Below are 56,977 nucleotides of genomic sequence, written 5' to 3'. Positions count from 1 at the left end.
AGGGCGCGGTTTGTGCAAGCAGCGGATTGGCCACTCGGCTCCATGTTGGCCCGGCGGCCGCCACGACCAACAGCCCAAGAGTCAGGGCAACGCCATCGATTGGATAGACCCGGCGCCCCTCGTTCAATCCAACGGTCAGTGCACGGGCGAGATGCGGAGCGATCCCTTCGGGCAGCGGGTCATCACGTGTTTTCTGCCATCGTATGGCCCACCAGATCAGAGCCAGTGGCACCAGTGCGAGTAACCACCCTGGGCGCAGAAAATGGAACACGCCAATCAGGTCAGCCACGCCGTGCCTCCCTTACTGAAGACAGCATCAGGCCAAGCATCATGGCGATGCCCAAAAGCGCTGCGGCGGTAAAGGCAAGGTGGCCAAACTCCTGTCTTGGTTGAAACGTTGTCGTGTCCACTACTCTGGGATTCAGCCGATCAATTTCTGCATAGATATCTGCAAGACCCTGGGCATCATCGGCCACATAAAATGCCCCATCTGCCCGATTGGCAATCGCCTCCAGCGTATCGAGATCGACGCGATCATCGCCACTTCCGTCAGGGTCTCCGACACCGATGGTGAAGATTTTGACCCCGGCATTTGCCGCGATTTCCGTGGCGTTGAGCGGACTCATCTGACTGTTGGTATCCGCGCCATCGCTCAGCAAAATGAGAAGCTTTTGTTCGATCTCAGAGGCCTCAAACGTGCGCAGCGCGAGGCCAATGGCATCTCCCATCGCAGTATGCGGCCCGGCCATGCCCACTTGGGTCTGCTCCATAAGCTCCGCGGCACTCTCCAGATCTTCGGTGAATGGTGTTTGCAGATATGCGTTGGAACCGAAAACGATCAGCGCGACACGGTCGCCGTCACGTTCAACGATAAAGTCGTTGATCACCTCTTTGACTGCCGCAAGCCTTTGCAGGGGATTGCCGTCAGCGTCACTCATATCGCGGGCATCCATCGATCCCGAAATGTCGACGGCCAGAACGAGATCACGGGCAGCTTTTTCGATCACAATCGGCTCGCCAAGAACTTGCGGGCGCGCAACGCCTACGACGGCTAAAATCCAACACAACACCGCAACAGTCATCTGCGCTCTGCCCCTTTTGCGGACCAGCGACCCTTGGGATGGAGTTTGGCCGGCAGCGGCAGCGATGCTTTGAAAAAAGGGTACCCGCAGCGCCTGTGCGGTTTCGCGGTGCGCGGGGGCGTACCACCACACCAGCAAAGGCAGGGGCAAGATCAGAAAAGCAAAAGGCGCAGCAAAAGACAGCATTAGGACGCCTGTTCCGGTCGACGGTGCATTTTGATCCAGGCTTCGGCCATTGCCGGAAGGTCCTTGTGGGGAGGCTGAGGGGAGAAGGGCGCTGTTGCCAGAACACGACCCGCGTCAGAACGGGCAAAGTTTTTTGCATCAGACGTACGATCGAGGAATTCAAGCCATTCGGACCCTTGCAGTCCAGCGACAGTGTCCCGTGCGAAGGCTGCCAACGCCGTGCGTCGTAATATGCTGGAAATCGCGACCGGATCATCACCGGCCGTGCGCAATTCAGCCAGAGCGTCTCGGCGGTATTGAGTTGCGCGTCGCCATGCCAACAGCTTCCAGAACCCGAGGCCAATTAGAAAGAGAACCGCCAAACCGAGCCAGATCCAACCTACAGTTTGCGGCCACATCGACACTGGCGCGGGTGCTTCTGGCAGAACGAGCAGGTCGTAAAGCTCAACCAGATTGAGTTTTTGGAGGTCATCGCTCATCTCTTTGCGCCACCCCCTGCGACCTGTCCGCCAAGTAGTCGCAACAATTGCGGCAGCGTTTCCTGTGCAGTTGTCAATGGGACCACAGGTACGGCGTATTTGGCAGAGAACCGGAGTAATGATGCCAAGCGGCCAGTGCTGAAGTCAGCCAGCTTTCGTCGCACCGTTTCGTCGCCGATGTTGACCTGAGCCTGCAAGGTACCGTCCGACACTACGATATCCAAATCGGGTGGCAGTTGTTCTGATGTTGGGTCAAGTACACTGAACAGGATCAATTCATTGTGCTGAGCAATCGTGCGCAGGTTCTTCTCTGTTTCTTCATCCCAGCCATCGAAGTCGCTAAAGACGATGACGAGTGCGCCAGACTTCACAATACGCGCCGCTGCGCTAAGCGGCTTGCTGAGGGGGGTCGAGTCAACCAAGGGTGCATTTGCATTCAGGCTGCAATTCGCCTCGGCCAGACGGTCGAGGAACCTGTTCAGCGACCGCGCCGAGGATTGCGGTCGCACTTCTTGCCATCCGTGGTCGTCAAATATGATGCCGCCGACCCGGTCGCCCTTGTCGCGCACGCGAAACGCCGCCAGCGCAGCAGCCTCTGCCGCGGTTACGGACTTCATGTTCAGCGCACTGCCAAAGTACATCGACATCCGCTGGTCCACGACCAGCATGACTGGGCGGTCGCGCTCTTCGGTATAGACACGCACATAAGGTGCCCCGGTCCGCGCAGTGACTTTCCAGTCAATGGTGCGCACGTCATCGCCTATGGCGTAGTGGCGCAACTCTTCGAAATTCAGGCCTCTGCCCTTTATTTTGGAGGCATGTTGGCCGTTGAGAATACTGTGTGAGGGTTGGCGCGGCCGGAATGAAATCGCGCGCGCGCGCCCTTTCAGCCCGCGCAGATGCGCGAGATCGACGTGTATGCGAGGGTCGCGTTTGCCAAGCATGGAAAGTCCTAAGGCAAGGCCACTTTCGACAGGATCGCGTCTGTCACATCATCAGCTGATACACCGTCTCCCTGCGCTTCGTATGACAGAGTAAGGCGGTGACGCAGAACGTCATGTGCGACGGCCCGCACATCCTGCGGGTCGACATAGTCGCGCCCGGCAAGCCATGCGTGCGCCCTGCTGCACTTGTCAAAGGCAAGCGAGGCGCGCGGGCTGGCGCCGATCTCTATCCAACGGGCAAGGTCTTCGGAAAGGGCTGCGGGAGTCCGTGTGCCATAAACCAGATCGGCTATGTATCTCTCCATCGGATCTGACACATGTATCTTAGAAATCTCTGCACGGGCCTCGAAGACTGCGCTTTGTGGAATTGCGGGAGGCTTTTCTGACTTTTCTTTGGCTTCGCCTGCGTCTTCTTTTTGCTTTGCAGCCTCTTCGCCGCGCACCAGACGGATTACCTCAACTTCATCCTCAACAGGGGGGTAGTCGACACGGACATGCATCAGGAACCTGTCCATCTGCGCTTCAGGCAGCGGATAGGTTCCCTCCTGCTCAATCGGGTTTTGGGTTGCCATCACGATAAACAGGGGCGGCATGATGTGGGTGGTTCCGGCCACGGTGACCTGGCGCTCTTCCATTGCTTCCAGCAAGGCGGCCTGCACCTTTGCAGGCGCGCGGTTGATCTCGTCCGCCAGCACGATGTTGGCAAAGATTGGACCGGGATCAAATTTGAACTCAGCGCCTTCAGGTCCCTGATGGTAGACTTCTGTGCCGGTGACATCTGACGGCAAAAGGTCTGGTGTGAACTGAATACGGCTGAACTCTGCATCCATATTCTTGGCCATTGCCTTGACGGCCCGGGTCTTTGCAAGACCGGGAAGCCCCTCGATCAGCAGGTTGCCATTGGCCAGAAGGCCAATCACCAGCCTCTCGACCACGTCCTTTTGGCCGATGATAGAGCGCCCCATGCGCGTTTTGAGTTCTTCGATCTGTAAAAGAGCAGTCACAGCACTGTCCGTTCGCACTAGGAATATGTTGGGTCTATACGGTTCATCATCGGGTCCTCGTGCCGTTTGGCAAGTCCAATTTGGCTTTCACATAAGGATTGCCCAGTGTGGGCTTGATGTTCTCAATGAAACGAACGTGGCGCTGTTCGTTTGCAGTTAGGCGCATCTGGATACCGAAGGCTCAGGGAGCAAAGTGCATGAGGAACTACGCAGCATAAACCCCGCCAAAAAGCCGACGGCTTTAGGGGCAGGTTTATCGTTCATCAACATGCCCATGCCTCTTTTGAACTCTTGTTAAATAACAGCGGTCTTTGCAATTTTGCCAAAATCGGTGATGGTTCATGTAAGACCATTATTCAACAACAGAGGTCACATGGCTTTGGTACAATTAATCCAACCTTTGGTTGGCGCGAAATGCCCTTATCGTGAGGGCTCCTTGTGAGACCGTTAGCCTATCTGTTCGCAATACTCTTTGCAGTTACTGGCTTTGTGTCGGGGCCTGTGGCGGCCCAAGATACCGAAGACCCAAGTCACGCCACCATTGAAAATCAGGGCGAAGAAAGCGACGTTTTCGTGGCCCCTGTCGATATCGAAGGTGAAACGCTTTTTTATGTGCGAGGCAGCACTGTATTGCCCGCCAGCGAACGTGCTGACGCTGTTGAAGAGCGCATTTATTCTCTGACAGAGCTTTCTGAATCCGCGCCCCTTCGTTTCGAAGTGCGTAAAATGGAGTTGGGCACGGGTGTCTATGCGAACGGCAAAATGATTACTGTCGTGACCGAGGCTGATGCAGAGTTCGAACAGTTTGATGTGGCTGTTCTTGCCCAGTTACAGTCTGAGGCTATCGAGGCGGCAGTTCGGAGTTACTGGGAAGGGCGATCAGAAGAGGCGCGTGTTGAAAGTGCGCTTGGTGCGGTTGCATGGACCGTCGGTTTTCTGATTGTTACCCTGCTTTTCTTTCGCCGACGACATCGGCTGATTGCAACCTTCGAGCGGATGACTGAACGCCGCTTCACACAAGTCGAAGAGGCGACCAAATCGGTTGTTCAAGGCAAGGCAGTCGCGCGGCTGGTTGGCTTTGGAGTCAATATCGTTCTCTGGGTCCTTTATCTGTTTGCAGTCTACTATTACCTGTCCGTCGTGCTTTTGTCGTTTGCTGAGACCCGGCCACTTGCTCAGATCCTGCTGGATTACGTGTCAGAACCGCTGGTAAGTGTCATCCTTGGCTTTATGGGCTACATCCCCAGTCTGTTCATGCTGACCATCATCGCGCTGATCACACGCTATGCCATCGGCGGTGTCCGGATCATCCTTGATAATGTCGAGGCCGGTATTTTTGAGTGGAAAAATTTCGAACCTCATTGGGTGAACCCCACCTACAACATCGCGCGTGTCGTTATTATCGCAATCGCGATTGTCTTTGCTTACCCCTACATTCCGGGTTCGGATTCACGGGCGTTTCAGGGCCTCACAATCCTTGCTGGTATCATCGTTTCCCTCGGGTCGAATACTGTTGTCAGCAATATGATGGCCGGATTGTTTGTCGTTTATCGGCGCAGCACAAACATCGGAGATCGCATCAAAGTTGGCGATCAGGTCGGCGATGTCGTTGAGATCAAGCTGATGGAAACCTTGGTCAAATCCATCAAGAATGAGATGATCAGTATCCCAAACGCGCAGCTTCTGAATTCCGAAGTTGTTAACTACTCTCGCACCATCGACGGGCGTGGCCTGATGGTCAACACGACGGTCGGCATCGGGTATGAAGAACCACAGGAAAAAATTGAGGCAATGCTGATCGAGGCGGCCACCCGCACTACGTATCTCAAACATTCGCCCAAGCCGTTCGTGCTTATGACGGCGCTTGCTGATTATGCGATAAATTACCAGATCAACGCCTTCTCAACGCGCGGATCAAGCCTTCCTCAAATTTATTCGGACCTGCACCGGAATATCGTGACCGTGTTCAATGAAAATGGCGTGCAGATCATGACACCATCTTACATTGCGGACCCGGACGAACCCAAAGTGCCCAAGGAAAAGTGGGATGGGGTTCTCGCTTCGACAAATGAGTAATGTTCGTCCCGAATGGCCACCTTACACGATCGCAGGAAAATAGACGGAGACCGATATGACGTTGACCAAACTCACAGTATTCTCAGGAGAAGACGGTCAAGCGGAACTGCGGGAAGACGAAATACAGTTTCAATCCTCGGACAACGTTCTGGGATCTGAGAGACTGAAAATGAGCAAGATCGAACCTTGTAAGCGATCTTTCTTCATCCATTTGCCGGCAGGGTTTCACACCGAGTTTCGATTTGCGGATAGAGAACAGACGTTTGTGTGCCTGAGCGGAGAGTACAGGATCTCGACCAACGATGGATCTGTTCATGAAAAAGGCCTGGGAAGCGTGATACATCTCCTGCGTGACGACGTCTCGACCCACACCTTTGATGTGCTAAGTGCCGAGGGCGCCCATTTTCTGGTTGTCCAGGTCGACTAGTTTTACCTGTATACCATCTGCGGCTTGGCGCACTCACCCTGCTTGTTTGAGGGAGAACGGACAGTGTGGCGCATGCCCACGCTGATCTCGCTCTAATGGCCGATCAGGGCTATGATCATCACTCAAGTCTTGGGTCAGGTGCCGTGCCCAAGCCGACACGGGTTCATTAGTTGGCAAAGCCAGAGTATACTTGGAATGCTGATCAAACCAATGAGGTTGCTATGCGTTGCATCGCCATTCTGACTCTTTCCATTATGCCTGTTGCAGCTTTGGCCGCGGACGTTTGGCAGACTGCGGGCGACTGGACCATCCTGATCAACACCGAAGATACGGGTAAATGTTTCGCGTCTCGAGAGTTGGACGACGGCAGCGAAGTCCAGATTGGTGCAGAACCCACGTTGGATGGTGGGTATTTTGCGATCTACAACGAGGCCTGGACCCATGTCGAGGAAGGTCAGGATGGCACGGTAGAGTTTGACTTTGGCAGTGCCCGCTTTGGCGGCGAGGCAATTGGAAAGATTGAGAACGGAAAGCACGGCGGGTACGCCTTTTTCAATAATCCAGCCTTTATTCAGGAGTTTGCACGAAGCCAGACCGTCAAAATCATTGGCTCGCAAGGCAATGCGTTCGAGTTGGATCTGACCGGAACAAGCAAAGCTATTCGTGGTGTTCTGGCGTGTCAGGATGCGCTCCCCGAACCCGAGGCAGAGAGCGAAGCCGAACCCGACGCAGAGAGCGAATAGCAGTCTTATTGCAATTGCAGAATGTCAGGCTTGCACGGTTGCCTGTTGGCAGGCATCTGATCGGCGCCATCTGCACGACGGCTCCGAGAGCCGCCGATATCCAGTTTAAAGCGTGGGTCTGACAGCTTTCCATTGACTTCGAACGGCCACGCTGAACGAGAGAGTGGGCTATTGACCTTGCGTGGCTCTGCCCGGATCTGAATTGAATCGCCGACCCAGTCAACCGACCCGCGCGCAACAAGCTGAACGCTCTCAGTTTCTGCTACAATAGAGTCAAAGGACACTGCACCAGCAGCGATGTTGACCGGGGCATTTACACACACCACATTGGTGTATCCTTGCTGGATCTCCCGCGAAAACAACCAAGGGAAAATGCCCAATCCTGCAAGTTCGAGCAGGCTTGTTGCGACCTTTCCCTGTGACATCGCAATAGACGCGGACCCCGTCATAGAATTTACGAAGGCATCGACTGAGGTCACGTTCCCACCCACGCTAAATTGACCGCTCAGTGCACCGTTTGCGTCAAATTCAACCCCGGCGGCGGACAGAAGATCCGCCAGATCCCAACCAGAAGTCGCGCCTGCGACTGACACAAAGTCCGGAGCTTCAACTACATCCATGGCGGCTTCAAAATTAAAGTACGCGCCACCGTAGTTGAATTCCAACGGACCCAGCCGTGCCTTTCCGCCTTCGGACACAAAGTCGCTTGAAACGCGCGTGATGCCTTTGATGCCCGAGATTTCTTTGAAATCGATCAGGCCATAGATGTCGGTTTCGCGAAGAAACTCGTTGGCGTCCACAATCTTGTCTTCTTCGCTGTCTTCTATCACGAGTGGCTGCAATTCAACGCCATCGCGAACGTTCGGGGTTTTGGTTTCCGAAGGAGTTTCATCGGTTTTAGGCAAAACCAGCGGCTGCAATTCAACATCCGTTGACGGCTCGCCTTCACTCTCTGTCTCCTGTCCGATTTTGGACAGTTCGACCACCCCAGCCAAAGCATTCTTGAGGTCAGAGATATCCATGAATTCACTAATGATTTCCGTGGTGATTTTGTCTCGTCCGTCTTCTTTTCCTGCTTCGATTGTGCCGGTCAGTTCAGACTGTCCTGCACCAAGCCCCAAAGTCCCGGCCCACCGGCCATCTTTGCCGCGGATCGAGAAGTCGAGCCCCAAGGGACCCGTATCCACTGGCTCGAGTTTCAGCGCAGACAGAAATTCGGCGCCATCTTGCAACTCCAAGGCGACATCCACGACTGATCCGTTCAGTGTCGTTACGTCCCCAACAGCAATTTCGGCTTCAAGAGCCCAAACATCGGTGTTCACGGCCTTTGCGCTCAATTGGGTCAGGCTGAGTACACCCGTTGCGTCATCAACTTGGAACTCGGCTTGGATTCCGCCAAATTTTTCGGCGACGTCATCCCCAAGAGTAGACAGAACCAAAGTGGCTGGCGCATCAATTTTCCCCTCAAGATCGAGCGCTTTGAGTTGCAAAATGTTGTTGATGTTTCCGCTGGCGACAAGGAACGGTTTGTCCAATGGACCCGCCTGCAAATTTATGTCCTGAAGCGCCAGCGTACCTTCTTCTGTACGGCGGATTCGACCAATGGATACGGGGCCAACTTCATCCAAACCCTGTTCAAATGCGTTGGTTGCCAGTATCAAATTTTCCAACTCCAGCGCGGCTTTCTCGCTTATGATCTGCGTTGAAATTCTTGTCAGCTTCAAATCCGCAAGGTCGGCTGCATTGGCTGGTGGCTGCCCTTCCGGGTGAAGGCGCGCGTCAAATTGAAGATCAAAGCCGTCTGCCTCAGCAAGGTTTTCAATATCGCCTGTAAGCGAGATCAATTGCCCTTTCTCCAAATTCACCGTGGCATTGATATCGGACAGGGCACTGATGTCGCCACTCCGATTCAATGAGAACCGAAGTTGGGCGTTGCCATCGATCCCACCTTTCAGTTTCAACACGTCAAACAGGTCTTGCATGCTGCCGACATCAAGAACCAGTTCGGCCGTATAACCCCCACCGTCTTCAACCGGCGTAGGATCACCGTCAAAAGTCAGAGTGCTTGAACTGAATGTGGCGGCGTTCGTAAACGGCCCTGAATCCGGATATAAGCTGTCCAACTTGAAGGGCTGACCATTCACTTGGCCTCGACCTGTAACGCCAAGTGCGGCCTCCAACTGATTGAGCGACAACTCTTCCAACTCGAAATCGTACTCGAAGCCAGAAATGGCATCATCGATAATCAAGCGCACGTTTGTTAATGCGACGGTCCTTGTTCTGAGAAATGACAGCAAACTGGGATTGTCTTTATCTTCAACCTGCTCAGGTTGTTCCGCGGGCGTGGCTGTCTCGACGGAGTCGTCGGATTGCTCTGCTGGCGCGCGTTCTTTGACGGCCTCATAGCTTGTTGTTCCGTCTTCTTGTTTCAACAAATCGACGCGCAGGCCATCTATGAACAAATTGTTCAGGTCGATGCGTCGGTCGAGCAGCGAGACAAGATTGATGTCAAACTCAAGAGAGTTCAGCGTTGCGAGGTCGAGATCGGAAATGTTCGTACTCGGGATTTGGACGCCACTCACATGCACGCGGCTGACGCGCGCCACAGAAACGCGTGCATCGCCATTCACCAAGACAGGCTGGCCAACCTGGTCCGACAGCAATTGCGAAATCAAAGTCGTGCGAAAATGGCTGAAATATGGAATTGCGAGAACAGTCCATATAGCAGCCATTGCTGCCATCACCACCACGGCCAAGCCTAAGGCGATTCTTACTATCCAGCGCTTCATATTCCGTCTCCCCACGTCAGTTTAGCAGCACAAACGCGTTCTTGTGTATAGCGTTGCCGGCGCTTTTTGGGGTTTGTATGCGGAAACGCATCGACGCAATCCGGATTGTCTGCGTTCATGTCGCCGAGTTTGCTGCAGGAATTCCTTACTTTCGCATGCGTGTCAGCATTGCTAGCATGTTTGTATGCGTATCATTATCCTCTGCTTTACTCTGATCCTGACTCCCTTTGTGGCCAATGCCGAAAAACGTCTCGCTCTGGTGATCGGCAATGACTCCTATGCCGAGGTCAACAGTCTGCAAAAGGCCCGCGCTGATGCGACGGCCGTAACAGACGCTTTGAGAACCAAGGGTTTTACTGTGACCACTGTTTTGGACGCAGAACGGCGCGAGATGAACAAAAAGATCTCGGAATTCACCGGTCAACTTGAACCGGGTGATACAGCAATGGTGTTTTACGCAGGCCACGGGGTCGAAATCGATGGTGAGAACTATCTTTTGCCAACCGACATCGCAGCGCCTGCAAGCGGTGAAAAAGATTTTATCAAATCTGAATCCATTGCGCTGTCCGGCCTTCTGGACAGGATCCGGGCAACAGGAGCGCGCACGACATTGGCCATAATCGATGCATGCCGGGATAATCCATTCAAAGGGTCAACAGGGCGTTCAATCGGTGGAACGCGCGGCTTGGGGCGGATCAACGCGCCCGAGGGCACGTTTGTGATATTCTCGGCTGGTGCGGGTCAAACAGCGTTGGATCGTCTGTCAGATGAAGACTCGGCAAAAAATTCGGTGTTTACCCGGATGCTGTTGCCCCGTTTGCAAACACCGGGGATCGAATTGCGCGAAATGATGTCCGGTCTGCGTCGCGACGTGCGCGATCTGGCCCGCACCGTCGGGCACGAGCAATTCCCGGCATATTATGATGAACTGTTGGGCCAGTTCTTCTTTATTCCTGCAGGTGGCGCGGTCATCGCCATAGCGCCCCAACCCACCACAGCTGCGCAACCGGTTGACCCTATCCGAGCAGATTTCGAGTTGGCCCGGTCGATCGATACTCGCGAAGCTTACGATGCTTTCATCGAACGCTATGCCGCGCGTAGCGATGAATTCACGGTGCAGATGGCGGTGCAATTGCGTGATGAACTGGGTGAAGCGACACCCGCGGGTACAAAGCCGAGTGCGTCTGCGAACTCTGCTCAGAAACCCGCAGGAGAGGCTTCGGACAGCCGCGAGGTTCTGCGTCAAACTCAGGAGAGTTTGAATGCACTGGGATGCGATGCGGGCGCACCCGACGGAATCATGGGGTCACGGACGCGCGCGGCGTTCCGCCGCTTTTTGTCTGCCACTGATACCGGTCTGGGTGCTGATGATCTGGGTACGGCACATGGGTTGCAAGCGCTCAAGCAGCATTCGGGTCGGGTCTGCAAGGCTCAACCAGCGCCGTCCAAACCGGCTGTGTCGGCCACGGCAACGCCTGATGCATCGGCAAAGCCAGCCCCTCAGTATTCGATTGCCGGGTCATGGAGTTGGTCAGCCAGTTGCCCCCTTGGGCTCAAGGCAAGCGGTACGACGCGGTATCGGTCTGGGGGCGGAAATGCTTTCACAGGATCCATAAGCGGTTCTGCCGGCCCTGCCACGGTGCGCGGTGTCCTGAACGGGCGTAGTTACTCTGCAACCGAAGACTATGGTTGGGTCCGGAACACATCCACCGGAACGCTTTCTCAGGATGGTCGTACTTTGAGTACTCTTGTGTCGAATGGCTGCCGGGTCACAGCGCGCAAGAACTGAACCCTAAAGTTTGAATATACTCGTCCAAACCTATCAAAGCAGGAAAATACATGGGCCCAACTTATCTTCACATTCTGATAACAAGTGGCGCGATTGGACTTGGAATATACCTCTACAGCCACCCAATTCTTTTACGGGGGCAGTCAAATCTAGTGCGCGCCGTTGTCATATGGGTTGCCTTGGTTCTGATACTTCGAGCGCTCGACTACGCATTTCTGAGCTAAATTTCTCAAGCACTGCGTACGGTCCTGCGCCATGATATTGGGCTTTGTCAAAACGCTCCGGGCTTTCATGCAAAAGCGCCTCCGTGCACGGCTATCGGATGCATGGCGCAGACGGTGGTCAACCAGCTGGCTCAGCGCATCCCAATTATCGGCATGGTTGCGGACGAAGGAGATGCAGGAAGTGAGGCCGTTAACACTGACAAATGGTTGGCCCGACTCACCACCCCCCACAAGGGACTGCATTTGGCGACCTAAAGGTGGGTGAAAGGGGTGAATATCAACGGTCGATAACCGCCCATGCGTCGAATTATTTTGGAAAGTTAAGAAATTTTGGTGCCCAGAAGAGGCACCAACCTACTGTTTTTAAATGTTTTTAACTGTCCGTCCCTGCGCCATATCCCCCTAAAAATATGGACCTATCTGTCCTGCGCTGTCTTGTTCTGTCCGAGGGCATCCACTACCTTAAGGGGGATATTTAGGGGGATAAAAAATGCGAGCGCAAAACAGACTTTCGGCATCATTCTTGAAAACCGCGCCTGTTGGCAAGCACTGCGATGGCGCTGGGCTTTGGCTGGTGAAGCGCCACGATGGCGGCGCGCAATGGGTTTTGCGTGTTACCATTCACGGAAGGCGGCGGGAAATGGGCCTTGGCGGCTTCCCATCGCTCGGATTGGCCGAAGCACGCAAAGTCGCCCACCGCTGGCGCGACGTGGCCGCAGGTGGTCGCGACCCGATCAAGGAACGTGAAGCTGAAGCACGGGCCGCGCGGCGTGAAGATATTTCACTGGCTGTTATTACGGCGGACGCGTTTGAAGCGCGCAAAGCTGAATTAAAAGATGATGGCGCGGCGGGTCGGTGGCTTTCGCCCCTGAATATTCATGTTTTGCCAAAGCTTGGCCGCGTGCCAGTAACGGATCTTGACCAACGCGACTTTCGCGACACGCTGGCCCCTATTTGGCACGCAAAGGCCGACACCGCGCGCAAAGCCATGAACCGGCTTTCTATCGTGATGAAACATGCAGCGGCGCTGGGCTTGGATGTGGACCTGCAAGCCACCGACAAAGCCAAGGCGCTATTGGGAAAGTCGCGCCATGTTCCAAAGAACATTCCCGCAATGGCTTGGGCCGATGTGCCAGACTTCTATGCCAGCCTAGTTGAACCATCCCCGACGCATCTCGCCCTACGCTTGCTTATCCTGACCGGGGTGCGCTCAAAGCCTCTGCGCTATATCCGGCTTGAACAGATTGACGGTGATGTGTGGACCATCCCTGGCGACGATATGAAGGGCCGCAAGGGCACAACCGAGGATTTTCGCGTGCCGCTTTCAACCGAAGCCCAGAGCGTGATTGAACTCGCGAAACCACACGCGCGCAACGGCTTTCTGTTTCCGAACAATCGGCAGGGCGTAATCAGCGACATGACGCTTTCACGGCATATGGAACGGAGAGGCTTAGAAGCGCGCCCGCATGGCTTTCGCACTTCGTTGCGGACATGGCTGGCAGAGGCCACAGACGCCCCTCACGAAGTCGCTGAGACGATGTTGGGGCATACAGTAGATAGTGGCGTGGTGCGGGCCTATCGGCGCACTGACTTCTTAGAACAACGCGCCAAGTTGGCCGAACGCTGGGGCGACCATGTAACCGGGGGCGCTGGGCAGGTGGTGAAGCTGGCGGGGGCGGTGTGATGGGGGAAAGCCGAAATGATGGGGACACCCCTGCGACAACCGCGACTTCTGCGACATGGGGCGTTCCGAACTGGAGAGCCGTTGCGAGCTATGGAACTACTCAAGATTGGAGCGTCAATCGCTGGCGTTGGGAGTTTGTTCGACGGCGGGATGATGTTCGTAAAGCTTTCGATGAAACCGCCGTTTCAACGTACAGAAGCCAAGTCACATTCTTTCAAGATGCGCCCGAAATGGTCAGAGGGAAAGAACCGAATAAGCCTGACGAACCGGGCTTCGTTGCGCGTCATCCACTTGCAAAAACCATCGGGCTTACAAACTTGCCAAACCCACGGATAGGAAATCAGCCGCTTCGTGCGATTGCTTTCAACGACTGGCCGGAAGCAGTCAGACAATTTTTTTCGGAGAAACCGCCAGTAGGGTTTGAGCGCGTTGACTTCGACTTAAACAAACCACTGGAACCGCAACTGAAATTTGCCAAACAGTTTCTTCAGGAAGCGCAAACGAAAATACATGGAAAAACGCTTCAAAAACGAAAGCACCCCGTAAAATGGCTGGGATACCTACGTACGCTGGACGCCAAAGAGTCGGGCGCGTCTTGGTCCGAGATAGCTCAGCTTCATCGACACAAGGAGCAGACCGAACAGGCCGGGCGCGATGCATGGAACGCGGCAGACGCATTGCGATTTAATTTCTGATTTTCTTTCGCAATCCCGCAAATGAATGAGGACGGGCATCTTCGCACCATCTGAAACTAGCAACTGGTGCAAAATGCAGTATCTCACACTGACCGAACTCCGCGCAAAGCTGGGCAACCGAAGCCGAAGCGCAATCTATCTGGATTTGGCGGCGGGCCGGCTTCCTCAGCCAATCAAACTTGGCGGGCGGCTCTATTGGCCAGAAGCCGAACTTGAAGTCCACCTTCAAAGCCTACGCGAAGAGGCCGCTTGATATGAGCGGCGGGCAAAATGAAAACCCCGGCGCGCGGGCGGCGCAACCGGGGCTTGGGAACCGCTATTCGACTGCGGCGGGCACTCAGAACATAACACAAGGCCGGAGCCACGCAAAGCGTGCTGGGCTTTATCAAATCCAACCCGAAGGCGGCGAACCCTTCAAGATTTACGCCAAGGGCCGCGATGCTTGGACGCGCGACCGGCTTTGCGAAGCTGGGCCGAAGGGCTGCACGCCAATCGAACAGCCTGCGCCCCGGTGGTCGGCATACGTTCACCGGCTTCGCGGGCTGGGCGCGCCGATTGAAACGCGGCACGAACCGCATGGCGGCGCTTTCGCGGGCACACATGGTCGCTACATCCTGCGCGCGACGGTGCAGAAAGGCGGTGCGGCATGACCGATGCACGCGACCTGACAACGGCGCTGGGCGGGCGCTGGCATGGCCGCTACGGGGCGGCACCTTGCCCCGTATGCCAGCCAAGCCGACGCAAAGGCCAGAACGCCCTAACGCTGGCCGATGGCAATAACGGGCGGCTGGTTTTGAACTGCAAGAAATCCGCTTGCGCCTTTCTAGACATCTTGGCGGCGGCTGGGCTTCGCTCGGGGGATTATGCGCCCCCGGACGCGGCAACGCTTGCCCAGCGCGAACGCAAATCAAAGGCTGAAGCCATGAAGCGGGCAGAACAAGCAAAGCGACTTTGGCTGGAAGCTCAGCCGATAGGGGGCACGGCGGCGGAAGCCTATTTGCGCGTGCGGGGCATTAGCTGCGAACTGCCCCGCACGCTGCGCTTTCACGGCGCTTGCTGGCACGGGGCAACCGCGAAACGGTGTCCGGCGCTGGTGGCGGCGGTGCAAGGCTCGGGGCTTCCGGCTGTGCATCGCACCTACCTGCGCCCTGATGGCGCTGGCAAGGCGGACGTAGAACCCGCAAAGGTGATGCTGGGTGCAACCGCTGGCGGCGCTGTGCGGCTTTGTGAAGGGCCGGGGCCGCTGGTGGTGGCCGAAGGCATAGAAACCGGACTCAGCCTTGCCTCTGGCCTTCTGCGCGCGCCTGCGACGGTTTGGGCCGCTCTATCCACCTCGGGCCTTCGCGGGCTGCGCCTTCCCCCGCAACCGAGACGGCTGACCATTGCAAGCGACGGGGACACGGCTGGGCGTGAAGCAGGGCACGAACTGGCCGACCGGGCGCACGCGCTGGGCTGGCAAGTGTCGCTTTTACCTGCTCCCGATGGCCGCGACTGGAACGACATTCTGACCATGAAAGGGGAACCCGCATGAACGCGCCCCAACCTATCCAATTCAAGCCCGAAGGGCCACAACCGCTGGTGCGGGAAACGCCCCCTGGCGCGGACTATCCCGTTCACGCTCTGGGGCCGCTGCGCGCGGCGGTGGAAGCGGTGCAAGGCGTGACACAAGCCCCCGTGGCAATCCCGGCACAATCTGCGATGGCGGTGGCATCTTTGGTGGTGCAAGGCTTTGCCGATGTGGAAACGCTGGGCGGGCCGCGCGCGACTTCGCTTTACGCCCTAACCATAGCCCGAAGCGGTGAACGCAAAAGCGCTTGTGACGCCCCTTTGATGGACGCGTTGCGCGCCTATGAACGGGAGCAATCCAAGACATACCGCGAAGATGTGCGGGCATGGGAAAACGCCTATAAGCTTTGGGAAGATGCACGGGACAAGATTTTTTCCGAGGCGAAAAAGGCAAAAGGTGAAAAGAGCACGGCGGCACAAGCCGACCTTGAATCGCTCGGGCAACCCCCGATTGCCCCCGTGGTGCCAGACCGGACGGTAAGCGAACCGACATTTGAAGGGCTGACAAAGCTATTGGCGCATGGGCAACCCAGCCTTGGGGTTTTCTCGGATGAAGGCGGGCAATTCTTGGGCGGGCACGCGATGAATAGCGAAAACAGGCAAAAGACGCTGGCCGCTTTCAATGACCTTTGGCAAGGCAACCCCATACGGCGGACGCGCGGTGGCGATGGGCATATCACGCTATACGGGCGGCGGCTGGCGGTGCATCTTATGGTGCAACCGACTGTGGCGCACGGCTTCATGGCTGACCCGCTGGCGGCGGATACGGGCTTTCTGCCCCGCTTTCTGATATGCGAACCGCCCAGCGCTATCGGCACCCGTATGCAAGCGAACGCCCGGCGGGATGATATGGCGCTTGCAAGCTTTGCGGGGCGGCTGCGCGACATTCTGGAAAGCCCCCTTCCGATGGAGCCGGAAACCCGCGAGCTTGAACCCCGCATTTTACCCCTTGCCCCCGAAGCCCACGCGCTGCTGGTGGCCTTTTCTGACGCTATCGAAAAGGAACAAGCCCCCGGTGGCGACTTGGCCCACATCACCGGCACGGCTTCAAAGGCGGCGGAACAAGCGGCACGAATTGCCGGGGTGCTGACCCTTTGGCGCGACTTGGAAGCCCCGAAGGTGGAAGCCCGCGACATGGCCGACGCAATTAACCTTGCGCAATTCTACCTGTCCGAAGCTTCACGGCTGGCAAGCGCTGCGCTTGTTTCATCTGAAATCGACAAGGCCGAAAAGCTGCGGCGGTGGCTTCTGGAAAACTGGCGGGATCCGAAAGTGATGGTGCGGGATGTGGTGCGGCTCGGACCGAACGCGCTGCGGGAAAGCCCAAAGGCTCGGGCGGCGCTGGGCATCCTCGAAAAGCATGGTTGGCTGGTGCCGATAGACCTGGGAACCATAGTGCGGGGTGCCGCTCGGGCGGAAGCATGGGCAATCGTGCGGGGTGGTGGCGATGTGGTTTGATGCACGCGCCAAACTGGCAGAAATCACGGGGCACCCCCCTGCGACTTCTGCGACAACCGCGACACAAACCCCGCCGGTGTCGCGAGTGTCGCAAGCCCCCATGGCTGAAAATCATTCATTTGTCGCGAAAGTCGCGATTGTAGCAACGCCCAGCGCGCCCAGTACAGAGCCAGATGGCGTATTCGTGGGGGGGCGGGCTTTGACTTGGACGGGGCGTGTGGTGTCGCTGGCCGATTGGCGAAACCTGACCGGATGGGAAAAGCACGGACCTGATGGGCGACACTGGAACGGCATAACAAGGCAATGGGAACAGCCGGAAGGGGCAAAGTCATGACGGACCGAAAAAGCGGACGAAATGCGGATGGCACGTTTGGATTCGGCAACCCAGGCAAGCCCAAGGGTACGCGCCACAAGGCCACACAAGCGGCTCTTGCGCTTCTGGAAGGCGAAGCCGACGCCCTTACACGCAAAGCTGTGGAAATCGCTCTGGAAGGCGATACAACGGCGCTGCGGCTGTGCCTCGAACGCATTGCACCCGCGAAGAAAGACGCCCCGGTGACTTTCAAACTGCCCCCGATGCAATCGGCTGCGGATGCTGCAAAGGCGGCTGGTGCCGTGCTGGATGCTGTGGCGCTGGGCGAACTAACACCAACCGAAGGCGCGCATGTTATGGCCTTGATCGAAACCTACCGGCGGACGCTGGAAACAACCGAACTGGAAGAGCGGATGGCGGCGCTCGAAGTGGAGGTTGGCAAATGACCCTTAGAAGGCGGCTAGATAGGCTTGCTGCAAAGGCGCCCATGCCAGCAAGTGAACGCCCTACAGAGGTTTTCCTTGTTGGCATCTGTGCGCAAACCAAAGAAGCGGTCTCCGCATACGGCATGAATTCTGGACAGTCATTCGAACGGATAGACAGCGAAACTGAAGTGGAGTTTAGGGAACGTATCAATCGGTGCGGACAGGCGCAGGTTGTTCTACCGGACAATTAACGTTGTTTGTTGCCAAATTTGTTTTGCTTTTCTTTGGATGGAGCGCAGACTTAGTTGTGGCTCGGGACCGATAATACCAAAAGCTGGCGATTGACGACAAAGCGGACCTTGAGCCGCTCTGCAGCGAATGGCTGCTCTGAGCCCATTGCTGACCTATGGTTCAAGCGCTGCATTCGACGCATTGGGCGGACAGCGGACTTTCGCTGCAAGTGCGAACCGGCTGTGCCGGAACTTTGGAAGCCAACATTGAGAAAACCTAGAAACGCGAGTTTTTTCTGCGCTGCCGCAAGTCACATTCGAGCCCAGTGCGGACACACCGGATGCGGGAGAGTAAATCGACGTTAGCTTTTGTGTTGCCACCCTTGGATTACCTGAACACGCACATATTGAACTAACCTCAGGGCCTTGCCTTAGTCCTACCAATTGGTGGTTTGAAAGGCTGTCGGTGTCCAACTGCTCATAACAACAAGCTACCACACTACATTCTAAATATGAATCCCCTCAGGTGGTTTGTGCCACAAAGCCCGCTCCATTCATAAAAACAATACGAAAAGTATGGAAACCCATACTTTCTTGCCATCATGTAAGCGCCTACACTTACTCACGTTTCGTGAGTGGTGGCTTTTTGTGCCTCTGAAACATCGGTCAAGATCCTTGGAATTTCGGGGCTCTCTTGTCCGCCGGTTTACCGGAAACCGACCTGGTTATGTATTTTTCCGTTTCCAGGTCGGACCTCAATAGTTTTTTCATCCGACCTTTCCAAAATGGATCACCGTTGGCCCAAGGTTTCTATGGCTGGAAGATTTTGGGTTAGCTGTGGAAAGAACCGGCTAGGCCAAGGCGTGCCGCTAATGCCGGGCTATCGACTGAAGCACTTCGTGAGCGGTGGTAGCCTCAGGTAACCTATTTTGAATACGGTATTAGCGGCACTAACGCGGTTCTCCCAAGCCGCGCTGAGGTTGCTCGTATCCTACTAACACGCAGCAGTACAATGATATTCCGACCCGGGTGGCTACTGACAGTTATTAGTGCCTCCCAGTGAGTGAGGCATTGGTTAACAAAGGCCTAGGAGGTTTTTGTTGAGCGCAAATACTCAAACATCTCAGCTGCTCCACTTGTTACGTCGACGGCCAGATATCCTTTACACCGCTTTGATGAGAAAAAGCTGATTCAGAATTGAAGCTTTCCGTACGGCTTGCCCTGTCGTCGCGGCTCCAAACGCTTCGCGCGCCAACCGCAAGTGTTTTTCCACGGTCACAGGGCTAAGAAGCATGATCTGAGCGATGTCATTTACTGTCTTACCATCAGCCACCCATTGCAGCACCTCTCGCTGGCGCTTCGTCAGCGGATCGCGACCACCCGTATGAGGGAGTTGTGAGATCTTCAAATGAGCTATGTTGTTTAGCAATAGAATTTCATTTCCCTTCTTCGCCCAGAGAGAATCCACATTATCCTGAGATAATTTTCGGTTTGCGCCAAGACCAATGACGCTCTTGTTTCGTTCGCTGATTTCGTCGAACCAAATGGTATAACCGGCGTTCATTTCCCACTTGGTACGGAGCTCACCGAGTTTTTTCTCGGCCTCTGTGATTTCACCGTTTTCTTGCCGCTCCAGAAATTCGCGCCAACTATACGCACCGGGCTTGGATTTTTTCCGAGGCACCATGTTAGCCCGCTTGTGAAGCCCTTTGCCAACATAGTGGTCGATAATGTCCTTATTGTAGTTACTCAAAACTAGTATGTCCGCGTTGTCTCCCCAGCGGCCATGTGCCCGAAAACTAGTCGTTAAATAAAGTAGACGATCAAATCCGTACATGCTCATCCGTTCCGTATGGAGGGCCCAGACGTCGTTAACGGAAGCGCATTTAAGAATGCGGTCTACTTGATCTAGAACAGGTGGAAGACTTCCCATAGGTCAATAGCCCCAACACAACATTCCCCACATGAAACGCCTCCTCCAACATTGTGGCGCAGACTTTTGTGTTGAACCGATCAAGCTTGCGCGTTGAGCTTTTTGCGTCTTGCAACGCCAGCAATCCCCAAAACACCAGCAATTAGCATCAAGCCAGAAGCAGGGAGCGGGACCGACGAAATGCCATCGGTGACGCTATCGAAAATGACCGGACTTGTATTGATGTCGATCAAGCTTGCAAACTGAGCGTACTCCCAATCAGGGTCAACTCCGCCAAAGGGGTCAGCAACCGCACGACCATCACCTATGACCAAGGCCAATAGACGAACATTGGTGCCATTGAAAAACTTATGAGTCCCAGCTTGAAATGTACGTTCACCGACGGCAGCTTCTCTGATGTATATTTCTGGCCCCCCGGTGAATCTCACGCTGGCGTCTGCGATCCCGCCGTTCAATCCGCCCTCAGCCAAAACAGACCAGTTGTAAATGAGCGGAATTTGTACCAATCCGACGAGACCTGTTTCCTGATAAAACGCGTCACTTGCTGTCGCTTCGATCCGGTAGGTATATTCTGAACGCGCATAAGCTTGCTGATAGTTGGCACAGCGGCCTGATGTACTTACAACTGGGTTATAGTTTTCGCTTGGAATGCAGCTATAACTACCGGACGCGTAGGCGGTACCTGGTGAAATCCCAGCGACTGCTGAATAGGGACCCCCGTCACCAAGCCGACCACCGCCTGAGCCTGCTTCCAGAACATAGTTGTAACCGTCTTGAGCGAGATCACCAGCGACAACGGTTGCTGCATTTACTGATGTTGAAACATTTGCCATCGCGAGCGTTGAAAGTGCGATTGCCACTGATAAAGATTTCATAATTTCCCCTTCGAACACCTAAAAAGTGTTGATAATTCCAAACCGACCGTCGAACGCTCGAAGTTCACGACCTGAAACGAACAGCATAGCGGCCAGAATAGTTGGCCGTCGCAAGACCGCATCCTCCAAATGGGGGACGAATTACTATTTATTCAGGAAATCCGCACCAAAACTCATCATTAGGCGCACCAATTGTGTCCTGGTTGAGCAATTGGTTTTCGCCAGAATAGATTTGACCTGGGACGTTATCGTTGTCACGGAGCGTTCTCGTTGTTCTGCGATCTGTGTGTTGGTGAAACCGTCAGCCATGGCACTGATTATTTCGGCTTCCGTCGCAGTTAGGCCGTGTGCAAGCTGAATTGCCTCGATCTGCAAATGTCTTGGTCGGCTGGTATCTGAACTGTAAAGAATAGTGCCTTCAAATCTGGTAGTTCCCATCTCCGCACTTCGGTCCAGGGGAATAAACTCAATACAAAGGTACCCGTCATTTCCAGTTGGAATCGCTTCTTTTCGGGGTCGTGCGCCAAATCTGCCATGTTTTAGGGCAGATACCTGCAAATCAGACAGATTTTTCTGGTGGTCAGGGGATGAGAATTGGAATTTGCCGTCCTTAGCAACGGAGAACACGCTGTGGAGATCCAGTTGCCTGTCAAATTCAGCATTTTTTGTCGCCACTCGGCCGACGGCATCTAGAACACATATTCCAATGTTTAGATGATCAATCGCACCCAAAAGGCCTAAGTTATTGGATGCTACCTGATATGCAGGCTGGCCCAGATCAAATGCCTTTGCCAGGTGCGGCAACAGGGTCATCAGGTATGCCTTTTCCTCTGGGCTTAATCGCCCGCGGGTTTCATCTAATTGAATGGCAAAGCGAAACGCGCCCGTATTATCTTTGTTCAAAAGACATGCAGCGCGATGTAGTAAGCCACCTTCTTGTAATCGGCGCACACTTGGCAGGCTTTTCAGCGTTTCCAGGTCTGGTGCCAGGACATCATCCTCCAGAAGGTTGATATCATCAGTAACTGACGTGTGATCCACCAGAATGAGCTGATCGCGGACTTCGTCGTTGCGAAACTCACCCAGGTAGGCGTCAATAATACCCCTGTGATCGACGTTGGAAACGTATGGTGCAGAGAGGTGCAGATCGTCACCATGGCCCGAGTGCCGGAGCACCAAAGATCCTGCGGCATTTGCCCCATCTGCGATACGTTGAAGAACATCGGGCCAAAGTGCGTCATCGGCAGCGGCGTCATAGATTTTTAGTATCGTTTCTTGGGTATTTTCCAACACTTCTGCCTAACCTTCTGATTTAAATCTAAAATTATATCCTAGGTTGGCATTTCTGCAATTCAACGATGTTTCCTGCATTTAATTCGGTTCGCCGCCGCAGTCATGCTCTGAATACGCATTCTAAGCGGTCATTGGTGCACGATGCCCGAAATGGCGGCTAAGTCCGCAACTCGGTCATTGGGGCATCGCGCATCGAAGGTCCGCTTTGTGGCATTTTGGTGCGTTAGAATTTTGTAGGTCTAGGTCCCAAACAAAAATCCACCAACGGCACTAAGGGGGGTATTTAGGGGGATATAAAAAATATCAAAACCTGTTAAGCTCTATGAATCAATGAGTTATATGAAATATATGGTGCCCAGAAGAGGACTCGAACCTCCACGACCTTGCGGTCACTGGCACCTGAAGCCAGCGCGTCTACCAATTCCGCCATCTGGGCACGGGTCGGTGGACAGGCGTGTATGCGCAGTCTCATAAGGTGTCAATCCGATTCTAGACCCGTTGAGAGGGTTAAAAGGTCAGTGTCTCAAAATCATTGAAACGAACGCCACCGCGCCAAATTGGCGTCTTGTCTGGCTGACATGAGGCCGCTAGACCATATGCAATCAAGCGCGAGGAGCGGGCTATGTCCAAACTGGTCACTATCTATGGCGGATCGGGTTTTGTCGGGCGGTATATTGCGCAGCGGATGGCCAAGGCCGGATGGCGGGTGCGTGTCGCTGTACGCAGGCCGAACGAGGCAATGTTTGTCAAACCTTATGGGGTTGTTGGACAGGTCGAACCTGTCTTGTGCAACATCCGTGATGACGCGTCTGTGGCCGAGGTCATGCAGGGGGCGGACGCTGTCGTAAACTGCGTCGGTATTCTGGCGCGCAATGGAAAGAACACGTTCGACTCCGTGCAGGCCGAAGGCGCGGGCCGGGTTGCACGCATTGCTGCGGCGTCCGGTGTCGCCAAGATGGTGCAGATTTCCGCCATCGGCGCGGATGCAAACAGCGACAGCGACTATGCCCGTACCAAAGGTGAGGGTGAGGCGGCTGTGCTAGAGCATATGCCAGAAGCTGTGATCCTGCGCCCTTCGATCGTGTTCGGAGCAGAAGACGGATTTTTCAACCGCTTTGCGGGCATGACGCGGATGGGTCCTGTGCTGCCTGTTGTTGGGGCAGATACGCTGTTTCAGCCTGTCTATGTCGATGATGTGGCCAAAGCGGCAGAGGCTGCTTTGACTCGCGATATTGCGCCAGGTGTCTACGAACTGGGTGGTCCTGAGGTGCAATCGTTCCGCGAGCTGATGAGCGCCATGCTGGATATCATTCGCCGCCGCCGTTCGGTTGTGAATATCCCCTTCTTTGCTGCCAACATCATGGCCTTTGGTCTTGAGGCAGTACAGGTCCTGTCGTTGGGTTTGGTCTCCGCGCAGATTACCCGCGATCAGGTGCGTAACCTGCGCCATGACAATGTTGTGTCCGATGGGGCCAAGGGTCTTGCGGATATGGGGATTGAACCGGTTGCTATGGAGTCGATCCTACCCGACTACCTGTGGCGGTTCCGCCCGTCGGGTCAGTATGACGCGATCAAGGAAAGCGCCAAGAACCTGCGCGCCTAAGTGTAGGCCCAGATCAGCAGGCCAATCCCTAGGATCACGCGGTAGATCACGTATGGTGTAAAGCTGACACTGCGCAGCAGGCGCATCATCAAAACCAATGCTGCAAGGGCCGACACAAAGGCGAAGGCTGCTGCAATGCCTGCATCTCGTGCTAACGCCCAGTTGGTTTGTCCAATGATATCCAGGCTCAAAACTGCGCCAGAGGCGAGGATCACGGGGATCGACATCAGCATAGCAAGTCTGGCGGCGTCCGCACGCCCATAGCCCAGTTGCCGGGCGGCCGTGATTGTGATGCCCGAGCGGGACGTGCCCGGGATCAAAGCGAGGCATTGGGCCAATCCCATAATGGCGGCGTGTTTCAGGGTCCATTCATTCGCCGTGCGCGTGGTATCACCAAAGCGGTCGGCCCAATAAAGGACCAGACCGAAGATCAGCATGGTCCACCCGATCACGGCAACGGAGCGCATGGCCTCGTCCATTCCGGTGATCTTGATGGCAAAGCCCACGATCAGGGCCGGGATAGTGGCGGTGATCAGGCAAAGCGCCAGGAACGCACCGGGCGTGTCGATGCGACCCTGAACAAGGCGCAAAACGCCGCCTGCGGCGATTTTCACGTCGCTCCAAAAGTAGATGATCACTGCAAACAATGTCCCGACGTGAACGGCCACGTCAATGGCGAGCCCTTGATCTGGTGTGCCTGTCAGTGTGGGCAACAATATAAGGTGGCCGGAGGAAGAGACCGGCAAGAATTCGGTCACCCCTTGAATGATGGCCACTATCAGAAGTTGAAAAAGAGTCATGGCCTGCGTGCCCTTATGCTACCATACGTCTACAAGCCTATGATTCTGAACGCAAATGGCCAATAAAGTCCGATACGGACCTAAAACCAGCAAATAAAGTGCGGCAACTTGCTCATTTCATGCAAAGATTCTACTATTAGGTAAGCAATGCTGCCTTTTATTCCAGCCGCAGATCATTTATTGCGCCCGAACCAACCAAGACTGGCAGGAGACCACCATGGCTGAGCAGCCTATGCTGAAATTCACCAAGATCGAACGCGACATGCCCGAAAAGCGTGACGCAGAGATCCGCCGTGAGGATTTCAACGAGATTTATGCAGAGTACGCCACTGCCAAGGCCGCTGAGCAATCCAGCCGGTGTTCGCAGTGTGGCGTGCCCTATTGCCAGTCCCACTGCCCGCTGCACAACAACATTCCCGATTGGCTGCGACTGACCGCTGAGGGACGCTTGCAAGAGGCCTACGAGATCAGCCAGGCGACAAACACGTTCCCGGAAATCTGTGGTCGCATCTGCCCGCAAGACCGCCTGTGTGAGGGCAATTGCGTAATCGAACAGTCTGGCCACGGTACGGTCACGATCGGTTCGGTTGAAAAATACATCACGGACACTGCCTGGGAAAAAGGATGGGTACAGCCCATCAAACCAGTCACTGAACGTGCCGAATCTGTCGGTATCATTGGCTCCGGCCCCGGTGGTTTGGCCGCCGCAGACGTGCTGCGCCGTGCGGGCGTTCAGGTCACCATCTATGACCGCTATGATCGTGCGGGCGGGTTGTTGACCTATGGCATCCCCGGCTTCAAGCTTGAAAAAGACGTGGTGATGCGCCGCAACGAACAGCTTGAGCAGGGTGGCGTGAAGTTTGAACTGAACTGCGAAGTTGACGCTGACATTTTTGCGTCCATCAAGGCGGAACATGACGCCGTGATTATTGCGACTGGTGTGTACAAAAGCCGTGACCTTACAATGCCTAACGGCGAAGTTGCGGGCATTGAGAAGGCCATTGATTTTCTGACCGCGAGCAACCGCAAAAGCTTTGGCGACGAGGTTCCCGAGTTCGATACGGGCCGACTGAATGCAGAAGGAAAGCGCGTTGTGGTCATCGGTGGCGGTGATACGGCGATGGACTGCGTACGCACGTCGATCCGGCAAGGCGCGACGTCTGTCAAATGCCTTTACCGTCGTGACAAGGCCAACATGCCCGGCAGCCAGCGCGAAGTGCAAAACGCCGAAGAAGAAGGCGTGATATTTGAATGGTTGAGCGCGCCCAAGGGGTTCACCACAGACGGCGACAAGGTGGCTGGCGTGATGGTCCAAAAAATGCGTCTTGGCGCGCCCGATGCCACAGGGCGTCAGGCGCCCGAAGTCATCGAGGGCGCGGATTATGTCGAAGAGGCGGATCTGGTCATCAAGGCGCTGGGCTTTGAGCCTGAGGCGCTGCCGACCATGTGGGATCAACCAGCGTTGGAAGTGACCCGCTGGGGCACGATCAAAGCCGCCTTTACCACCGGCAAGACGCAGATGGATGGCGTTTACGCTGTTGGCGACATCGTGCGCGGTGCATCCCTTGTGGTCTGGGCCATCCGTGATGGACGTGACTGCGCGGATGCGATTCTGGCCGGATTTGGCACGGCGGCGATTGCGGCGGAATAGACCCGAAAAGACGATGCACTGCGTGTGCACTGGACGAACACCGAAATGCGTTCAGTTTTTGAAACACTAGAAAGATAGGTCAGTTCGTCTGACAAATACGGAGCGATGAAATGGACAAGTCAGGAGGATGCCTTTGCGGAGCTGTGCGCTTTGAAGCCGTGAATGTGCCTGACACGTTCGGCATCTGCCATTGCGAGATGTGTCGCCGCTGGACCGGGTCTGCTTTGCTTGAGGTGAGTATCAAGACCGAGGATGTGACTTGGCAAGGGCAAGAACATATCGCGACCCGTGCCGGCAGCGACTGGGCCGAGCGGGCGTGGTGTCGTCAGTGCGGCACCAATCTCTATTTCCGCCAGACGAAGGAAGGCGAGTGGTTCGGCAGCACTGATTTGCCCATTGGTCTGTTTGACGACCCTGACGGGTTCACCCTGACGCACGAGATATTTGTCGACCATAAGCCTGACAGCTTTGCCTATGCCGGTGACGGTCACAAACAACTGACCCGCGCGGATGTTCTGGCGTTGAACCCTGATTTGGAGGGGTCGCAGTGAGATATGCGTTGCCTCTTTGCGCCGCTTTGATGGCAGGGCCTGTTGCGGCACAGGACCCTACACTGTTTTATCCACCCGACGGGTGTACCGCGGAACTGACTGTGCAATCGCGCAGTTGTTCCCTGTCCAACATCTATACGTGTGAGGCCGATCAGCCCGGTGAAAACTGGCGCGTAGAATTTGATGTCGATGGACCGTTCTTTATTTCCAAGATCGACTACGAGACCCAGTGGCTGGAAAGCTATGATCTGTTCCCCACCAGTCGCGAGGTTCTGGTGCAGCCTGCGGATGATCCAGCAAGCCTGACCGAACTGCTGGAAACTGGAACCGATGCCTATGACTTTGTTCAACGTGGCGAGTCCGGCCCCGTTCGTGTCGTCGGCTTTGACCGACTGACCGGCGAAGAAGTGGTGATTGATGGTGAGCCCCTTCTTGTCACCGAGTTCACCGCCCGCCACGAGACCACCGACGGTGTTATGCTGGAAGTGACCGGTAGCGAATACGTCTCGGTCCGCCATCGTCGTTTCATCGCTGGAACTTACAAGGGCGAGGGCGCGAACGGTGCCTACGAGATCGACAAGACGCCCGTTGACTTCATCTACCCGGGCGAACCCGGCTTCTTCTCAAAGACCCCACTTTATGACTGCGAGGCCTCTTTGGCCCGCTACGTCCCGACTGCGAAAGGATATGACCAATGACCAAATATGATGCCGAATGGGTGGCCCGCGAGGAAGCCAAACGCGCGTTGATGGCCGAGACAGGTCTGTATTCGCAAGAGGAAGAGCACAGTTCCTGTGGTGTTGGCCTTGTTGTGTCGGTGGATGGCTCCAAAAGCCGCGCGGTTGTCGAAAATGGCATCAAGGCGCTGAAAGCAATCTGGCATCGTGGCGCTGTAGATGCGGATGGTAAAACCGGTGATGGTGCGGGCATTCACGTGCAGATCCCAGTCCCATTCTTCTATGACCAGATTGAGCGCACCGGCCATACGCCGGATCGTGATCGGTTGATGGCCGTGGGGCAGGTGTTTTTGCCCCGCACCGACTTTGGCGCGCAGGAAACCTGCCGAACCATCGTCGAAACCGAAGTGCTGCGCATGGGCTATTACATCTATGGCTGGCGGCACGTGCCCGTGGATATTTCCTGCCTTGGCGAAAAGGCGAATGCGACCCGGCCCGAGATTGAACAGATCCTGATTTCAAACTCCAAGGACGTGGATGAAGAGACGTTTGAGCGCGAGTTGTACGTGATCCGCCGCCGCATCGAAAAGGCGGCACAGGCGGCACAGGTGCCGACCCTTTACATCGCGTCGATGTCCTGCCGGTCGATCATCTACAAAGGCATGATGCTGGCCGAACAGGTGGCGGAGTTTTACCCCGACCTGATGGATGAGCGGTTCGAGAGTGCCTTTGCGATCTATCACCAGCGTTATTCCACAAATACCTTCCCGCAGTGGTGGCTGGCCCAGCCCTTCCGCATGTTGGCTCACAATGGCGAGATCAACACGCTGAGGGGCAACATCAACTGGATGAAGAGCCACGAGATTCGCATGGCAAGCGGTGCCTTTGGCGACATGGCCGAAGACATCAAACCAATTGTGGCGTCCGGATCGAGTGACTCTGCCGCGCTGGACGCCGTGTTCGAGGTGCTGGTGCGCGCTGGGCGCAATGCACCGATGGCAAAAACGATGCTGGTGCCCGAGAGTTGGTCCAAGCAGGCCGTCGAACTGCCTGAAGCGTGGCGCGATATGTATTCCTACTGCAACTCGGTGATGGAGCCTTGGGACGGTCCTGCCGCTTTGGCGATGACTGATGGCCGCTGGGTCTGTGCGGGTCTCGACCGGAATGGCTTGCGTCCGATGCGCTATGTTGTGACGCGCGATGGGATGGTTATTGCGGGCTCTGAAACCGGCATGGTCCCGCTCGAAGAAAGCAACATCGTGGAAAAGGGCGCGCTGGGCCCCGGGCAGTTGCTGGCTGTCGATATGGCCGAAGGCAAGATGTACCACGACACCGAAATCAAAGACCGTCTGGCGGCCAGCCAGCCTTTTGGCGAGTGGGTCGGCAAGATCAAAGAACTGGAACCCGCCATCGCCGGCGTCACGGAAAAGGCTCTGTTTACTGGGGATGAGTTGCGTCGCCGTCAGATTGCAGCCGGGTATTCCATCGAAGAGTTGGAGCAGATCCTTGCGCCCATGGCCGAAGACGCCAAAGAAGCGCTCGCCTCCATGGGGGATGACACGCCCTCTGCTGTTCTGTCCAAGAAGTATCGTCCGCTGTCGCACTTCTTCCGCCAGAACTTTTCTCAGGTCACCAACCCGCCCATCGACTCGCTTCGCGAATTCCGGGTGATGAGCCTCAAGACGCGCTTCGGCAACCTCAAGAACGTGCTGGATGAAAGCAGTGCGCAGACCGAGATCATCACGCTCGACAGTCCCTTTGTCGGCAATGCGCAGTGGGATGAGGTGGCACGCCAATTCAACGCGGAACTGGTGGAAATTGACTGTACCTTTACCCCCGGTCCCGGTGCCCTGAACAACGAACTGGGCAAGATCCGTCGCGAGGTTGAGGATGCCGTGCGCTCGGGTGCAGGGCACATTGTGCTGACCGACCAGCATTCGGATGGCGAGAAAATTGCCATGCCGATGATCCTCGCGACGTCCGCGGTGCACAGCCACCTGACCCGCAAGGGTTTGCGCACCTTCTGTTCGCTCAATGTGCGCTCGGCCGAGTGTATCGATCCGCATTACTTTGCTGTGCTGATCGGGTGTGGCGCGACAGTGGTGAACGCCTATCTGGCCGAAGACTCGCTGGCGGACCGCATTGATCGCGGCTTGATTGATGGAACCTTGACTGAGGCGGTCGCGCGGTATCGCAACGCGATTGATCAGGGCCTGCTCAAGATCATGGCCAAGATGGGTATTAGCGTTGTGTCGTCTTATCGCGGCGGTCTGAACTTTGAAGCTGTCGGCTTGTCCCGTGCGATGTGTGCTGAATACTTCCCCGGCATGACCAGCCGCATCAGCGGTATCGGCATCACCGGAATCCAGTCCAAGGCAGAGGAAATTCACAGCCTTGGCTGGGGCGGCACCAACGTCTTGCCCATCGGTGGATTCTACAAGGCCCGCAACTCGGGTGAGACCCACGCGTGGGAAGCGACATCCATGCACATGCTGCAGATGGCCTGCAACAAAGCCTCTTATGCGATGTGGAAGCAGTATTCGGCCAAGATGAAGTCTGCCCCGCCGATCCATCTGCGTGACCTTTTGGACATCAAGCCGCTGGGTGCACCTATTCCGCTGGAAGAGGTGGAAAGCATCACTTCGATCCGCAAGCGGTTCGTCACACCGGGTATGTCCTTGGGCGCATTGAGCCCGGAGGCGCACAAAACACTGAACGTCGCGATGAACCGCATTGGGGCGAAGTCGGACAGTGGCGAGGGCGGTGAAGACCCGGCTCACTTCCACCCTGAACCCAACGGCGACAACCCGTCGGCCAAGATCAAACAGGTGGCTTCTGGCCGCTTTGGCGTCACAGCTGAATACCTGAACCAGTGCGAAGAGCTGGAGATCAAGGTCGCCCAAGGCGCAAAGCCCGGTGAGGGCGGTCAGTTGCCGGGGATGAAGGTTACCGACCTGATCGCGCGACTGCGTCACTCGACCAAAGGTGTGACGCTGATTTCGCCGCCGCCGCACCACGATATCTATTCCATCGAGGATCTGGCGCAGCTGATCTATGACCTCAAGCAGATCAACCCGCGCTGTAAGGTGACGGTAAAGCTGGTTGCGTCCAGCGGTGTTGGAACGATTGCGGCTGGTGTGGCCAAGGCCAAAGCGGACGTGATCCTGATCTCGGGCCACAACGGTGGGACGGGTGCGTCGCCTGCGACATCGATCAAATATGCGGGTCTGCCGTGGGAAATGGGCCTGACCGAAGCGCATCAGGTGCTGTCGATGAACAACCTGCGTGAACGCGTAACCCTGCGCACCGATGGTGGTTTGCGTACGGGCCGGGACATCGTGATGGCTGCGATGCTGGGGGCCGAGGAATACGGCATCGGCACCGCCGCATTGATCGCAATGGGCTGCATTATGGTGCGTCAGTGCCAGTCCAACACCTGCCCTGTGGGTGTGTGTACACAGGACGAAGCGTTGCGCGACAAGTTCACCGGGAACGCGGACAAAGTGGTCAACCTGATCACCTTCTACGCCCAGGAAGTGCGCGAGCTGCTGGCTGAAATCGGTGCACGTAGCATGGATGACGTGATCGGGCGTGCGGACCTGTTGGCTCAGGTATCGCGTGGGTCGGCCCATCTGGACGATCTGGACCTCAACCCGCTGTTGATCACTGTCGATGGTGCTGCGGACATCGTTTACAACCGCGACAAGGACCGCAATGCGGTGCCTGATACGCTGGATGCCCAGATTGTGCGGGATGCAGCGCGCTTCCTTGAAGATGGCGAAAAGATGCAACTGTCTTACGCGGTGCAGAACACGCACCGCACCGTGGGCACGCGCACGTCCAGCCATATCGTCAAGCAGTTCGGGATGCGCAATACGCTGCAACCGGATCACCTGACGGTGAAGCTGACAGGGTCAGCTGGCCAGTCTTTGGGCGCTTTCGCGGCGCCGGGGCTGAAACTGGAAGTGTCCGGGGATGCCAACGACTATGTGGGTAAGGGTCTGTCGGGCGGCACCGTTGTTGTGCGTCCGCCCATGGCCTCACCCATCGTGGCAGCCGATAATACTATCATCGGCAACACGGTGCTTTATGGAGCCACAGACGGGTTCCTGTTTGCTGCCGGGCGCGCGGGTGAGCGGTTTGCGGTGCGCAACTCGGGCGCGCATGTGGTCATTGAGGGCTGTGGATCCAACGGGTGTGAGTACATGACCGGCGGAGTCGCAGTGATCCTTGGCGAGATCGGTGCGAACTTTGGCGCTGGCATGACGGGCGGGATGGCGTATCTCTATGATCCCGACGGCATCGCCATGGACCGGATGAACATGGAAACGCTGGTGGCGTGCCCCGTGACGGTCCTGCACTGGATGACCCAGCTCGAAGAGTTGCTGGAACGGCATTTGCGCGAAACTGGCAGTGCCAAGGCGGCGGATATTCTGCAGCACTGGGACAACGAACAGCATCACTTCCTTCAGGTGTGCCCGAAGGAGATGCTGGTGCATCTGCCAGCTCCGCTATCTCTCGACAAAGGCGCGATCCCGGCGGAGTGATCAGACCTTTTCAGGCGAGGCGATCATCTTGGTCGCCTTGTCCTTGCTGCCCACATGGGTCTGTTCGGTCAGAATGCCGGTGATGCGACTGGGCATGGTGCCAAGCTTGTTGGCGATCACGTAGTTCGGGTCGCCTGACCATTTCAGCACCCAGACCATCGCGGCGTCCGCGGCGTTCAGAACGCGGCATTCCGGTGGCACTGCGCCGGGAATGCTATTTGTGGTGGGGTCAATCATCTCCAATCTCCAACAAAGTTTGTCTGGTTTCGACATGAAGATTTTACCAGAATCGGCGATTGGGCGTGAGCAATTAACGCTTTGTAATTAATTAGAGTTTTCTCAAGTTCTGGTGAGCATGGAGTTAATTACTGGCAACGGCCGCCCGTCCGCATATCTGTTTGGCTATGCGATATGTTTTTGCAGTGCTGTTGTGTCTGGCCACACCTTTGGGTGCAGAGCCCCTGCGCGTGCTGGCCATAGGTGACAGTATTTTAGCGTGGCACAAGTGGACAGGCCGCGACATCCCTTCCGTGATGGGTGCGGCGCTGGGCGCGCAGGTGGAAAATGATGCGGTTGCCGGGGCGCGATTTTCCAACACCTCTGGCCTTGGCCGTGCAGTTGGCTTTGACGTGCGGGCACAGTTCCGCACGGGTCCGTGGGACCTTGTTCTGATCAACGGCGGGGCGAATGATTTTCTCGCGGATTGCGGCTGCCGCGCCTGTGACCCGGTACTGGACGGGTTGATCGCACCGGATCTGAGCGGAGAAGTGGCGACCTTGCTGGCCGAAATCCTTGCCAGTGGGGCCAAAGTGATCTGGATGGGATACTATGCCAGTGCGCGGTCCGGCCAGTTTGCCGGGTGCCGTCCCTACCTTGTCGAATATGACGCGCGTCTGGCCCGGTTGGCGGCTCAGACGCCGGGGCTGAGCTTTGTGGACAGTGAGGCGGTGCTGGATCGGGAGGATCGAGGTCATTTTGCCTTTGACGGCATCCACCCTTCACTTGAAGGTGCAAGGCGTATCGGAGCGTATTTGGCGAGATCTGTTAGGCAGTGATGATGCAGGAGTGGTGCGTGCTCCGCTGCTTTGGGACAGGCGACGGGGTGTGTTTCGCGGCTGGTCGATAAGCCACAGCTGTCGGCGGGATGAAATCCTGCTCTACCGCCCTGCGTCGAGACTGTTCTATATGTCCGCCATGGCGAAAAAGAGCAGTGCCAAGACATCGAAGAAGTCACAGAAGCGGTCCTTTGGGATAAAGCGCTGGCTTTTGCGCTGGACGCTGCGGATGGTGTCGGTTGTCTTTCTGCTGGCCGTGGTCTTCACCGCACTTTGGGGGCTGCTGAACCCGCCGACGACGTTCTACATGCTTCAGGAATCACGACGCCTTGGCGGGGTTGAACGTGAGTGGGTCGATATGGAACAAATTGCGCCCATTATGGCCCGGGCCGCTGTCGCCGCCGAGGATGCCAATTTCTGTCTGCACTGGGGTCTGGATGTTTCGGCCATTCGTGACGCAATAGATGCGGGCGGCAATCGCGGTGCCTCGACCATCAGCCAGCAGGTGGTCAAGAACGTCTACCTTTGGCATGGTCGGTCGTGGATTCGCAAAGTGATGGAGGCAGGCATGACCCCGCTGGTTGAGGTCTTGTGGTCCAAGCGGCGTATTCTGGAAGTTTATTTGAACGTGGCCGAGTTTGATGAGGGTGTGTTCGGAGTTGAGGCGGCGGCGCAGCATTATTTCGGTGTGGATGCTGCATCCTTGTCAAATACGCAGGCGGCGCGGCTGGCTGCCATTCTTCCCGACCCCAAAGGCCGGTCCGCCAGCAAACCATCATCTTTTGTACGAAAGCGGGCGGGACAAATCCTTGATGGGGCGGCCACGATCCGCACGGATGGACGCGCACGATGTTTCCAGAGTTGAAAATGTTGCGCCTAAAGTGCATGGATGCCTGACCAGAACTACGCCCGGATAAATCATGGCCCGACTATTTCACGTTCCTCTTTCTCCGTTTTGCCGCAAGGTTCGTCTGAGCCTCGCTGAAAAAAAGATCGAAGTGGAACTGGTTGAGGAGCGATATTGGGACGCCGATCCGGATTTCTTGCGTCGCAACCCGGCGGCCAAAGTGCCTGTTCTGCGTCTTGATGGTGTGATGATGAGCGAGAGTGCCGCCATCTGTGAATATATCGAGGAAACCCGGCCAGAACCGCCATTGATGCCCAAGGGGGCCGAAGCGCGTCTTGAGGTTCGCCGCCTTGTGGGGTGGTTCGATGACAAGTTCCACAACGAGGTGACGTCCAAGCTGCTCTATGAGCGCGTGAATAAGAAAATGATGGGTCAGGGCTTTCCCGACAGCCGCAACGTCAAGGACGGGGCCAAGGCGATCAAATACCATCTGGATTACATGAAATGGCTGCTGGACCATCGCCGCTGGCTGGCGGGTGACGTCATGACGCTGGCCGACTTTGCTGCTGCGGCCCACTTGTCAGCCCTCGACTACATCTCGGACGTGGATTGGAACCGCAGCGAGGTGGTCAAGGATTGGTACGCCAAGATCAAGTCGCGCCCGGCCTTCCGGTCGATTCTGGCCGATCAGGTGTCAGGCTTTCCGCCGCCCAAGCACTACAATGATCTGGATTTCTGATTCTTGGTTCGGACTGGGGTTCCACCCCAGACCCCGTGGTATTTTTAGTCAGAAGAAAACATGGGCCTGAAAGAGGTTCTTGTCGCACGCGCCCTTGAAGAGGGGTTTGTTGCGGCCCGTGTCTGTCGCCCGGATGCTGTGCCTGATGTAGCTGAGCGATTGGCCGCCTTTGTGGAGGCGGGTCACCACGGGCAGATGGGATGGATGGCGGAACGGATGCACTGGCGCGCTGACCCGGCCGCTTTGTGGCCTGAGGCCCGTTCTATCCTTATGCTGGCCGAGAGTTATGCACCGGAATACGATCCGTTAGCAGTTTTGGAGCGTCCTGATCTGGGTGCAGTCTCCGTTTATGCGCAGGGGCGCGACTACCACGATATCGTCAAGAAAAGGCTGAAACGGTTGGGCCGTTGGCTGATTGACGAGGCCGGTGGCCAAATCAAGGTATTTGTGGATACGGCCCCCGTGCCGGAGAAGGCGTTGGGGCAGGCCGCTGGCCTTGGATGGCAGGGCAAGCACACCAATTTGGTGAGCCGTGATTGGGGCAATTGGGCCTTTTTAGGCTCTGTTTTCACGACGCTGGAGTTGGAGCCAGATGCCCAGGAGGTGGATCATTGCGGGTCATGCCGGGCATGTCTCGACGTGTGCCCAACGAATGCATTTCCGGCCCCTTATCAACTCGATGCACGGCGCTGCATTTCGTATCTGACGATCGAGCATAAGGGTCCCATCGATGAAGATCTCCGCACTTTGATGGGCAATCGCATTTATGGCTGTGATGACTGTTTGGCGGTGTGTCCGTGGAACAAGTTTGCCGTCGCTGCCAGCGATATGCGCTATCTCGGGGCCGTCGGCGCACCAACGTTGGCCGAATTGGCGGTCTTGGATGATGCCGGGTTTCGCACGCGCTTCTCTGGTTCACCGATCAAGCGGATCGGACGGAACCGGTTTGTGCGCAATGTGCTTTATGCGATCGGAAATTCAGGCGATCCGCGATTGATTTCGATTGCACAGGGCCTTTGCGATGATCCAGATGGCGCTATTGCGGATGCGGCTCGGTGGGCCGTCACACAGCTTCGTTCGGAGTAAGGGTTAGCTCATGGCCATCTTGTTGGGCGTTGATACTGGCGGCACGTATACAGATGCGGTTTTGCTGCGCGATGAAGAGGTCGTGCTGGCGCGCGCCAAGGCACTCACTACCCGCCAAGACCTCGCCATCGGTGTGGGTGCAGCAGTGCGCGCAGTTCTGGCGCAAGCGCGGATTGACCCGTCAGAAGTCGGGATGGCATCGTTGTCCACCACCTTGGCCACCAATGCGCTGGTCGAGGGCCAGGGTGGGCGCGTTGCCCTGATCTATGTCGGGTTTCGAGCCAAGGATCTTGAGGCGCAGGGCCTCGCCGATGGTCTTGCGGGCGATCCGGTTTGCGTGCTGGAGGGTGGGCATAATCACGATGGTTCAGAGGCGGCCGCATTGGACGAGCAGGCCCTATTAGAATTTTTAGAGACACATAATGAGGACGTGAGCGGCTTTGCTGTGGCTGCGCAATTTGCCACGCGCAACCCTGCGCATGAAGTCCGTGTTGCTGAGCTTGTCCGCGATACCACCGGCGCGCCTGTGTCGGCCAGCCATCAGTTGTCGGCCAAGTTGGGCGGCCCCAAGCGGGCTTTGACTGCGGTGTTGAACGCACGGTTGATTGGGATGATTGACGCGCTGATTGGGCGGGCAGAGGCGGAACTGCGTACCATTGGAATTGATGCACCAATGATGGTTGTCCGGGGAGACGGGGCGTTGATGTCTGCCGCACAGGCCCGGATGCGCCCGATTGAGACTATTCTGAGCGGGCCTGCCGCGTCGATTGTGGGCGCGCGCTGGTTGACGGGGGCTGATACCGCGCTGGTTAGCGATATTGGCGGCACAACCACGGATGTGGCCATGCTGAAGGCAGGGCGCCCGGCCATTGATGCAGATGGGGCGCGCGTTGGCCAGCACCGCACGATGGTCGAAGCGGTGGCCATGCGCACCACCGGCCTTGGCGGCGACAGCGAGGTACATTTCGTGAGCGAAGGTCTGCGTGGAGGCGTGACACTTGGCCCGCGCCGTGTGGTGCCTGTGTCCTTGCTGGCTGTTGAGGCTCCGGATGTGGTTTTGCCCACGCTTGAGGCACAAATGCGAAATACGACGCCGGGCGATCACGATGGTCGTTTTGTGCGGGCAGTGCAGGGCATGCACGCGGGTGGCCTCAGTACACGCGAGGTTGATCTGTTGGCGCGGATCGGGACGGACGTGCATCCGCTGGATGCTGTCTTGCGCACGCGGATGGAGCAGGGGGCGCTTAAGCGCCTTGTGGGGCGCGGGTTGGTCCAGGTGTCGGCTCTGACCCCATCAGATGCGAGCCATGTGTTGGGACGGCTTGAGGCGTGGGATGCGCGGGCTGCGGCCATGGTCTGTCAACTTTTTGGCCGTCGACGTACCGGTGCAGGTGACGTACTGGCCGCAACCCCCGAACAGATGGCACAGATGGTTGTGGATCAACTGACCCATCAGACCGGTGTGGCACTGTTGCAGGCCGCCTTGGCCGAGGATGGGTTGGATGAGGCCCTCGCCACACATGTTCTGATCCAAAAGGGGATGAAGGGGCACCGAGGGGCGATGCGTGTAGACGCCGGGCTTGGTGTGCCGGTCATTGGTTTGGGGGCGTCTGCGGGCACGTACTACCCTGCTGTCGGTGACCTTGTTGGGGCCGAGATGATCTTGCCCGATGATGCGGGCGTGGCCAATGCCATCGGCGCTGTCGTGGGACGTGTCACAATGCGTCACACCGGCACCGTGACATCGCCCAGCGAGGGTCGGTTCCGGGTACACTTGGACAGCGGTCCAGAGGATTTTGCTGGCGCTGACCCGGCCTTGGCACGGTTGGAAGAGACATTGCGGGATCGCGCAATGGCTGCCGCCAAGGCAGCGGGGGCCGAAGAGATAGATGTGCGCGTCCACCGGGATATCCGCACAGCACAGGCCGAAGCCCGCGAGGTGTTTGTCGAGGCGACCCTGACCGTCGAAGCGGCTGGGCGACCACGGGTCGCTGTGGGGTAGGCGGCCCTCTCTGTCGGGTTGCCAAGCGACGAGGTTTGGACTGATAGTTCGGCCTATGCTTGATCTTGCTGACCTCACCGCCGCCGCTAACCTTGTCCACGCCCGGATGCCGCCCACGGCGCAGCACCACTGGCCGCTTCTCAGTGCTGCGGCCAGAGCGGAAGTGTGGGTCAAACACGAAAACCACACTCCCACTGGTGCGTTCAAAGTGCGCGGTGCCATAACCTTTATGGACTGGCTCGTGCGCACGCATCCAGAGGTGCCGGGCATCTGCACAGCGACGCGCGGAAATCATGGGCAGGGGCAGGCGTGGGCAGCGACCACGGCTGGATTGCGGGCCAAAGTCTATGCGCCGCATGGGAATTCTGTCGAAAAGAACGCTGCCATGCGTGCCTTTGGTGCGGAGTTGATCGAGTTCGGCGACGATTTCGATAGTTCCCGGCAAGAGGCCTATCGTGTGGCCGAAGAAGAAGGCCTGTTCATCGTCCCGCCTTATCACCCCGAACTGGTGCGTGGCGTGGCCACCTATGCGTTTGAGTTGTTTACCGCACAGCCCGACCTCGACACCGTTTATGTGCCCATCGGTTGTGGGTCAGGGATTTGCGGTACTATTCTGGCGCGCGATGCTCTGGGTCTTGCGACCAAGGTTGTTGGAGTCGTGTCGGACCGGGCGCAGACGGCAAAGCTGTCCTTTGATGCGGGGCGTCTGATCGAGACGAATTCTGCCAACACTTTTGCGGATGGGATGGCGGTGCGTGTCCCGGTGCAAGAGGCGTTCGACATCTATTCGAAAGGGGCGGAGCGTATCATCACGGTCAGCGACGACGAAGTTGCGGAGGCGATCCGTCTCTATTTCACTGCCACACACAACGTAGCCGAAGGGGCAGGAGCCGCGCCACTTGCGGGTCTGATGCAAGAACGTGATGCAATGGCAGGCCGCAAAGTCGGCGTGATCCTGTGTGGTGGCAACATCGACACGGCATGGTTCCGTACTGTGCTGGCCGGTCAAACCCCACAGGTCTGAAGCGAATAGTTCGACTGTTTTCGCCGGCGCTAACTTCAACCATCATCTGGCAGAAGTTTTTGGGCGAGGTGAACTCGTGCGGGCCGAGCCCCGCGAGTAAGGGTGTGGCCCGATGCACAAGCACCGGGCCTTCATATGGTGACTTAGTTGACGGCCTTGGCGTCGACCACATCGGTCTCAATCGCTTTTTGGCTGGCAATCTGGATCTGGCGTGGTTTCAGCGCTTCGGGCACTTCCTTGACCAGATCGATGTGGAGCATACCATCCACGTGGCTTGCCCCGGTCACGACCACATGGTCGGCCAGATCAAACCGGCGTTCGAACGCGCGTGTGGCGATGCCGCGATGCAGGTAAGATTTCTTCTCATCTTCAGCTTTTTTCGCTGAAACGATCAGTTTCTTTTCCTTTACTTCAACATGAAGGTCCGCATCCGAGAACCCAGCGACAGCGATCGAGATGCGATAGGCATCGTCGTCTGTCTTTTCGATGTTGTAGGGGGGGTAGGTGTTGGCGTTGCTATCAGACGCCAGCGCGCGGTCCATCAGGTCAGCGATTTGGTCAAAACCAACGGTGGCGCGGTAAAGCGGTGCAAAGTCATATGTACGCATTGTAATCCTCACTTGAGCGATGACAGGCGAGCCTTCCACATTGGACAGACCCGCAGGGTTGCTATGGTCGGACCCCGAATGGGCATCCGATAGCATTTATGTGGTGAGGATTTTTGGCCGTTCAAGACCCTTAGGGGCGCACAAACTTGGCGCCTGTGTTGTTGCGGGCGCCACCACCAACGGTGATCCGGCGCACTTGCGCTGTGGGCGGGGCCACTTGCATGCGCAACTGGCCTTTCAGCTCAGTCACCCGCTGCGGCAGCACCATGCCAACAGACCGCTTTTGCCCTTCCATCTCGACCATGCCGGAAATGACGGCCATAATCCGGCCCCGCCCGTTCAGGTGTGAAAACACAGGCGATCCGGACGATCCAAAGGTAACATCACAGTCAAATATCATAGCGTCGCCCAGCTGGTTCAGCATTTGGCACTGTTTTTGCCGCGATTGTGCGTTGGCGCGGTCACGGCCGTAGGACACGACGCTTACCGGGCCCGGCGTGATGCGATCATCGTGGATGTAAAAGGGCGGGACCTCGAAGGTCGAGATCGGTTCGTCCAGCCGGATCAGTGCCACATCATGGGCCACGTTTTGTGTTGTTAACGGGCCTATAGGGTCGAATTTTTCATGCGCCGCCGCACCCCGTGCTGAACGCGTTGCTACGGCATCGCCATCGCGCAGGCCTGCGTGAAAACGGATCGAGTCTGTGGGCCACAACCGGTTTGACCCCGGACGGTAGAGGCAATGCGCCGCCGTCAGGACAAGATCGGGCGCGATCAGCGTGCCAGAACAAAACGCATCGCGTCCAAAATCGATACGACCTACCGCCTTCCAACTGGCTGCGGAATAGTCTGTGTCGAGCGTGCGCAAAGACGTGGTTTGCGCACTCGCCACACCGCCCATCGTGAGGCAAATCAGGATTGCCAGCCACTTCATGGTTTTAGAAACTTTGCGCCAGTGTCATTGCGCATCCCGGGTTGAAGCCTGCGGCTGATCCCGTCCTGCTGGGCCACCATTTCGGCCTGCAATTGGGCCAGAGGCGCGCCCAGCGATGTGCCAAGAGACACCGCTTGCCCCTCGACTTCGGCCTTTGCAGACACGATGGACACGATCTGTACTTCGCCGTCCTGTACCATGAATATCGGCGCTCCTGAGCTGCCTGAATCCACAGTGCAGGAGGTGACCAGCATCCCTTGTTGCAGGGCCAGCACGCTACACAATTCCTGCAATGAGGGCGCTTCGGAACGGCCCGCACCATAGCTGACGACAGCCACTTTGGCCCCACGTTCGGGTTTGGCCTCGGTCGAGAAGGGGCGGATCTTGCCGTTCCGGATCGGGTGATCCAATTGCAACAACGCCAGATCATTGCTGACGCCTTCGGAGCTGATACGGCCGGTATATTCGTATTCGGGGTGGACAACGGCCTGTGTCACCGAACGGTAAGCAGACGCACGTCCATTGCGCCATCCAGCAAGAAACTCGACCTGCGAATGATCGATCCGGGCGCCGGTGTCTTTGTCAAAGAGACAATGAGCCGCCGTCAGCACCATGTTCGTGGCGATCAATGCGCCCGTACAAAAGCCAGTGCCGCCGATGTTCAGACGCCCAACCGCTTCCCATGCTTTAGCTTCATCCCCGTTGGACAGTCTGCGCAAATGCGAGTCCTGAGCCAACGCCGTGGTCGTCACAACCAACGTCATGATCGAAAGGGCCATCCAACGGCGCATAACCAACCTTACTTCGTACCTAATATAACTACACCGCTTTTTGGCAGAACATAGGGGCAGAATTAGGGCAAAAATCGCATTTAGCGCAAAATTGGCACATCGCTGTTGGTGCGATCAAGAGCCGGTGGCCGTGGCCCGCCGCTGGCCCAATCCAACAGTTCCACCGTATGCACCACCGGAACCCCAGCTGCTGACCCGATTTGCATCATGCAGCCGATGTTGCCAGCGGCAATGATGTCGGGGTTTTTGGCCATCAGCGTGTCGACTTTGCGGTCTTTGAGCTGCTTTGAAATCTCGGGCTGCATCAGGTTGTAGGTGCCCGCAGAACCACAGCACAAATGGCTGTCGCGCGGTTCCACGACTTTGAACCCGGCCTTTTTCAGCAGGTCCTTGGGATAGGTCTTGATCTGCTGGCCATGTTGCAGCGAACAGGCGGCGTGATAGGCGATGGTCATGTCCTGAGGGGCGCCGCCGGGCAGGTCCAGTTTCATCAGCACTTCGCTGACGTCCATGGCGATGGCCGAAACGCGGGCTGCGTCTTCTGCCAAGGGTTCATTTCGGAACATGTGCCCGTAGTCCTTGACCGTCGTGCCGCATCCCGACGTATTGATGACGATGGCGTCGAGACCCTCGCCGTCCATTTCACGCGCCCAAGCTGTGATGTTCTTGGCTGCTGTGCTGTGGCTTTCGCTGGTCTTGCCCATATGGTGGGTCAGCGCGCCACAGCATCCTGCGCCCTCTGCCACCACAACTTCGCAACCCAGTCGGGTCAGCAGGCGGATGGTGGCATCGTTGATGTCGGTGTTCAGCGCCTTTTGCGCACAGCCCGTCATCAGGGCCACACGCATTTTCTTCGCTGTTTCGGGTGCAAAGCTTTGTGGATCGTCATTGCGGCTGACAGGCGGGATGTGTTTGGGCGCCATTTCCAGCATCGCGCGCAGGCGCGCATCCGGCATGGCCCAGGCAAAGGGGCGGCCAATCTTGGCGCCCAGCAAGGCCACACGAAAACGCATGGGGTAGGGCAGGATCCGCGCCAGCACCCACCGCAGCACGCGGTCGGTCAGAGGACGTTTGTAATTGTCTTCGATGTATTCGCGCGCATGGTCCACCAAATGCATGTAGTGCACACCCGACGGGCAGGTCGTCATGCAGGCGAGGCAGGACAGGCACCGGTCGATGTGCTTGACGACTTTTTCATCCGGTGTGCGGTCATTTTCCAGCATGTCCTTGATCAGGTAGATGCGTCCGCGCGGTGAATCGAGTTCATCCCCCAGCACCTGATAGGTGGGGCAGGTCGCCGTACAGAACCCGCAATGCACACAGTTGCGCAGGATGTCGTTAGAACGCTGAATGGCCGGTTTGGTCAGCTGCTCGGGAGTAAAACTGGTCTGCATAAGTTCACATCATTCCTGAGGGGTCTGCGCGGTGGACTGAAAGGGTGGACATCACGCCGCCATCAGCCCCGCGTTGAGAATGCCGCGCGGATCGAATCGCGCGCGTAGGGCTGCGCTAAGGGAAGCGACGCCTGTAGATTCGGGTTGGAACACCGAGACACTTGCGCGCAGTGTCTCTGGCGCCTTGATCAGTGTGGCGTGTCCGCCAAGGCCTGCCACAGTTGACTGGATTTGCGCGTGCAATGACGCATCCGCAGCGTCGCGCCCGGCCCAGATCAAGCCGCCGCCCCAATCCATCATGCTGTGCGATCCATCGGGTAAGGCGGCGATAACCGCAGGCCCGTCGCCCGGTTTGACTGAGATGCGCCAGACATGGGCGCAGTCGTGCAGAGGAACCGCGTCGCGCACCCGCGTCCAGTCGCAGTTGTCGCTGCGCACAATCTCTCCGTGCGAGGCCAGAAGGGTGCTTAGGGCATCGGCGCGGTAGTCGACTGAATTGGCGAACCCTTCGAGCCGCAACCAAACCGCTCCGTCGATCCATGCGGCACCTGACACTTCGTAAGGTGATCCGAGTGCCGCGCTCATCGCGGCAATGGCTTGGGCAGGGGCAAGGTCGGCGATAACTAGGGTTGTTGAGGCCTCGACAGCGGGCAGAACCTTGAGGCTGACTTCGGTCAGAACTCCAAGCGTGCCCCATGACCCTGACATGAGCTTAACCAGATCATAACCGGTGACGTTCTTCATCACGCGCCCACCGTTCTTGACCACGTTGCCAGCCCCGTCGACGAAGCGGACCCCGAGGGCAAAGTCGCGGGCCGCTCCGGCCTGAATGCGACGCGGTCCACTGGCATTCGTGGCGATGACGCCGCCGATGGTGGTAGCCCCGGAAGTTCCCAAAAGACCCGTCAGATCATAGGGTTCAAAGGCCAGTCGCTGGTTCTCTTCCGCCAGTTTTGCCTCAATCTCGGCCACTGGCGTGCCCGCTTTGGCAACAAGAGTGAGGGCGCCGGGCTCATAAAGTGTGACGCCGGAAAGCCCGGATACATCCAGAAGGTCGCCCTGTGCGGGTCGCCCGACAGAGCGGGTTCCACCGCCCTTGATGATCAGTGGCCCTTTGGCCGCTTTGACGGCCTCGGCCACTTCGCTTTCGGTATTCATCAGCTTCTCTTCTCTGATTGGAGTCGCGGGGGACTTATTCGGCCGCTATTGCGGTTTTGCGTCGTGTTTCGGAAACGGACAGAGGAAACACCTTGGCCGGATTGAGCAACCATTTGGCATCGAACACATCCTTGATCGCCATCTGCGCTTCCAGATCGCTGGGGGCGTATTGATAGGTCATCAAATCGCGTTTTTCGATGCCAACGCCGTGTTCCCCGGTCAGGCAACCGCCCACCTCGACACACAGTTTAAGAACCTCGGCACCGAACTCCTCGCAAATTTCCAAATCGCCGGGTTTGTTGGCATCATAGCAAATCAGCGGGTGCATATTGCCGTCGCCGGCGTGAAAAACATTTCCGACGGGTAGGCCGTATTCCTTGGACATCTCGCCAATGCGCCGCAGGACATACGGCAACTCGCTGACGGGGATTGTGCCATCAAGGCACATGTAGTCACTCACGCGTCCAATGGCGGAGAATGCCGCCTTGCGACCCGCCCAAATCCGTTGGGATTCCTCGGCACTGGCGCTTTCGCGCAGAGCGACCGGGTTGTGGCGTTTGGCAATCTCGGTGATCAGAGCCAGCTGGTCGTTGATTTCGGCCTCTGATCCTTCGACTTCCACGATCAACAGTGCTTCGCACATTGGATAATCCGCTTTGGCGAAATCTTCGCAGACCTCGATCAGCATCTTGTCCATAAACTCAATGGCCACGGGCAGAACGCCCGCCTTGATAATGTCGGCAACACAGGCCCCGGCGATCTCTGCGCTGTCAAAACCCATCAAAACAGGCCGTGCGCCCTCGGGCTTGTGCAGGATGCGCAAGGTGGCTTCGGTCACAACGCCCAACTGCCCTTCGGAGCCGCAGATGACCCCAAGCAGATCCAGACCACCGGAATCAAGATGCGCCCCACCGATTTCGACCACAGTGCCGTCCATCTGGACCAAAGTGACGCCCATCAGGTTGTTGGTGGTCACACCGTATTTCAGGCAATGCGCCCCGCCTGAGTTCATCGCGATATTGCCTGCGATGGCACAAGCAAGCTGACTAGAAGGGTCGGGGGCATAGAAGAACCCGTCCGATTCGACGGCGCCAGTGACACTCAGGTTTGTGCGGCCAGTCTGCACACGGACAAATCGGTTGTCATAATCAGTCTCTAACACGTCATTCATGCGCGCCACGCCCAGGATCACGCAGTCAGCGGTGGGCAGGGCGCCACCGGCCAGCGACGTGCCAGAGCCACGTGGGACGACTGGCACACCTTCGGCATGACAAATTGCCAAGACCTCAGACACTTCTGCGGTGGTCGATGGCAAAACAGCCACCATTGGGGGGCAGCGGTAAGCGGTCAGAGCGTCGCACTCATAGGCGCGGGTCTCGGCTGGGTCGTCGATCACCGCGTCTGCGGGCAACACTTCGCGCAACCGGGACACAACGCGGGCCTTGCGGGCAAGGACATCAGGATCTGGGATTGGCATTTCCATTGGGCGCTTCCTCTCGAATTGGTAAAATAATATGACCAATTTTCACCAGATGCAATCTCAATCGTTGCGGTGTAAGAGCGCAGGCATGACTTGGATCGATCGTATTGCTCTTTTTTCCACGCTTGATGGCGCTGCATTGGCTTTGCTCGTGATCATCTGGCTTGGGATTGGCTGGCGGATCGAGCTTTCCTCTGCCCGCCACCTATCCACGTCGCAAATCATGGCAGGGTATCGGCGCGAATGGATGCGGCAAATGATTACGCGTCAGCCTCGCATTTTCGACGCGCAGGTTGTGGCCAGTTTACGACAAGGCACCGCATTCTTTGCCTCCACATCAGTGATCGCGATTGGTGGCACACTCGCAGTTATCGGGAATGCCGACCGGGTGACGGCTGTCGCCAATGACCTGACCTTGATGGATACGCCTGCCTTTGTTTGGGAGATCAAACTTGTCGTTTTGGTCCTGTTTCTCAGCAACGCTTTCCTGAAGTTCGTTTGGGCGAACCGGTTGTTTGGGTATGCAGCCGTGGTAATGGCGGCTGTCCCCAATGACGTGAGCGACAGCTTGTGCGAACCCCGCGCTATGCAGGCGGCAGAGGTGAATGTCGCCGCTGCCCGGTCGTTCAACCGCGGTCTGCGCTCGGTCTATTTCGGTCTCACTTGTGCAGCGTGGCTGGCTGGACCGGTGCCGTTGATCATCGCAACTCTGTTCACTCTTGGGGTCATCTGGCGACGGGAATTCGCATCCAAGTCGCGCGACATTCTGCTGGGCACACAGACGTGACAAGACAAAGCAGGATTTATCCTTCTAAAGTCACAACATGAAACGCCTAATCCTTATCCTTTCCTTGCTGGCCAGCCCACTGTTTGCCGAAGAACCAGTGATAGAAAACGTGACTGCCACGCGTACCGCGCCGGAAACTTATCGCTTTGATGTCACGATCCGACACCCGGACACCGGCTGGGATCACTATGCCGACGGATGGCGCGTGCTGGATATGGACGGAAATGAGCTGGGCATACGCGTGCTGTTCCACCCGCACGTCAATGAACAACCTTTCACCCGTAGTCTTGATGGAGTGAAAGTTCCCAACGGCACGACACAGGTTCAGGTTCAGGCACGCGATCTGCCAGAAGGCTGGAATGTGGGCACGACGATTGTAGAGCTGCGCTAGATTGAAAGCGCAACAGGGGGCCAGCCCCCTCGGCCTACGGCCTCACCCCCGGGATTTTTTAAATCAGAGAAGGAGGGACGCGCAGTGTCTTGTTCTGACCAGAAATACCATTGGGGAGTCCGAAGGACGGGGCAAAGCCCCCAAAAACATGTCGTCGCCGCAAGGCGGCATTCGGATTACGCCCTGTGGTAAGGCGACCCGGCGAGGATGGAGGCAGCGCGGTAGAACTGCTCGGACAGCATCACGCGCACCAGCATATGTGGCCAGACCATCGCCCCGAAGGAGAGCAGATGGTCAGCCTCGGCCCGCAGACTAGGGTCTATGCCGTCTGCACCCCCAATGACAAAGGCGACATCGCTGCGTCCCGCGTCTCTCCACCCACCAAGGCGTTTGGCAAAATCGGGCGAGGGTTCAACCCGGCCCCGTTCATCAAGACAGCAGATCAATGCCCCCTTGGGCAGCGCGCGGCGCAACAGATCGGCCTCGGCCGCCATCCCGCCGCCTTTGCGGTCTTCGACCTCGACGACAGACAGGGGGCCCAAGCCAAGGGCCCGGCCCGTTCTGTCAAATCGGGTGGTATAGTCAGAGATCAGGTCGGCCTCGGGCCCGCCGCGCAGGCGGCCCACAGCACAGATATGTACGCGCATCAGGGCGGCGTCAGTTGGTCGTGGTCGGTTGCCACATCTTCTCGAGTTGATAGAACTCGCGCACTTCAGGGCGGAAGATGTGGACGATCACGTCGCCCGTATCGATCAGCACCCAATCGCCAGTGCCCTTGCCTTCGGTCCGGGCAACGACTCCGAATTCGCCCTTAAGGCGCTCGACCAGCTTTTCAGACATCGCAGCAACCTGACGTGACGAACGGCCCGAGCAGATGATCATGTAATCACCAATCTCGGTCTTACCGCGCAGATCAATCTGCACCACGTCTTCGGCTTTGTCATCAGAGAGAGAGGAAAGGACAGCCGCAAGGAGTGTCTCGCTTGTGGCTTGCGTTTTGGCTGTGGCGATCATGCCAGCAGCCCCATCAGCGGCGCGTACCGCTTCGGCAGAAATTGACAGGACATTGTCCTCCTTTTCATCGCGCCGCCCAAATCCCCGGCGCTGGGACACCCCTATGCTAACAACGCTGGGGTGACATTTCAATGAATGCTGCATCTGATCGCAATGTGACGCGCCGTCTGCTCAATTGGATGGCAGCTGGCCCAACGCAGCGCTTGCTTGATTGGTTGGGGGAATCCCGCTACAGCGTCCGCATGAACCGCCTCTTTGACATGGATGACCGCGCGCGTTTGCGCGAACGCTTTTTCGGGGCGACGCACACGGTGCTTGCGCGCCTATAAGGCCGCGCGCCCGTTATCCATTCAAACACCGCACATCAAAGGGAGAGGACCATGTCCCCCAAAACGCTCTACGACAAAATCTGGGATGCCCACGTCGCCCACGAGGCCGAAGACGGCACCTGCCTGCTTTATATCGACCGGCATCTGGTGCACGAAGTCACAAGCCCGCAAGCCTTTGAAGGGCTGCGTATGGCAAACCGCCCTGTGCATGCACCGGACAAGACCATCGCTGTGCCGGATCACAACGTGCCCACAACGCCGGGCCGCGATGATCCCAAAAACATGACGGAAGACAGCGCCATTCAGGTCGCTGCCCTCGATAAGAATGCCAAAGACTTCGGGATTCACTACTATCCAGTGTCCGACATCCGTCAGGGTATCGTTCATATCGTCGGCCCCGAACAGGGCTGGACCCTGCCCGGCATGACCGTGGTGTGTGGCGACAGCCACACGGCCACACACGGCGCCTTCGGCGCGCTGGCTCATGGCATTGGCACGTCCGAGGTCGAACACGTTCTGGCCACTCAGACTCTGATCCAGAAAAAATCCAAGAACATGAAGGTCGAGATCACCGGCAAATTGGCCCCCGGTGTCACAGCCAAGGACATCACTCTGTCTGTTATCGGTAAGACCGGAACCGCAGGCGGCACTGGATACGTGATCGAATATTGCGGTGAGGCAATTCGCGATCTGTCCATGGAAGGGCGCATGACCGTCTGCAACATGGCGATCGAAGGCGGCGCGCGCGCGGGCCTGATCGCGCCTGACGAAAAGACATTTGCCTATTGCAAAGGCCGCCCGCACGCCCCCAAAGGCGCGCAATGGGAAGCAGCCGAAGCATGGTGGAAAACGCTCTACTCTGACGATGACGCCCATTGGGACGAGATCATCACGATCAAGGGCGAAGACATCGCACCCGTCGTCACATGGGGCACGTCCCCCGAAGACGTGCTGCCCATTACGGCAAACGTGCCGGCAGCTGACGATTTCGAAGGTGGCAAGGTGGGCGCGGCGCAACGTTCGCTCGACTACATGGGTCTCACACCGGGCACACCACTGACGGATATCGAGATCGACACTGTCTTTATCGGGTCCTGCACCAACGGGCGGATCGAAGATCTTCGCGCTGCCGCCGAGATCCTCAAGGGCAAGAAAATCGCGGTCAAACGGGCCATGATCGTGCCCGGCTCGGGCCTCGTGCGCGCACAGGCCGAAGAAGAAGGTCTGGCTGACATCTTCAAAGAGGCTGGCTTTGAATGGCGTCTTGCTGGGTGTTCCATGTGCCTTGCAATGAACCCTGATCAGTTGAGCGAGGGGGAACGCTGCGTGTCGACCTCCAACCGCAACTTTGAAGGGCGACAGGGATACAAAGGTCGTACGCATCTGGTGTCGCCCGGCATGGCTGCAGCAGCGGCAATCACAGGACGGCTGACGGATGTCCGCGAATTGATGTAGACTCAGGTGACGTTACTACACCTAAACTAATCCAAGAATTGGAGCACTAAGATGAAACTCTGGGTAAAATGGCTGGTACTGGGCGTTCTTTCGATCGTATTCGGTATTTTTGTTCTGGCAAACCCGATTGCCGCTGGCGCCACATTGACGATGATCATTGGGTTAATGTTTATCCTGATGGGGGCTGCGCAAATCTATGCCGGCTGGCAAGCAGACGACAAATCGTCCCGATTTATGGGCATCGGCCTCGGCATACTCATGGTGTTTCTGGGTGTTTCGTTTGCGTTCAACCCATTGGAAGGCCTGATCTCTCTGGCGATGCTCGTTACGATCCTGATCGGGTTGAACGGTGTGACACGGATCATGACCGGCTATCAGATGAAAGACACGCCAATGTTCTGGCCGATGCTGCTTTCGGGCGCCGTGTCGATCCTGCTCGCGGGATACATCATCGCGAATTTCGCAGAGGTCGGACCACAGTTGCTGGGCATCCTGTTGGGTATTGAGTTGCTTTTCAATGGTGCCGGGCTGGTTGCGCTGGCGGTCTTCCTGCGTTCCGCCAAGGGTGCCGTTAAGGCAAAGCTTGAAGAGCGGTTCGAAAAATAAGTCGGCCCGAATGGTCCAAAAGACAGGGTGGGGGTTCTCCCCCACCACCTTCCTAGGAAAGACTAACGAAGATGGATAAATTCGACACACTCACCGGGATCGCGGCGCCCATGCCGCTGGTCAATATCGACACCGATATGATCATCCCGAAACAGTTCCTCAAAACGATCAAACGTTCGGGTCTTGGCGTGAACCTGTTTGACGAGATGCGCTTTGACCGTCAGGGCAACGAAAACCCTGACTTTGTTCTGAACCAGGATGCCTATCGCAAGGCTGAGATCCTGGTGGCAGGCGAAAACTTTGGCTGCGGGTCCTCGCGTGAACACGCGCCTTGGGCGATCAAGGATTTTGGCATTCGCTGCGTGATCTCCACCAGCTTTGCCGACATTTTCTACAACAACTGCTTCAAGAACGGCATTCTGCCCATCACGTTGCCCGCCGAAGCGGTCGATGTGTTGATGAAGGACGCCGAAAAGGGCGCGAACGCGCGCATGACAATTGATCTAGAAGCGCAGACCGTGACGACATCAGACGGTGAAGTGTTCAACTTTGAGGTCGACAGCTTTAAGAAACATTGCTTGCTCGAAGGGTTGGATGACATCGGTCTCACCATGGCCAAGGCCGATAGCATCAAGACTTTCGAGGCTGAAGCCGCGCAAGCGCGTCCTTGGGTGTGAAGGCTTGCGCCACCACCTAGGCTAGAAATTGGATGCTGCTATGCGTCCCGCAAGGCCCAAGCACAACATCTTGGGTCTTGCCTAAAACCCGCCTTACAAATGATGCACAAAGGCACCACCCCCTCCCTCAAATTGCCCCAGCTATTACGTTTCAGTAAACACAAGACTTGAGCGACCGGGTCAATCAAGGCACAAATGGGGCAACAATGAGGCACCCACCTGACCCGGTGGGATCAAGTTGGGACAAGCACGCGGCAACGTATCGCGGCTGACCAGTTTGAAGGGAACGAGACGTGATAGCACGACTATACGGTGCCGCGATACGCGGTCTACTTATGGCGTTAATGATCGCCATTCCGGCGCTTATTGTGCCCGGGATGACTGCGGACGCGACACAAGCCACTGTTCTAATTGCGCTTTTGGCGTCTTTCCTGACATTCGTCGAGTATAACTCCATCAGTCCCAGCATTGTAGAATTTCGCGATGCCGCGCCATTCAATCGCCTGCGCTTTGCGGCTTTGTTTGCCACGGTCTTCATGCTCAGCATGATTTGCAAGGGTCAGGTTGACCCGACATTGACCACAAAGGCGCTGACATCCGTCGGCACAATTGTGGGCAACAGCATTGATTTCCCCTACTCGCCGGTGCGGATGGTTGTGCTGACCCTGCCTGCGGGAACGGACTATGAAGTGGTCGAGATCGTGCGCACTGCGGCCGGCCTGGCGTATCTTGCTTCGCTCAGTGTGATGGCGGCCTTCCTTGTGTTGGTGCGTATTCTTGGCTGGCCCTCGCGCAAGGGCGCATTCAACGTATGGGTGAATTTGCCCATGTTTGACCCGACCACGGGCGGGGATGTGTTGAACCGCCTGAACCGCGATGCACGCATCAACATCGCCTGTGGCTTCCTGCTGCCATTCGCCATTCCAGCGGTGGTCAAACTGGCTGCTGATCTGATAAACCCGATCTCGCTTGAGAACCCTCAAACCCTGATCTGGACAATGAGCGCATGGGCCTTCCTTCCTGCCAGCATGATCATGCGCGGCATTGCCTTGCAGCGGATCGCAGAGATGATCCGCGACCAGCGCAAGCGGGCCTACGCCACCGCAGAGAACGAGCTTCAGGTCGCCTGATTGCGTGGCTGCTGTGCCTGATCGTGGGCACAGCCGCGACCGCAGACACTCTGCGCATCGCCACATTCAACACTGAATTGCAACGCGACGGTCCCGGCCTATTCCTGCGTGATCTGGCGCGGGGTGAGGACGAGCAGATCGACGCTGTCCTTGCCGTCATTGCAACAGCAAATGCCGATGTGCTGGCGCTTCAGGGAATTGATTACGACCTGACAAGCGAGGCGCTTAGCCGTTTTGCAAAGGCTGCCGGATATCCTCACCACTTTGCGCTGCGCCCCAATACGGGCATGCCAACCGGCCTTGATATGGATGGCGACGGTCGCCTTGGCGGTCCGAGAGATGCTCAGGGCTATGGGCGATTTTCGGGGCAGGGTGGGATGGCAATCCTATCTCGCCTGCCGATCGACGCGCGTAACGTGCAGGATCTGTCCAGTATCTTGTGGCGCGATGTGCCGGGAGCCTTGCTGCCGAACGTGGATGGCGCCCCGTTCCCGAGTGAAGAGGCGCAGGCGATCCAACGCTTGTCGACCACAGGCCACTGGGTTGTTCCGATCATCGGCCCCAATGGCCCCTTCGATCTGCTGACCTTTCATGCCAGCCCGCCGGTCTTTGACGGTCCCGAGGACCGCAATGGCGAGCGCAACCATGATGAGATCATGCTGTGGCTGAAACTGCTGGATGGAACGGTGGGCACAGCCCCGACCGGCCCCTTTGTCATTGCGGGGGATGCCAATCTGGACCCGGTGGATGGATCCGGGATCAAGGCCGCAATTGAGGCTCTGCTTGGCGCCCCTGACTTGCAGGATGTCGCCCCGCGCGGCCACTTTGGCACCGACACGGTGGACTGGGACGACCCGGTTCCCGGTGATCTGCGCGTTGACTACGTCTTGCCATCGACCCACTGGCGCGTGATTGACAGCGGCGTTTTATGGCCTGACCCTGACGACCCGATGGCGGACACGGTGGCCATGGCCAGCCGACACCGCCTGATCTGGGTTGATCTGGCTTATTAGGGGCGGCCTTATTGACGCCGCACCCCAGCGGGCGTAGTCGAACCTCAACATCGATTTGAGGAGTCCTGAACATGTCCAATCCTTCGCTATTAATCCTTCCCGGTGACGGCATCGGCCCCGAAGTAATGGATCAGGTTGTTCGCGTGATCGACTGGTTCGGTGCCAAGCGGGACCTGCCCTTTGACGTCTCAACCGATTTGGTAGGCGGCGCTGCGTATGACGCGCATGGCACGCCTCTGCATGACGACACGATGGCCAAGGCGCTTGAAGTGGACGCGGTGCTGTTGGGCGCTGTGGGCGGACCTGCCTACGACGATCTGGATTTTTCGGTGAAACCCGAACGCGGCCTTTTGCGCCTGCGCAAAGAGATGGACCTGTTTTCTAACCTGCGCCCGGCCCAATGCTTTGACGCGCTGGCGGATTTCTCGTCCCTCAAGAAAGACATCGTCGCCGGCCTCGACATCATGATCGTGCGCGAACTGACGTCTGGCGTCTATTTCGGAGAGCCGCGCGGCATCTTTGAAGAAGGCAACGAACGTGTTGGCATCAACACCCAACGCTATACCGAAGGCGAGATCGAACGCGCCGCTCGCTCGGCCTTTGAACTGGCCATGAAGCGCAACAAAGAGTTGTGCAGCATGGAAAAAGCCAACGTGATGGAAAGCGGCATCCTGTGGCGCGAAGTTGTGACCAAAGTGGGCGAAGAGTACCCCGAGGTCGAACTGTCCCACATGTACGCCGACAACGGCGCGATGCAGCTGGTGCGTGCGCCCAAGCAGTTCGACGTCATCGTGACCGACAACCTGTTTGGCGACATCCTGTCCGACTGCGCGGCGATGTTGACTGGATCGCTCGGAATGCTTCCCTCGGCCAGCCTTGGTGCGCCGATGGAAAACGGGCGGGCACGCGCGATGTACGAACCCGTGCATGGCTCCGCCCCTGACATCACCGGGCAAGGCAAGGCGAATCCAATCGCCTGTATGCTCAGCTTTGCCATGGCTCTGCGCTACTCCTTTGATCAAGGCGACGAGGCCGCGCGGCTTGAAAACGCCATCGAAAAGGTGCTGGCAGATGGGGCCCGCACCGCTGATCTGATGGGCCCCGAGGGTGGCACGCCACTGTCTACGACTGAAATGGGTGACGTGATCCTCGAAGCGTTGGACGCCAGCCTCTAGCCAACCCGCGAAAGGGTCTGCAGAAATGTCTCCGAATGCCAAAGGTGCCATTCTGTCCCTGATCGCATTCGGCGTCTATGCGACCCACGACGTGTTTATCAAAACACTGGGGGCCACATATTCGCCGATCCAGTTGGTGTTCTTCAGCGTTTTGCTCAGTTTTCCACTGGCGACGATCAATCTGATGAGCGAACGCGCGCCCGGCACGCTGATGCCCGTGCATCCTTGGTGGATTGCGCTGCGCACAATCGCAGCCGTGATCACGGGGTTTTCAGCATTTTACGCCTTTGCCAATCTGCCTCTGACGCAAACCTATGCGATCCTGTTTGCTACGCCGCTGATCATTACGGTCCTGTCCATTCCAATCCTTGGCGAACAGGTGCGTCTGCCGCGCTGGCTGGCTGTGCTGGTCGGTCTGATCGGAGTCCTTGTGGTGTTGCGCCCCGGTGCGGGAACCGAACTGGGCCTTGGGCATGCAGCAGCCCTACTCGCTGCGTTTACCGGGGCGTTTGCGTCCATCGTGTTGCGCAAGATTGGTGCGGACGAACGCCCGGTGGTGGTGATGTTGTACCCGATGGTGGCCAACTTCCTCGTCATGGGTGCAATGTTGCCTTTCGTTTATCAGCCCATGCCCCTGATGGATCTTGCCTTTCTGGCGGTCATCTCTGTCCTTGCCTGGACCGGGGGCAGGGTGATCATCACTGCCTATCAGACAGGCGAAGCAGCCATCGTGGCCCCAATGCAGTATTCCCAAATCCTCTGGGCCACCGTTTATGGGTTCATCTTCTTTAACGAAGCACTGGATCTTTACACAGGTGTGGGCGCGGCCATCATCATCGCCTCGGGCCTCTTCATCGTGTTCCGGGAAAGCCGCGGCGGCAATTCGACCAATACACCGGTTCTGCGCACGCGCACCCGAATTGGAACGCCGGCGGCCTTTCGCGTCAGCGACCTGATGAAAAGTGGCCGACACCGGGACAAAGAATCAAAGCCAGAAAAGCTACCGGAATAACCCCTGTCCGGCTTCGTCTGAGGACGAAGTTTTAAGTAGTCTGAACGTCCAGTTTCATGAATGCGAAATGGGTTGCGATTGAGGCTCATGCGCTTGCGTCGCTGCTTTGTGACAGCATACCTTTGCACATTCTTCGCAGTCTCTGCCCAAGGCTGGTTCAGACGATCGCGTACCCGACATTAGACCATCACCCGCTCAAGGCCAGGACCCTCAAAAAATGACCCGTGAATACCTGAAAAAAGCGACCCTGACCGCAAAGTCCGACGCATCCGAAGTGCACGAGACAGTAAAGACCATTCTCGATGACATCGAAGCAGGTGGGGATGCCAAAGCGATGGAATATGCGGCCCGTTTTGACGGTTACGAGGGCAACATCCTCATGACCGAAGCTGATATTGAGGCCGCATGTGCACTTGTCCCTGAAAAGCTGAAATCTGACATTCGCTTTGCCCACGACAACGTGCGCCGCTTTGCCGAGCTGCAAAAAGGCACAACAACAGATGTGGAGATGGAGATCAGTCCCGGTTTTGTCGCTGGGCAAAAGGTGATCCCGGTTGATGCCGCCGGCTGCTATGTGCCCGGCGGGCGCTATAGCCATATCGCCAGCGCGATCATGACGGTCACCACCGCCAGCGTTGCAGGGTGCCGTAGCATCACTGCCTGTTCACCGCCTCGGCCCGGTGTTGGGGTGGCTCCGGCCATCGTCTATGCCGCCCATATCTGCGGGGCGCACAACATTCTTGCCATGGGTGGTGTTCAGGGTGTGGCGTCGATGACATTTGGTCTGTTTGGCTTGCCAAAGGCCAACATACTTGTGGGTCCCGGTAACCAATTCGTAGCCGAGGCCAAGCGCATCCTGTTTGGTCGTGTGGGTATCGACATGATCGCAGGCCCCACTGACAGCCTGATTCTGGCTGACAAGGACGCGGATGCACATATCGTTGCCACCGACTTGGTCAGTCAGGCCGAGCATGGGTACAATTCCCCTGTCTGGTTGGTCACGGACAGTCGTGATCTCGCCGTCAGGGTGATGGATTTGGTCCCGGGCCTTATCGACGATTTGCCAGAGTTGAACCGCGAAAACGCATTCGCCGCGTGGCGCGATTATGCTGAGGTAATTGTATGCGAAGATCGCGAGGACATGGCCGCCTGCTCCGACGAATATGCGCCGGAGCATTTGACTGTACAGGCCGATGATCTGGATTGGTGGCTGGAGCGGTTAACTTGCTATGGGTCCCTGTTTCTTGGCGAAGAGACAACCGTTTCATACGGTGACAAGGCGACAGGCACGAACCACGTTTTGCCGACCTCGGGGGCTGCGTCCTATACGGGTGGCCTGAGCGTCCATAAATATATGAAGATCGTCACTTGGCAGCGCGCGACCCGCGATGGATCGCGACCCGTGGCTGAAGCGACGGCGCGTATTTCCCGGTTGGAAGGGATGGAGGGGCACGCCCGTGCCGCCGATGTCCGCCTTGCCAAGTACTTCCCGGGTGAGAATTTTGATCTGTCCGCAGATGGGTGATGCCCCATCGCTTTAAGATCTGACTGATTTAGGGCCTCTTGCAGGCCAAACCTAGAAAGGCCCACCCAGACATGAACATAGACAAAAAGATCACGGATGATCTTGTTGCGAACGGTATTTCCTTTGTCACGACGGTGCCGTGCAAACAGCTGGCCGGTGTGATCGACGAGATCGACGCGCGTGACGAGATTTTCCACATCCCCTCCAACAAAGAAGACGAAGGCATGGGCCTGTGCGCGGGTGCCTATATGGGCGGCAAACGCCCCGCCATCATCATGCAGAACACCGCCATTGGAGTCACGATCAACACACTGGCCACGCTGATCCAGTACTACCGGATGCCGCTGCCCATGCTGATCTCTTATCGCGGAGAGTTGCGCGAACCTGTCGCCTGCCAAGTCGAAATGGCCGTCCACACCAAGGCGCTGCTGGCCCAGCTGAACATCCCGACCTACCACTTCCACTGGCAGAAAGATGTCGAGGAGTTGGACAACATCCTGAAATACACCTTCATGTGCAACAAACCGGTGGCGATCCTGACGGACGCCAACTTCTGGGGAGGCTATGGCGACCAATGATCCGTTCTGAAATCCTGCGCGAGATCGCGCCCATCCTTCGTGACCAGCTGGTTGTCTGCAACATTGGCCTGCCCAGCCAGGAACTGCACATGATCGACGATCAGCCCACCAACTTTTACATGC

At 57.1% G+C, this 56,977-nt stretch carries 54 protein-coding genes, 1 tRNA gene and 1 pseudogene (1 of these 56 cut by a window edge); 36 read left to right on the top strand and 20 right to left on the bottom strand.

Features of this window, described 5'->3' with window-relative positions; genetic code table 11:
• The 5 genes in view from DHN60_RS17565 to DHN60_RS17545 are tightly spaced (at most 8 nt apart) and all read right to left on the bottom strand, a layout consistent with a single transcriptional unit that may run on beyond the window.
• Nucleotides 1-289, bottom strand: the start of a protein-coding gene (locus tag DHN60_RS17565) for a VWA domain-containing protein (RefSeq protein WP_108838628.1). The gene continues 1,232 nt to the left of window position 1, outside the view; the window shows 289 of its 1,521 coding nt (coding positions 1-289); it begins with the start codon at nt 287-289; its stop codon lies beyond the left edge, outside the window.
• Complete coding sequence (locus DHN60_RS17560; protein ID WP_108838627.1) at nt 282-1,268, bottom strand: VWA domain-containing protein; 987 nt, start codon at nt 1,266-1,268, stop codon at nt 282-284. Before DHN60_RS17560 ends, DHN60_RS17565 begins: the two co-directional genes overlap by 8 nt.
• On the bottom strand, nt 1,268-1,747 hold the full coding sequence (locus DHN60_RS17555) for a DUF4381 domain-containing protein (RefSeq protein WP_108838626.1): 480 nt from the start codon (nt 1,745-1,747) through the stop codon (nt 1,268-1,270). The genes DHN60_RS17560 and DHN60_RS17555 overlap by 1 nt, the downstream gene beginning before the upstream one ends.
• A complete protein-coding gene (locus DHN60_RS17550; protein ID WP_108838625.1) occupies nt 1,744-2,691 on the bottom strand; it encodes a DUF58 domain-containing protein in 948 nt (315 codons plus the stop codon). Before DHN60_RS17550 ends, DHN60_RS17555 begins: the two co-directional genes overlap by 4 nt.
• A gap of 8 nt (nt 2,692-2,699) precedes the next feature.
• Nucleotides 2,700-3,695: a MoxR family ATPase gene (locus DHN60_RS17545; RefSeq protein WP_108838624.1), complete on the bottom strand. Its 996-nt coding sequence runs from the start codon at nt 3,693-3,695 to the stop codon at nt 2,700-2,702.
• Nucleotides 3,696-4,133: 438 nt separating this feature from the next.
• Between DHN60_RS17545 and DHN60_RS17540 the strand changes: the two genes are divergently transcribed.
• The 3 genes from DHN60_RS17540 to DHN60_RS17530 all read left to right on the top strand — a co-directional run bounded on the left by DHN60_RS17540 (nt 4,134) and on the right by DHN60_RS17530 (nt 6,941).
• Entirely contained in the window at nt 4,134-5,771 is a 1,638-nt protein-coding gene (locus DHN60_RS17540; RefSeq protein WP_234423691.1) for a mechanosensitive ion channel family protein, read from the top strand.
• 55 nt (nt 5,772-5,826) lie between these two features.
• On the top strand, nt 5,827-6,198 hold the full coding sequence (locus DHN60_RS17535) for a hypothetical protein (protein WP_108838623.1): 372 nt from the start codon (nt 5,827-5,829) through the stop codon (nt 6,196-6,198).
• Between the two features lie 221 nt (nt 6,199-6,419).
• Nucleotides 6,420-6,941, top strand: a complete 522-nt coding sequence (locus DHN60_RS17530; protein ID WP_108838622.1) for a hypothetical protein — start codon at nt 6,420-6,422, stop codon at nt 6,939-6,941.
• Between the two features lie 5 nt (nt 6,942-6,946).
• Here the strand turns inward: DHN60_RS17530 and DHN60_RS17525 are convergent, their stop codons facing one another.
• The gene (locus DHN60_RS17525; protein ID WP_108838621.1) at nt 6,947-9,730 is read right to left on the bottom strand and encodes an AsmA family protein; all 2,784 of its coding nucleotides are present in this window, start codon (nt 9,728-9,730) and stop codon (nt 6,947-6,949) included.
• Between the two features lie 184 nt (nt 9,731-9,914).
• Here DHN60_RS17525 and DHN60_RS17520 point away from each other — a divergent pair, with 184 nt between their 5' ends.
• The 9 genes from DHN60_RS17520 to DHN60_RS17480 all read left to right on the top strand — a co-directional run bounded on the left by DHN60_RS17520 (nt 9,915) and on the right by DHN60_RS17480 (nt 17,905).
• Entirely contained in the window at nt 9,915-11,519 is a 1,605-nt protein-coding gene (locus DHN60_RS17520; protein WP_108838620.1) for a caspase family protein, read from the top strand.
• Between the two features lie 714 nt (nt 11,520-12,233).
• Nucleotides 12,234-13,427, top strand: coding sequence for a site-specific integrase (locus DHN60_RS17515; RefSeq protein ID WP_108838619.1), 1,194 nt, complete (start codon nt 12,234-12,236; stop codon nt 13,425-13,427).
• Complete coding sequence (locus tag DHN60_RS17510) at nt 13,424-14,122, top strand: hypothetical protein (protein WP_159089275.1); 699 nt, start codon at nt 13,424-13,426, stop codon at nt 14,120-14,122. The genes DHN60_RS17515 and DHN60_RS17510 overlap by 4 nt, the downstream gene beginning before the upstream one ends.
• A gap of 73 nt (nt 14,123-14,195) precedes the next feature.
• Nucleotides 14,196-14,375: an AlpA family transcriptional regulator gene (locus tag DHN60_RS17505; protein ID WP_108838617.1), complete on the top strand. Its 180-nt coding sequence runs from the start codon at nt 14,196-14,198 to the stop codon at nt 14,373-14,375.
• Nucleotide 14,376: 1 nt separating this feature from the next.
• Complete coding sequence (locus tag DHN60_RS17500) at nt 14,377-14,772, top strand: hypothetical protein (RefSeq protein ID WP_234423690.1); 396 nt, start codon at nt 14,377-14,379, stop codon at nt 14,770-14,772.
• Nucleotides 14,769-15,653: a toprim domain-containing protein gene (locus DHN60_RS17495; RefSeq protein ID WP_108838616.1), complete on the top strand. Its 885-nt coding sequence runs from the start codon at nt 14,769-14,771 to the stop codon at nt 15,651-15,653. Before DHN60_RS17500 ends, DHN60_RS17495 begins: the two co-directional genes overlap by 4 nt.
• Entirely contained in the window at nt 15,650-17,146 is a 1,497-nt protein-coding gene (locus tag DHN60_RS17490) for a YfjI family protein (protein ID WP_108838615.1), read from the top strand. Before DHN60_RS17495 ends, DHN60_RS17490 begins: the two co-directional genes overlap by 4 nt.
• Complete coding sequence (locus DHN60_RS17485; protein WP_108838614.1) at nt 17,136-17,480, top strand: hypothetical protein; 345 nt, start codon at nt 17,136-17,138, stop codon at nt 17,478-17,480. The genes DHN60_RS17490 and DHN60_RS17485 overlap by 11 nt, the downstream gene beginning before the upstream one ends.
• Entirely contained in the window at nt 17,477-17,905 is a 429-nt protein-coding gene (locus tag DHN60_RS17480) for a hypothetical protein (RefSeq protein ID WP_108838613.1), read from the top strand. The genes DHN60_RS17485 and DHN60_RS17480 overlap by 4 nt, the downstream gene beginning before the upstream one ends.
• 1,371 nt (nt 17,906-19,276) lie before the next feature.
• On the opposite strand, the gene DHN60_RS17475 is transcribed toward DHN60_RS17480, so the two are convergent.
• The 4 genes from DHN60_RS17475 to DHN60_RS17460 all read right to left on the bottom strand — a co-directional run bounded on the left by DHN60_RS17475 (nt 19,277) and on the right by DHN60_RS17460 (nt 22,651).
• Entirely contained in the window at nt 19,277-20,047 is a 771-nt protein-coding gene (locus DHN60_RS17475) for an autoinducer binding domain-containing protein (protein ID WP_108838612.1), read from the bottom strand.
• A gap of 80 nt (nt 20,048-20,127) precedes the next feature.
• Nucleotides 20,128-20,922 (bottom strand): VPLPA-CTERM sorting domain-containing protein, encoded by a 795-nt coding sequence (locus DHN60_RS17470; RefSeq protein ID WP_108838611.1) that lies wholly within the window; start codon nt 20,920-20,922, stop codon nt 20,128-20,130.
• A 144-nt stretch (nt 20,923-21,066) separates the two neighbouring features.
• On the bottom strand, nt 21,067-22,212 hold the full coding sequence (locus DHN60_RS17465) for a helix-turn-helix transcriptional regulator (protein ID WP_159089273.1): 1,146 nt from the start codon (nt 22,210-22,212) through the stop codon (nt 21,067-21,069).
• 352 nt (nt 22,213-22,564) lie between these two features.
• Nucleotides 22,565-22,651, bottom strand: a tRNA-Leu gene (locus DHN60_RS17460).
• 186 nt (nt 22,652-22,837) lie between these two features.
• Here DHN60_RS17460 and DHN60_RS17455 point away from each other — a divergent pair.
• On the top strand, nt 22,838-23,818 hold the full coding sequence (locus DHN60_RS17455; RefSeq protein WP_108838609.1) for a complex I NDUFA9 subunit family protein: 981 nt from the start codon (nt 22,838-22,840) through the stop codon (nt 23,816-23,818).
• On the opposite strand, the gene DHN60_RS17450 is transcribed toward DHN60_RS17455, so the two are convergent.
• Nucleotides 23,815-24,618, bottom strand: coding sequence for an undecaprenyl-diphosphate phosphatase (locus DHN60_RS17450; RefSeq protein ID WP_108838608.1), 804 nt, complete (start codon nt 24,616-24,618; stop codon nt 23,815-23,817). The two genes, DHN60_RS17455 and DHN60_RS17450, sit on opposite strands and share 4 nt — an antisense overlap.
• Before the next feature lie 217 nt (nt 24,619-24,835).
• Here DHN60_RS17450 and DHN60_RS17445 point away from each other — a divergent pair, with 217 nt between their 5' ends.
• The 4 genes from DHN60_RS17445 (at nt 24,836) to gltB (ending at nt 32,044) form a co-directional block, all read left to right on the top strand.
• Entirely contained in the window at nt 24,836-26,269 is a 1,434-nt protein-coding gene (locus DHN60_RS17445) for an NAD(P)-dependent oxidoreductase (protein ID WP_108838607.1), read from the top strand.
• A gap of 110 nt (nt 26,270-26,379) precedes the next feature.
• The gene (locus DHN60_RS17440) at nt 26,380-26,820 is read left to right on the top strand and encodes a GFA family protein (RefSeq protein WP_108838606.1); all 441 of its coding nucleotides are present in this window, start codon (nt 26,380-26,382) and stop codon (nt 26,818-26,820) included.
• A complete protein-coding gene (locus tag DHN60_RS17435) occupies nt 26,817-27,518 on the top strand; it encodes a hypothetical protein (RefSeq protein ID WP_234423689.1) in 702 nt (233 codons plus the stop codon). The genes DHN60_RS17440 and DHN60_RS17435 overlap by 4 nt, the downstream gene beginning before the upstream one ends.
• Nucleotides 27,515-32,044, top strand: a complete 4,530-nt coding sequence (gene gltB, locus DHN60_RS17430; RefSeq protein WP_108838604.1) for a glutamate synthase large subunit — start codon at nt 27,515-27,517, stop codon at nt 32,042-32,044. Before DHN60_RS17435 ends, gltB begins: the two co-directional genes overlap by 4 nt.
• Here gltB and DHN60_RS17425 read toward each other — a convergent pair whose 3' ends face one another.
• Nucleotides 32,045-32,281, bottom strand: coding sequence for a hypothetical protein (locus tag DHN60_RS17425; protein WP_108838603.1), 237 nt, complete (start codon nt 32,279-32,281; stop codon nt 32,045-32,047).
• Nucleotides 32,282-32,448: 167 nt separating this feature from the next.
• Here DHN60_RS17425 and DHN60_RS17420 point away from each other — a divergent pair, with 167 nt between their 5' ends.
• The 6 genes from DHN60_RS17420 (at nt 32,449) to DHN60_RS17395 (ending at nt 38,797) form a co-directional block, all read left to right on the top strand.
• Complete coding sequence (locus tag DHN60_RS17420; RefSeq protein ID WP_108838602.1) at nt 32,449-33,099, top strand: SGNH/GDSL hydrolase family protein; 651 nt, start codon at nt 32,449-32,451, stop codon at nt 33,097-33,099.
• A 139-nt stretch (nt 33,100-33,238) separates the two neighbouring features.
• A complete protein-coding gene (mtgA, locus tag DHN60_RS17415; RefSeq protein ID WP_108838644.1) occupies nt 33,239-33,964 on the top strand; it encodes a monofunctional biosynthetic peptidoglycan transglycosylase in 726 nt (241 codons plus the stop codon).
• A 55-nt stretch (nt 33,965-34,019) separates the two neighbouring features.
• Complete coding sequence (locus DHN60_RS17410) at nt 34,020-34,685, top strand: glutathione S-transferase family protein (RefSeq protein WP_108838601.1); 666 nt, start codon at nt 34,020-34,022, stop codon at nt 34,683-34,685.
• 60 nt (nt 34,686-34,745) lie between these two features.
• Nucleotides 34,746-35,771, top strand: coding sequence for a tRNA epoxyqueuosine(34) reductase QueG (gene queG / locus DHN60_RS17405; RefSeq protein WP_108838600.1), 1,026 nt, complete (start codon nt 34,746-34,748; stop codon nt 35,769-35,771).
• A gap of 10 nt (nt 35,772-35,781) precedes the next feature.
• Nucleotides 35,782-37,773, top strand: a complete 1,992-nt coding sequence (locus tag DHN60_RS17400) for a hydantoinase/oxoprolinase N-terminal domain-containing protein (RefSeq protein WP_108838599.1) — start codon at nt 35,782-35,784, stop codon at nt 37,771-37,773.
• A 55-nt stretch (nt 37,774-37,828) separates the two neighbouring features.
• Nucleotides 37,829-38,797, top strand: coding sequence for a threonine dehydratase (locus tag DHN60_RS17395; RefSeq protein WP_108838598.1), 969 nt, complete (start codon nt 37,829-37,831; stop codon nt 38,795-38,797).
• A 143-nt stretch (nt 38,798-38,940) separates the two neighbouring features.
• Here DHN60_RS17395 and DHN60_RS17390 read toward each other — a convergent pair whose 3' ends face one another.
• From DHN60_RS17390 to DHN60_RS17365, 6 genes are all read right to left on the bottom strand, one after another.
• A complete protein-coding gene (locus DHN60_RS17390) occupies nt 38,941-39,405 on the bottom strand; it encodes an Hsp20 family protein (protein WP_108838643.1) in 465 nt (154 codons plus the stop codon).
• Between the two features lie 130 nt (nt 39,406-39,535).
• A complete protein-coding gene (locus DHN60_RS17385) occupies nt 39,536-40,339 on the bottom strand; it encodes a serine protease (RefSeq protein WP_108838597.1) in 804 nt (267 codons plus the stop codon).
• Complete coding sequence (locus DHN60_RS17380; protein WP_234423688.1) at nt 40,336-41,130, bottom strand: serine protease; 795 nt, start codon at nt 41,128-41,130, stop codon at nt 40,336-40,338. The genes DHN60_RS17385 and DHN60_RS17380 overlap by 4 nt, the downstream gene beginning before the upstream one ends.
• Before the next feature lie 80 nt (nt 41,131-41,210).
• The gene (glcF, locus tag DHN60_RS17375; protein ID WP_108838596.1) at nt 41,211-42,524 is read right to left on the bottom strand and encodes a glycolate oxidase subunit GlcF; all 1,314 of its coding nucleotides are present in this window, start codon (nt 42,522-42,524) and stop codon (nt 41,211-41,213) included.
• Nucleotides 42,525-42,575: 51 nt separating this feature from the next.
• A complete protein-coding gene (gene glcE, locus DHN60_RS17370; protein ID WP_108838595.1) occupies nt 42,576-43,682 on the bottom strand; it encodes a glycolate oxidase subunit GlcE in 1,107 nt (368 codons plus the stop codon).
• A gap of 34 nt (nt 43,683-43,716) precedes the next feature.
• Entirely contained in the window at nt 43,717-45,165 is a 1,449-nt protein-coding gene (locus DHN60_RS17365; RefSeq protein WP_108838594.1) for an FAD-linked oxidase C-terminal domain-containing protein, read from the bottom strand.
• An 85-nt stretch (nt 45,166-45,250) separates the two neighbouring features.
• On the opposite strand from DHN60_RS17365, the gene DHN60_RS17360 reads away from it, so the two are divergent.
• Entirely contained in the window at nt 45,251-45,949 is a 699-nt protein-coding gene (locus DHN60_RS17360; RefSeq protein ID WP_108838641.1) for a DUF599 domain-containing protein, read from the top strand.
• 37 nt (nt 45,950-45,986) lie between these two features.
• Entirely contained in the window at nt 45,987-46,340 is a 354-nt protein-coding gene (locus DHN60_RS17355) for a hypothetical protein (RefSeq protein ID WP_108838593.1), read from the top strand.
• 176 nt (nt 46,341-46,516) lie between these two features.
• On the opposite strand, the gene rlmH is transcribed toward DHN60_RS17355, so the two are convergent.
• Entirely contained in the window at nt 46,517-46,987 is a 471-nt protein-coding gene (rlmH, locus tag DHN60_RS17350; RefSeq protein ID WP_108838592.1) for a 23S rRNA (pseudouridine(1915)-N(3))-methyltransferase RlmH, read from the bottom strand.
• Nucleotides 46,988-46,997: 10 nt separating this feature from the next.
• Nucleotides 46,998-47,354, bottom strand: a complete 357-nt coding sequence (rsfS, locus tag DHN60_RS17345; protein ID WP_234423697.1) for a ribosome silencing factor — start codon at nt 47,352-47,354, stop codon at nt 46,998-47,000.
• A gap of 131 nt (nt 47,355-47,485) precedes the next feature.
• Between rsfS and DHN60_RS22375 the strand changes: the two genes are divergently transcribed.
• The 11 genes and pseudogenes from DHN60_RS22375 to DHN60_RS17295 form a co-directional block, all read left to right on the top strand.
• Nucleotides 47,486-47,683, top strand: coding sequence for a hypothetical protein (locus DHN60_RS22375; protein WP_159089272.1), 198 nt, complete (start codon nt 47,486-47,488; stop codon nt 47,681-47,683).
• 51 nt (nt 47,684-47,734) lie between these two features.
• Complete coding sequence (leuC, locus tag DHN60_RS17340) at nt 47,735-49,138, top strand: 3-isopropylmalate dehydratase large subunit (RefSeq protein ID WP_108838590.1); 1,404 nt, start codon at nt 47,735-47,737, stop codon at nt 49,136-49,138.
• A 51-nt stretch (nt 49,139-49,189) separates the two neighbouring features.
• Nucleotides 49,190-49,744: an HdeD family acid-resistance protein gene (locus tag DHN60_RS17335; protein WP_108838589.1), complete on the top strand. Its 555-nt coding sequence runs from the start codon at nt 49,190-49,192 to the stop codon at nt 49,742-49,744.
• A gap of 71 nt (nt 49,745-49,815) precedes the next feature.
• Nucleotides 49,816-50,421: a 3-isopropylmalate dehydratase small subunit gene (gene leuD / locus DHN60_RS17330; RefSeq protein WP_108838588.1), complete on the top strand. Its 606-nt coding sequence runs from the start codon at nt 49,816-49,818 to the stop codon at nt 50,419-50,421.
• A gap of 293 nt (nt 50,422-50,714) precedes the next feature.
• Nucleotides 50,715-51,551 (top strand): hypothetical protein, encoded by an 837-nt coding sequence (locus tag DHN60_RS17325; protein WP_234423687.1) that lies wholly within the window; start codon nt 50,715-50,717, stop codon nt 51,549-51,551.
• Between the two features lie 23 nt (nt 51,552-51,574).
• Nucleotides 51,575-52,564 carry an endonuclease/exonuclease/phosphatase family protein gene (locus DHN60_RS17320; RefSeq protein ID WP_306416018.1) on the top strand — a complete coding sequence of 330 codons (990 nt, stop codon included), beginning with the start codon at nt 51,575-51,577 and terminating at the stop codon, nt 52,562-52,564.
• A gap of 71 nt (nt 52,565-52,635) precedes the next feature.
• On the top strand, nt 52,636-53,739 hold the full coding sequence (leuB, locus tag DHN60_RS17315; protein WP_108838586.1) for a 3-isopropylmalate dehydrogenase: 1,104 nt from the start codon (nt 52,636-52,638) through the stop codon (nt 53,737-53,739).
• A gap of 25 nt (nt 53,740-53,764) precedes the next feature.
• Nucleotides 53,765-54,751: a DMT family transporter gene (locus DHN60_RS17310; RefSeq protein ID WP_108838585.1), complete on the top strand. Its 987-nt coding sequence runs from the start codon at nt 53,765-53,767 to the stop codon at nt 54,749-54,751.
• 217 nt (nt 54,752-54,968) lie between these two features.
• Nucleotides 54,969-56,276: a histidinol dehydrogenase gene (hisD, locus tag DHN60_RS17305; protein ID WP_108838584.1), complete on the top strand. Its 1,308-nt coding sequence runs from the start codon at nt 54,969-54,971 to the stop codon at nt 56,274-56,276.
• 71 nt (nt 56,277-56,347) lie between these two features.
• A complete protein-coding gene (gene comD / locus DHN60_RS17300; protein ID WP_108838583.1) occupies nt 56,348-56,854 on the top strand; it encodes a sulfopyruvate decarboxylase subunit alpha in 507 nt (168 codons plus the stop codon).
• Nucleotides 56,851-56,977, top strand: a pseudogene (locus DHN60_RS17295) (sulfopyruvate decarboxylase subunit beta); the annotation flags it as partial. The gene comD and the pseudogene DHN60_RS17295, both read left to right, overlap by 4 nt.

The sequence above is a fragment of the Tateyamaria sp. Alg231-49 genome, assembly GCF_900143535.1.
In the GTDB taxonomy this organism is placed as follows: domain Bacteria; phylum Pseudomonadota; class Alphaproteobacteria; order Rhodobacterales; family Rhodobacteraceae; genus Tateyamaria.
The sequence above is the reverse complement of the archived record's forward strand: the minus strand, read 5'-3'. Positions and strand labels throughout refer to the sequence as shown.

What these genes read in the sequence shown, in the direction of transcription:
- DHN60_RS17560 (WP_108838627.1), bottom strand. Translation starts at nt 1,268, where the DNA reads ATGCTGTCTTTTGCTGCGCCTTTTGCTTTTCTGATCTTGCCCCTGCCT.
- DHN60_RS17555 (WP_108838626.1), bottom strand. Translation starts at nt 1,747, where the DNA reads ATGAGCGATGACCTCCAAAAACTCAATCTGGTTGAGCTTTACGACCTG.
- DHN60_RS17550 (WP_108838625.1), bottom strand. Translation starts at nt 2,691, where the DNA reads ATGCTTGGCAAACGCGACCCTCGCATACACGTCGATCTCGCGCATCTG.
- DHN60_RS17535 (WP_108838623.1), top strand. Translation starts at nt 5,827, where the DNA reads ATGACGTTGACCAAACTCACAGTATTCTCAGGAGAAGACGGTCAAGCG.
- DHN60_RS17530 (WP_108838622.1), top strand. Translation starts at nt 6,420, where the DNA reads ATGCGTTGCATCGCCATTCTGACTCTTTCCATTATGCCTGTTGCAGCT.
- DHN60_RS17525 (WP_108838621.1), bottom strand. Translation starts at nt 9,730, where the DNA reads ATGAAGCGCTGGATAGTAAGAATCGCCTTAGGCTTGGCCGTGGTGGTG.
- DHN60_RS17520 (WP_108838620.1), top strand. Translation starts at nt 9,915, where the DNA reads ATGCGTATCATTATCCTCTGCTTTACTCTGATCCTGACTCCCTTTGTG.
- DHN60_RS17515 (WP_108838619.1), top strand. Translation starts at nt 12,234, where the DNA reads ATGCGAGCGCAAAACAGACTTTCGGCATCATTCTTGAAAACCGCGCCT.
- DHN60_RS17505 (WP_108838617.1), top strand. Translation starts at nt 14,196, where the DNA reads ATGCAGTATCTCACACTGACCGAACTCCGCGCAAAGCTGGGCAACCGA.
- DHN60_RS17500 (WP_234423690.1), top strand. Translation starts at nt 14,377, where the DNA reads ATGAGCGGCGGGCAAAATGAAAACCCCGGCGCGCGGGCGGCGCAACCG.
- DHN60_RS17495 (WP_108838616.1), top strand. Translation starts at nt 14,769, where the DNA reads ATGACCGATGCACGCGACCTGACAACGGCGCTGGGCGGGCGCTGGCAT.
- DHN60_RS17490 (WP_108838615.1), top strand. Translation starts at nt 15,650, where the DNA reads ATGAACGCGCCCCAACCTATCCAATTCAAGCCCGAAGGGCCACAACCG.
- DHN60_RS17485 (WP_108838614.1), top strand. Translation starts at nt 17,136, where the DNA reads ATGTGGTTTGATGCACGCGCCAAACTGGCAGAAATCACGGGGCACCCC.
- DHN60_RS17480 (WP_108838613.1), top strand. Translation starts at nt 17,477, where the DNA reads ATGACGGACCGAAAAAGCGGACGAAATGCGGATGGCACGTTTGGATTC.
- DHN60_RS17475 (WP_108838612.1), bottom strand. Translation starts at nt 20,047, where the DNA reads ATGGGAAGTCTTCCACCTGTTCTAGATCAAGTAGACCGCATTCTTAAA.
- DHN60_RS17470 (WP_108838611.1), bottom strand. Translation starts at nt 20,922, where the DNA reads ATGAAATCTTTATCAGTGGCAATCGCACTTTCAACGCTCGCGATGGCA.
- DHN60_RS17455 (WP_108838609.1), top strand. Translation starts at nt 22,838, where the DNA reads ATGTCCAAACTGGTCACTATCTATGGCGGATCGGGTTTTGTCGGGCGG.
- DHN60_RS17450 (WP_108838608.1), bottom strand. Translation starts at nt 24,618, where the DNA reads ATGACTCTTTTTCAACTTCTGATAGTGGCCATCATTCAAGGGGTGACC.
- DHN60_RS17445 (WP_108838607.1), top strand. Translation starts at nt 24,836, where the DNA reads ATGGCTGAGCAGCCTATGCTGAAATTCACCAAGATCGAACGCGACATG.
- DHN60_RS17440 (WP_108838606.1), top strand. Translation starts at nt 26,380, where the DNA reads ATGGACAAGTCAGGAGGATGCCTTTGCGGAGCTGTGCGCTTTGAAGCC.
- gltB (WP_108838604.1), top strand. Translation starts at nt 27,515, where the DNA reads ATGACCAAATATGATGCCGAATGGGTGGCCCGCGAGGAAGCCAAACGC.
- DHN60_RS17425 (WP_108838603.1), bottom strand. Translation starts at nt 32,281, where the DNA reads ATGATTGACCCCACCACAAATAGCATTCCCGGCGCAGTGCCACCGGAA.
- DHN60_RS17420 (WP_108838602.1), top strand. Translation starts at nt 32,449, where the DNA reads ATGCGATATGTTTTTGCAGTGCTGTTGTGTCTGGCCACACCTTTGGGT.
- mtgA (WP_108838644.1), top strand. Translation starts at nt 33,239, where the DNA reads ATGGCGAAAAAGAGCAGTGCCAAGACATCGAAGAAGTCACAGAAGCGG.
- DHN60_RS17410 (WP_108838601.1), top strand. Translation starts at nt 34,020, where the DNA reads ATGGCCCGACTATTTCACGTTCCTCTTTCTCCGTTTTGCCGCAAGGTT.
- queG (WP_108838600.1), top strand. Translation starts at nt 34,746, where the DNA reads ATGGGCCTGAAAGAGGTTCTTGTCGCACGCGCCCTTGAAGAGGGGTTT.
- DHN60_RS17400 (WP_108838599.1), top strand. Translation starts at nt 35,782, where the DNA reads ATGGCCATCTTGTTGGGCGTTGATACTGGCGGCACGTATACAGATGCG.
- DHN60_RS17395 (WP_108838598.1), top strand. Translation starts at nt 37,829, where the DNA reads ATGCTTGATCTTGCTGACCTCACCGCCGCCGCTAACCTTGTCCACGCC.
- DHN60_RS17390 (WP_108838643.1), bottom strand. Translation starts at nt 39,405, where the DNA reads ATGCGTACATATGACTTTGCACCGCTTTACCGCGCCACCGTTGGTTTT.
- DHN60_RS17385 (WP_108838597.1), bottom strand. Translation starts at nt 40,339, where the DNA reads ATGAAGTGGCTGGCAATCCTGATTTGCCTCACGATGGGCGGTGTGGCG.
- DHN60_RS17380 (WP_234423688.1), bottom strand. Translation starts at nt 41,130, where the DNA reads ATGCGCCGTTGGATGGCCCTTTCGATCATGACGTTGGTTGTGACGACC.
- glcF (WP_108838596.1), bottom strand. Translation starts at nt 42,524, where the DNA reads ATGCAGACCAGTTTTACTCCCGAGCAGCTGACCAAACCGGCCATTCAG.
- glcE (WP_108838595.1), bottom strand. Translation starts at nt 43,682, where the DNA reads ATGAATACCGAAAGCGAAGTGGCCGAGGCCGTCAAAGCGGCCAAAGGG.
- DHN60_RS17365 (WP_108838594.1), bottom strand. Translation starts at nt 45,165, where the DNA reads ATGGAAATGCCAATCCCAGATCCTGATGTCCTTGCCCGCAAGGCCCGC.
- DHN60_RS17360 (WP_108838641.1), top strand. Translation starts at nt 45,251, where the DNA reads ATGACTTGGATCGATCGTATTGCTCTTTTTTCCACGCTTGATGGCGCT.
- DHN60_RS17355 (WP_108838593.1), top strand. Translation starts at nt 45,987, where the DNA reads ATGAAACGCCTAATCCTTATCCTTTCCTTGCTGGCCAGCCCACTGTTT.
- rlmH (WP_108838592.1), bottom strand. Translation starts at nt 46,987, where the DNA reads ATGCGCGTACATATCTGTGCTGTGGGCCGCCTGCGCGGCGGGCCCGAG.
- rsfS (WP_234423697.1), bottom strand. Translation starts at nt 47,354, where the DNA reads ATGATCGCCACAGCCAAAACGCAAGCCACAAGCGAGACACTCCTTGCG.
- DHN60_RS22375 (WP_159089272.1), top strand. Translation starts at nt 47,486, where the DNA reads ATGAATGCTGCATCTGATCGCAATGTGACGCGCCGTCTGCTCAATTGG.
- leuC (WP_108838590.1), top strand. Translation starts at nt 47,735, where the DNA reads ATGTCCCCCAAAACGCTCTACGACAAAATCTGGGATGCCCACGTCGCC.
- DHN60_RS17335 (WP_108838589.1), top strand. Translation starts at nt 49,190, where the DNA reads ATGAAACTCTGGGTAAAATGGCTGGTACTGGGCGTTCTTTCGATCGTA.
- leuD (WP_108838588.1), top strand. Translation starts at nt 49,816, where the DNA reads ATGGATAAATTCGACACACTCACCGGGATCGCGGCGCCCATGCCGCTG.
- leuB (WP_108838586.1), top strand. Translation starts at nt 52,636, where the DNA reads ATGTCCAATCCTTCGCTATTAATCCTTCCCGGTGACGGCATCGGCCCC.
- DHN60_RS17310 (WP_108838585.1), top strand. Translation starts at nt 53,765, where the DNA reads ATGTCTCCGAATGCCAAAGGTGCCATTCTGTCCCTGATCGCATTCGGC.
- hisD (WP_108838584.1), top strand. Translation starts at nt 54,969, where the DNA reads ATGACCCGTGAATACCTGAAAAAAGCGACCCTGACCGCAAAGTCCGAC.
- comD (WP_108838583.1), top strand. Translation starts at nt 56,348, where the DNA reads ATGAACATAGACAAAAAGATCACGGATGATCTTGTTGCGAACGGTATT.